Genomic DNA, 56,442 nt, shown 5'->3' with positions numbered 1-56,442 from the left:
CCGAAGCGGGCACCCCGCACCCGCAAGCAGAAGGTGTGGCGGGTCGGGCGTTGGCTCCTCGCGCTCGGGCTGGTGGGTGCGCTCCTGGTCGGCGCGGCGTTCGTCGTGCTCTACCAGACGATCGACATCCCCGACCCGAACAAGGACTTCGAGACCCAGACGACGTTCGTCTACTTCGACGACGGCAAGACCGAGCTCGGTCGCTTCGCCACCCAGAACCGGGTGTCGATCGACCTCGAGCAGATGCCGCAGTCGCTCAAGGACGCGGTGGTCGCGGCGGAGAACGAGACGTTCTGGACCGACAGCGGCATCGACCCCAAGGGCATCGTCCGCGCGGCGTTCAACAACGCCCAGGGCAACGCCCGCCAGGGCGCCTCGACGATCACCCAGCAGTACGTCAAGATCCTGTACCTCTCCCAGGAGCGCAGCTACCAGCGCAAGATCAAGGAAGCGATCCTGTCGCTGAAGGTCCAGCGCCAGCAGAGCAAGTCGCGCATCCTCGAGGGCTACCTCAACACCATCTACTTCGGTCGCGGTGCGTACGGCGTGGAGGCCGCCGCCCAGGCGTTCTTCCAGCGCCCGGCCAAGAACCTCGACCTGCGCCAGAGCGCCGTCCTCGCGAGCGTGCTCAACAACCCCAGCCGCTTCGACCCGGCCAACGGCAAGGACTCGCGCGAGGCGCTCACGGGCCGCTACGAGTACACGCTGAACCAGATGGCCGAGCTCGACATGATCACCGAGGACGAGGCGGCCAAGGCCAAGAAGCGGCTGCCGGACTTCCCGCAGGAGCGGGCGGAGAGCACCTACGGCGACCAGAAGGGCCACATGCTCACGATGGTCCGCAAGGAGCTCGACCGCCTCGGGTTCACCCCCCAGGAGATCGAGGGCGGCGGCCTGCGGGTGACGACGACGTTCACGCCCAAGGCGATGGCCGCGGCCAAGGAGGCGGTCCTCGAGGAGCGCCCCGAGGGCTTCAAGGACAAGGAGCTGCACGTCGGGGTCGCCAGCGTCGAGCCCGGCACCGGAGCGGTCCGCGGCTTCTACGGCGGCCAGGACTACCTCCAGTCCCAGATCAACTGGGCGGTCTCCGGCGGTCAGGCCGGCTCGACCCTGAAGGCGTTCGCGCTCGCGGCCGCGATCAAGGACGGCTTCTCCCTCAACGACACCTTCGACGGCAACTCGCCGTTCGTGCTGCCCGACGGCACCGAGGTCACCAACCAGGGCGACGACAGCTTCGGCTCGGCGATCAACATGATCTTCGCGACGCAGAAGTCGGCGAACTCCGCCTTCGTCGACATGACGACGAGCATGGACGGCGGCCCGGAGAAGGTCGTCAAGATGATGAACGCCATGGGCATCCCGCCGACCGAGGCGGGCCGCAACGACCCCGGCTTCCCGAACACCTCGCCGGGCCTTGAGCCGGTCGCCACCGTGGCGCTGGGCAGCGCGACCGTCAGCCCGATCAACATGGCCAACGGCTACGCCACGATCGCCAACGAGGGCGTGTACGCCGAGCCGTTCATCATCGAGAAGGTCGTCGACGACAGCGGCGAGACCCGCTACTCCCACGCGGAGCAGGGCCCCGAGCCCAAGCGCGTCCTCGACGCCGACATCGCCGCGGACGTCTCCTACGCCCTGCAGCAGAACGTCACCGGCGGGTCGGGCACCGCGGCGCTCGCGCTCGGGCGGCCCGCGGCCGGCAAGACCGGCACGGCCACCAACGGCCGCGACGAGGTGTCCTCGGCGTGGTTCGCCGGCTACACCCCGCAGATGGCCACCGCGGTGATGTACGTCCGCGGCAAGGGCAACGAGCAGCTGATGGGCTGGCTGCCGGAGTACTTCGGCGGCTCCTACCCCGCCCGCACCTGGACCCACGCGATGGAGGTCCTCATGGACGGGCTGCCGGTCGAGGACTTCCCCGACCCGGTGTACGTCGACGGCGACGCGCCGAGCGACGGCCACGCGCCGTACGTCCCGCCGTCCACCCCGACGGGCGAGCCTGAGCCGCAGCCCCAGCAGCCGCAGCCCAGCGCGGGCATCGAGTCGGAGACGCCGGAGCCCTCCCAGGAGCCGACCCCGTCGCAGGAGCCGACGCCCACCGCCGAGCCGTCGCCGAGCTGCGACATCCTCGGCTGCGGCGAGCCGTCCTCGCCGCCGCCCAGCTCGCCGCCGCCGAGCCAGGCGCCGAGCGGCAGCGCGTCGCCGGCCGCGGGGCCGTCGCGCGAGGCCGCACCGCGCGGACGGGGCTGACCCGCCCGCGCGGCAGGTACCCCGCCGATGGCCCGCTGAGGGAGCACTGATGGAGCCGCAGGTGCCCGACCACGTCCACCCCACCCGGGAGGACCCGGTCGCGCGCTCGCTGAGCGAGGGCATCGGCGGACCGATGGGCACCCGCGGCGCTGGGCACCGCTGGTGGACGCCGCTGCGGGTGGTCCTGGCGCTGACGGCGTTGTGCTTCGCGCTGGGGATGGTGCAGAAGCAGAGCTGCTTCGAGGACACCTGGAGCGACGGGCAGCAGCGCTACGCGCACATGTGCTACTCCGACCTGCCCTACCTCTACACCGGCCGCGGCATGGTCGAGCGGGCCTGGCCCTACACCGAGGACGCGGAGGTCCGGTCCCGCTACGAGGTCATGGAGTACCCCGTCGGGATCTCCTACTGGGCCTGGGGGACCGCCTGGTTGGCGCAGGTCGCCGACCACGTCGGCGTGCCCGACCTCGCCGACCGGGCGCGGCAGCCGGTGGACTCGCTCTTCGGCGACAGCGAGGTCCAGTCGGAGATCCGCTGGTACGTCGTGGTCAACGCGCTCGGCCTGGCCGCCGTCGCGCTGCTGACCGCGTGGTTCCTCTCGCGCACCCACCCACGACGGCCCTGGGACGCCCTGATGTACGCCGTGTCCCCGGCGCTGGCGCTGACCGCGCTGGTGAACTGGGACCTGCTCGCCGTCGGGTTCGTCGCCGCCGCGACCTGGGCGTGGTCGCGGGACAAGCCGTTGCTGACCGGGGTGCTGATCGGCCTCGGCACGGCCACGAAGCTCTACCCGCTGTTCCTGCTCGGCGGCATCCTCGTCATCTGCCTGCGCGACCGGCGGTTGCGCGACGTCGCGGTCGCCACGGGGGCCGCGGCCGCCGCCTGGGTGCTGGCCGACCTGCCGGCGTACCTCTCGGGTCCGGAGGAGTGGCGGGTCTTCTGGTCCTTCAACTCCGAGCGCGGCGCCGACCTCGGCTCGGTGTGGCTGGTGGCGCAGCAGGCGCTCGACACCACGATCAGCGCCCACACCATCAACGTCGGCTCGTGGCTGTTCTTCGGCGCCTGGTGCCTGGGCGTGCTGGTGCTCGGCCTACGCGCGCCCGAGACGCCGCGGCTGGCCCAGCTGGGGTTCCTGGTCGTCGCCGGGTTCCTGCTGGTCAACAAGGTCTACTCCCCGCAGTACGTCCTGTGGCTGCTGCCGCTGGCCGTGCTGGCGCGGCCGCGCTGGCGCGACCAGCTGGTCTGGCAGGCCGGCGAGGTCCTCTACTTCGCCTCGGTGTGGTGGTACCTCGGCGGGTACCTCGCGCCGGCCGGAGGTGGCGACGTCGGCTTCTACTGGGTCGCGATCCTCGCGCGGGTCGCCTGCGAGCTCTACCTGGTCGGGATCGTCGCCCGCGACGTGCTGCGTCCCCGGCACGACCCGGTCCGGGAGACCGGGTGGGTTGCCCCGCCACCGCGCTCGCGCGCGCTCGTCGGCTGAGCGGCCAGGCGTCCTACTCGACCAGGACGCGGTCGAACGCGGTCGCGGTGAACCGCACCCGCACGTCGACCTCGTCGCCCACCTCGGGCACCCGCGAGCCGTGCGGGAGGAAGAGCATCGAGGCCTGCATGTGCGGCGGCTCGGCGAAGAGCCGCTGCTTGCCGTCGATGGAGAACGGCGAGCGGACGAAGCCGACCGCGTCGAGCCCCCCGCGCGCCAGCGTGGCCGCGCGGGCCCGGATGCTGGAGTCCCCCGTGGGTGCCTCGAGGCCGATGCCGTGGGCCGTGCCCCCGCTGACGACGAGCAGGTGACCGGACTTCGGGGCGGTGCGCCCGCGGTAGCCGAAGGAGTCGCCGCGCTCGACCGGGTGGACGTCGAGCACGCTCGCGGTGACGCGGAGGGCGCCGCGGTCGCCGAGCCAGAGGGCGGTCCCGGTCCGCGGACGGATGTCGTAGTCGGCGTACGACGCGCGGAGCGTGGCGAGCTCGGCGTCGGTGAGGTGGCTGACCCAGATGGTGCGCGTGCCGAGCTCGGCGGCGACGACGTCGTTGAGCAGCCGGTCGACCTCGCCGAGGTGGGAGCCCTGGGCCAGCGGCAGGTGCAGCGCGACGCCCTCGAGGCGGGCGCGCGGGTGCCCGGCGAGGCTGCGGGCGGCGGCGCGCAGCTCGCGTGCGGAGTGGCCGTGGCGCTGCATGCTGGTCATCCGCTCCAGCACCAGGCGGGCGTCGGGCTGGCGGCCGAGCAGGTCGTCGACGTCCTGCGGGCGGCTCACGGTGTGGACGACGCGGTCCCCGAGCGCCGGGTCGACGTCGAGGGCGGCACCGAAGGGGCGCCACGGGGTGAGGACCAGCAGGCTGCCGTCGAAGCGGCTCGCGACGTGCGGCAGCTCGTCGTAGGTCCCCACGGCGATCGTGTCGACGCCGAGCCACTGGCTCTTGCGGGCCAGCCGCCCCAGGGTGAAGCCGTAGCCGTTGCCCTTGCACACCGGGACCAGGCCCGGGTGGGCGTCGGCCACCGAGCGCAGGTGGGTGCGCCAGCGGTCGCCGGCGACGTGGAGGACGAGGCTCATCGCGCTGCTCCCATGCTCAGCCCCGGCGCTTCATGTAGAGGTCGAAGGCCCGGTAGAGCGGCCGGTTCAGCGGGAGGTCCCACTCGCCGACGTACTCCACCGCCTCGCCGCCGGTCCCGACCTTGAACTGGATCAGGCCCACGTGCGGGTCGTCGGGGTCCAGGGTCTCGGTGATGCCGCGCAGGTCGTAGACGTCGGCGCCGGCGGCGATCGCACCGCGCATCATCGCCCACTGCACGGCGTTGGAGCCCCGCACCTCGCGCTTCTCGGTCGAGGAGGCGCCGTAGGAGTACCAGGAGTGCGCCCCGACCCGGATCGCGATCGTCGCCGCGACCAGGTCGCCCTCGTGGCGGGCCAGGTGGAGGGTGATCCGGTCGGGCTCCTCGGCGGCGAGCGCCTCGACCATGGTGCGGAAGTACGACAGCGGGCGCGGGGTGAACCGGTCCCGCTCGGCGGTGTGGACGTACAGGTCGTGGAACGCCTCGAGCTCGGCGCCGATGCCCTCGGCGGTGCTGGTGGAGGTGACGTCCACGCCGGCCTTGGTGGCCTTCTTGATGTTGCGGCGCCACAGCTGGTTCATCCCGGCCAGGACGTCCTCCTCGGACCGCCCGGCGAGGGGGACCTGGAAGACGTGCTGCGGCTGGCCCGCGGCGAAGCCGCCGGCGACGGCCTGGGAGCGCCAGCCGAGCTCGTGGAGCTGGGAGACGACCCGGGCGCCGGTCCCGTCGCGCTCGGTGGGTGCGAGCTCACCGAGGCGGTGCACCCCCTCGTCGGCGATGCCCTCCTTGATCGTCGCGGCGTCCCAGCGGCGGGTGACCACCGGCGGCCCGATCCGCACGCCGAAGGCGCCCTGCGCCTTGACGTGGGCGGCCATCGGGGCCAGCCAGGCGGCGAGGTCCTCGTCGGCCCAGTCGAGCACGGGGCCCTCGGGCAGGTAGGCCAGGTAGCGGCGCACCCTCGGCAGCTGGCGGTACAGCACCAGCGCCGCGCCGACCGGGGCGTCCTGGCCGTCGCGGAACCAGCCGATGGACTGGCGGCGCCACTCGGACTTCACCTTGCCCCAGGCGGGGGTCTGCAGGAACGACGCGGAGCGCTGCGCCCGCACGAAGGCGAGGTGCTCGGTCTCGGAGATCTCGCGGACGGTCAGCACGTGGCGAGGCTACTTGTCCTCAGACCCGCTCGCGCAGCCAGGCGAAGTCGGCCCGGTGCTGCTCGGCGTCGCCAGGGGTCTCGCACACCACCGGTGCGGCCGCGTCGCGCACGATGCCGGCGAGCAGCTCGGGGTCGATCCGGCCGGACCCGAAGTTGGTGTGCCGGTCGGCGCCGGAGTCGAAGTCGTCGCGGCTGTCGTTGCAGTGGACCAGGTCGATCCGCCCGGTGATGCGGCGTACGTCGTCGACGACCGTCTCCAGCGCGTTGCCGCCCGCGTGGGCGTGGCAGGTGTCCAGGCAGAACCCGACGTCCTCGAACCCCTCGGCGGTGGAGATCGCGTCCCAGACCCGGCCGATCCGGTCGAGGTGGCGGGCCATCGCGTTGTCGCCGCCGGCGGTGTTCTCGATCAGCAGCGGGACCTTGATGTCGGTCGCCTCGATCGCCTTGCGCCAGTTGTCGAACCCCTTCTCGGGGTCGTCGGCCTTGTTGACGTGGCCGCCGTGGATGATGAGCCCCCGGGCGCCGACCTCGGCGGCGGCGTCCATGTGCTGCTGGAGCAGCTTGCGGCTCGGGATCCGGATCCGGTTGTTCGTCGTGGCCACGTTGATGACGTACGGCGCGTGGACGTAGAGGTCCACCCCGGCGGCCTCGGCAGCCTCCTTGAGCGCGGCCGCGCCGCCGGCGTAGCGCACCTGCGGACCCTTGTAGTCCTGCGGGTCGCCGAGGAAGAACTGCACGAGCGGCGCCTGGCGCGCCTGCGCCTCGGCGATCGGGTCGGTCTGGTCGACGTGGGCGCCGATCGACAGGGGGGTGGCCATGCGCGCCACCCTACGAGGAGCCGCCGACGGTGCCCGGGGCACGGGCGGAGACCGCGCCCGCGGCCGTGGGCGCGTGATTTCGGGGCGGTCCGCGCCCGCTGGTACCTTGTCCTGTCCGCACGCGACCACCCACCGACGGGACCGGGAGCGGCGGACACCCGTCGTGCGGCTCCTGCTGCCGGCGGGACGCAAGCCCTCCTGCCACGGAGAGACCGTGGCCGCCGAAGTCCACAGGAGGTGGAGACCGCTTTGCGTGCCTACGAAGTCATGGTCATCCTCGACCCCAGCCTCGACGAGCGCACCGTTCAGCCCTCGCTCGACCGCTACCTCAACGTCATCCGCAACGACGGCGGCTCGGTCGAGTCCGTCGACGTCTGGGGACGTCGTCGCCTCGCCTACGAGGTGAAGAAGAACGCCGAGGGCATCTACGCGGTGATCTCGATCAACGCCGAGCCGGCGACGGTCAAGGAGTTCGACCGTCAGCTCACGCTCAACGAGTCCATCCTGCGCACGAAGGTCATCCGGCCCGACGCTCGCTGAGGTGGCTCCGGCACAGCCGGGACCCTCACGGACGTCGTCCCTGTGGATGACCCCTTCCCGACGTCGGTGCCACCGGCAACGATGAGCGGGACGCACACACGACTCTGACCAGCACGAAGCCAAGGAGACCCTCATGGCAGGCGAGACCGTCATCACGGTGGTCGGCAACCTCGTCGACGACCCGGAGCTGCGCTTCACCCCCTCGGGTGCGGCCGTGGCGAACTTCCGGATCGCGTCGACGCCGCGCACCTTCGACCGGCAGTCCAACGAGTGGAAGGACGGCGACGCGCTGTTCCTCTCCTGCTCGGTCTGGCGTCAGGCGGCGGAGAACGTCGCCGAGTCCCTGCAGCGCGGCATGCGTGTCGTCGTGCAGGGCCGCCTGAAGTCCCGCCAGTACGAGACCCGTGAGGGCGAGAAGCGGACCGTCTTCGAGATCGAGGTCGAAGAGGTCGGTCCGTCGCTGAAGTACGCCACGGCCAAGGTCACCCGGGCCCAGCGCTCCGGTGGTGGCGGCGGCGGTGGCGGGTTCTCCGGCGGTGGCGGCGGTGCCGCTTCCGGCGGGGACGACCCGTGGGCCACCCCGGCGCCCCAGCAGGGCGGCGGCGGCCAGGGCGGCGGCCAGGGCGGCGGCCAGGGCGGGTACGGCGGCGGCGCTCCCGGCGGCGGCCAGGGCGGTTACGGAGGCGGCGCACCCCAGGGTGGCGGCGCTCCCGCGAACGACCCCTGGGGCGCACCGGGCGTGGGCTCCGACGAGCCCCCGTTCTGAGCCTCGGCTCCTCGGCCCACCAGCTGGTCCAGCACCACCATCCACGCACATCCCTCAACCATTCCGCCCCTGCCCGCCCTCGCGGCGGCGCCGGGTCGGGCTTCTAGGAAGGAAGCACCACAATGGCCAAGGCAGTGATGCGCAAGCCCAAGAAGAAGGTTTGCCAGTTCTGCAAGGAGAAGGCGACCGGTGTCGACTACAAGGACACCACGCTCCTCCGCAAGTTCATCTCGGACCGCGGCAAGATCCGCGCCCGTCGGGTGACCGGCAACTGCGTCCAGCACCAGCGCGACGTGGCCACGGCCGTCAAGAACGCCCGTGAGGTCGCCCTGCTGCCCTACACCTCGACCGGTCGCTGAGAGGAGCGGGAACGATGAAGCTCATCCTGACCCAGGAGGTCACCGGTCTCGGTGGCCCCGGTGACATCGTCGAGGTGAAGGACGGCTACGGCCGCAACTACCTCGTCCCTCGCGGCGTCGCGATCCGTTGGACGCGCGGTGCCGAGAAGACCGTCGAGTCGATCAAGGCCGCCCGCGCCACGCGTGCGGTCCGCGACCTCGGCCACGCCGAGGAGATCAAGGCCAAGCTCGAGGCGAACGCGGTGGCCGTCAAGGTCCGCGCCGGTGCCGGGGGCCGCCTGTTCGGCGCCGTCACCACCGCCGAGATCGCCGACGCCCTCCAGGCGACCTCCGGCGAGGCCGTCGACAAGCGCACGATCGCGGTCAAGAACCCGATCCGCGCGCTCGGCAACCACGAGGTCTCGGTCCGGCTGCACGACGAGGTGTCCGCCACGGTGGCCCTCAACGTCATCCCGGCCTGATCCTCCGCTGCCGCTCGCGGCAGCACGCACCACCTGCACCGACGACAGGGGCCGCCCCTCCGCGAGGAGGGGCGGCCCCTGCGTCGTACGCCGGGGCCGCCGGCCTGTCCCGGCGGCTGGCCGGTCAGTGGGCGAGGACGGCGTCGACGCGGACGGTCTCCCCGCGGCCGAGCTCGGCCGCCCGCACCTGCACCCGGCCGCTGACCAGCGGCTCGAACTGGTCGCGGACCTGGTAGACGTGGAAGCGCTCGTAGCTCGGGCCGCCCAGGTCGACGGTGTACCACCGGCCCTGGCCGACCCGCACCGAGACCTTGCCCAGGCCCGGGCCGCGCGGGGCGACCAGGCGCAGCTCCCGGACGTTCCTGCCGGGCGCGGAGACGGTCGCGCCGAGCCGGGTGGTCTGCAGGAAGTCGCCGTCGAAGTAGCCGCCCTGGCGCACCTGCTTCCACCCGGAGCGCTTCGGGGCGGCGAGGTCGCGGGGCACCGAGAACGTCAGCACCGAGGGGGTGGGGTCGACGTTGCCGGCGGCGTCGCGGGCGACGGCCTCGAAGCGCTGGTCGCCGGGCGGCAGGTCGCGCAGGTCGGTCGGGCCCAGGGCGCACGGGACGGCCCGCCCGGTCAGCGTGCAGGAGAAGCCGACCGGGCTGCGGTCCTGGCTGCCGCCCGCGCCGAGCACGACCTGGAGCGTGCGCGAGGTGACCATCGGCCACGTCGGGTTCTCCTCGTCCACCAGGCCGTTCACGCGGACCGAGCCCGCGGGCGCGACGGTGTCGACCCGCACCTGGACCGTGGCGGGTGCCGAGACGTCGTCGAGGTCGGTCCGCGCGGTGCTGCACCCGAGGCCGCAGGTGGACCGGGGGTCCCGGGCGGCGTCGCCGGTGTCCACGGCGCGCACCCGGAACGTGTACGGCAGCGCCTCGGACTCCTCGAGCCCGTTGTAGGACTGCCGCCAGACCTCGGCGGCTGCGTCGTAGGTCCCGCAGGCGGTCCACGGCTGGTCGGCGGTGGTCCGGGAGGAGAGCTGGCACTGGAAGCCGAGCGCGTCGGCGTCGGCGTCGGTGAAGCGACCGGTGAAGGAGAACGTCAGCTGCTTGCTGCCCACCCAGCCCTGGGCGCGCGGGGCCGGGGTGACCACGACCTCGCCGTCGACGACCGGCGGCACCTCGTCGTCGCAGGTCGCGCCGAGGATGCCGGGGAGGGCCTGGCCGGTGACGGCCTCGCTGAGGCAGCCGGGCTCGGCGGCCGCGGGCGCGGCGACCGGGCCGAGCACGGCGAGGCCGGCGAGGACCAGGGCGGTCGCGGGCAGCACGGCGAGCCGGCGCAGACGGGTGGTGGGCACGGTGCCTCCCTCTCTCTTCTGCGGGACACAACGGCCGGAGCCCGGTGAGGCTATGGTCCAGACCGGTCGGCCGCGGGGCTGTCGCCGCCGGGACGGCCCGGCGCCCGGGGGGCGTCGAGCGGGGCCGGTGCGCCGGCCCAGGGCCGGCCCGAGCAGGCGAAGAGCTGCCACACGACGAGGACCAGCGTCAGCACCGCCAGGGCGGCCGCCGGCGTCCCGAGCACCTCGACGCCCGCCCCCAGGACGAGCACCGGAAGCGCGGCGACCACCGCGGTCAGCGTGACCGCGAGACGGAGCCGCCGGGCGGCCGGCTCGTCGCCGGCCGCGGAGGCCCGGCGGGCCAGGACGTGGCACAGCACGGCGACGAAGCCGAGCTGGGGGAGCGCGAGCGCCCACGACACCGACGCGTCGAGGTCCGCGACCGCCTCGGCCACGGCGGGCAGCCAGAGCGGGACGGACACGGCACCGGCGAGTGCCGCGAGCGCGGTCAGGACGGTGCGGCGCTCGACGTCCGCCGGCAGCCGCAGGACCCCGAGGAGCACCAGCACCCACCCGAGTGGGTCGGCCAGCGCGTCGTACGAGCCGAACGCCGCGGTCAGGCCGACGACGACGAGCCCCATGGCGACGGACTGGAGGGGCTTCACGGGGTCAGGCTACGGACGCCGGTGACCAGCCAGGCGTCGCCGCGCGCCCGGCGGACGAGCACGGCGAGGCGCGCGCCCATGAAGACGGCGGCGAAGACCACCCAGACGACGACCAGGCCGCCGCCGAGCAGCGCGGCCGCCAGCACCGCCGGCGCGTGGAGGAGCAGGACCACCAGGCCCGCGCGGGCGAGGTAGGGCCCGTCCCCGGCGCCGATGAGCACCCCGTCGAGGACGAAGACGACGCCGGCGACCGGCTGGCCCAGCGCTGCCACGACCAGCACGGGCACGAGCAGCGCCCGCACGTCGGGGTCCGCGGTGAACAGGTGGCCGAGGGCCGGGCTCGCGAGGGCCAGCAGCAGGCCGGTGACCACGCCGCTCACCACGCCCCAGCGGACCATCCGGTCGGTCACGGCGCGGGTGCCCGCGACGTCGCCGGCGCCGAGGCAGCGCCCGGTGATCGCCTGGGCGGCGATGGCGATCGCGTCGAGCACGAAGGCCAGGAACGTCCACAGCGTCATGGCGAGCTGGTGGGTGGCCAGACCGACCTCCTGGTCCCGCCCGGTGGCGCCGAGGGTCACGGCGTACGTCGTCGCGAGCAGGGCGGCGCGCAGGGTCAGGGTGCGCACGACCAGCGCGACGCCGGCCCGGCCGGCCGCGCGGATGCCGCGCGGGTCGGGGCCGAGGGGCGCGCCGGCGCGGCGCGCTCCCCGGACCACGACCGCGAGGAGAGCCGTCGCGCTCGCCACCTGCGCCAGCACCGACCCGATCGCGGACCCCGCCAGGCCGAGCCCGTCCCAGCCACCGACGCCGTACACGAGGAGCAGGTTGAGCGCGATGTTGAGCGCGTTCCCGGCCACGGCGACGACGAGCGGCGTGCGGGTGTCCTGCAGGCCGCGGAGCACCCCGGTCGTCGCCAGCATGACGAGGAGCGGGGTGGTGCCGAGGAAGGCGATCCGCAGGTACGTCGTCGCGTGCTCGGCGACGGCGGTGCTCGGGTCGAAGACGGCGACGAGCGGCTCGGTCAGCAGCACGCCGAGCACCGTCACGACGGTCCCGATCAGCACGGCCAGCCAGACCCCGTCGACGCCCTGCGCGAGGGCGCCGCGCGGGTCGCCGGCACCGACGTGGCGCGCGACGGCGGCGGTCGTGCCGTAGGCGAGGAAGACGCACAGGCCGACGGCGGTCTGCAGGACGACGCCGGCGACGCCGAGGCCCGCCAGCTCCGGGGTGCCGAGGTGCCCGACGATGGCCGCGTCGGAGAGGAGGAAGAGCGGCTCGGCGACGAGCGCGAGGAAGGCGGGGAGGGCCAGGCGCCAGATCTCGCGGTCCAGGGCACCGTCCCGCTCGCTCCGCACCGGACCAGCCTAGTCAGCCGCTCGGCCGCGCCGCCTGGTCGGGCGGCCTAGTCCCGGTAAGAGGCTTTCGGCCCTCCTGTCCCCTACCCGAGTAGTACCGGGAGACCGGTGGATAACCTCGGGTGGTCTGTGGAAACCCTGCCTGTCACCCGCTTTGTCGACAAAGCAGCCGGGAGCGGGTCCCCGGCGGTCCGGGGATCGACATCCACGCGCAAATAGTTTCCGTCCACACCCATGCTTCTGCGTTTCCGCAGGTCAGCGGGGTGCGCGCTCCATCCGGGTGAGGTGTCTCCACAGCGAACTCCCCAAGCTGTGCACAGTCCACTGCGTGTCGTCCACGGGTTGTCCCCGGTTATCCCCAGGACCTGTGGACAAGGTGGTGTCGCCGGACGCCGGGGGCCACGTACGGTCCGGGGGTCACGGGCCGATGTCAGTGGTCCTCCCTACTGTCGGGAGCGGGCCGGCCCGGACGGGCGCCGGCACCGCAGGACCGGTCACGAGCGCACGGGAGGGGCACGAGTGAGCATCGCCGAGTCGGACACGCGGGGCGTGCCGGAGCCGCCGTTCGAGGAGTGGGGCGACGGCCCCGCGCCGTACGCGCCGGGCGAGCGACCGTCGGCGCCCGGTGACCGGACGCCGCCGCAGGACATGGCGGCGGAGCAGTCGGTGCTCGGCGCGATGCTCATCTCCAAGGACGCGATCGCCGACGTGACCGAGGTGCTGCGTGGGCCGGACTTCTACCGGCCCTCGCACGAGACCATCCACGACGCGGTGATCGACCTCTTCGGGCGTGGCGAGCCGGTCGACATGGTGACCGTCGCGGCCGAGCTGCAGCGGCGCGGCGAGCTCCAGCGGGTCGGCGGCGCGCCGTACCTCCACACGCTCTCGGCCAACGTGCCGATCGCGGCGAACGCCGCCTACTACGCCGAGATCGTCCGGGAGAAGGCGATCCTGCGCCGCCTGGTCGACGCGGGCACCAAGATCGTGCAGATCGGCTACGCCGGCGAGGGCCACGTCGACGACGTGGTCGACCGGGCGCAGGCCGAGATCTACCAGATCACCGACCGGCGCTCGAGCGAGGACTACGTCCCGCTCTCGGACATCATGGACGGCGTCCTCGACGAGATCGAGGCGATCAGCAACCGCGAGGCGGGCCTGTACGGCGTGCCGACCGGCTTCGCCGACCTCGACGACCTGACCAACGGCCTGCACTCGGGCCAGATGATCATCGTCGCCGCGCGTCCCGCCATGGGCAAGTCGACCCTTGCGCTGGACTTCTGCCGGGCAGCTTCGATCCACAACAACCTCACGAGCTGCTTCTTCAGCCTGGAGATGACGCGCTCGGAGATCACCATGCGCCTGCTCTCGGCCGAGGCGAAGGTGCCGCTGAACCACATCCGCAACGGCAACATGAACGACGACGACTGGGCCAAGCTGGCCCGGAAGATGGGCGAGGTCTCCTCGGCCCCGATCTTCATCGACGACAGCCCGAACATGACGATGATGGAGATCCGCGCGAAGGCCCGGCGGCTCAAGCAGCGCCACGACCTGAAGCTGATGGTCATCGACTACCTCCAGCTGATGACGTCGGGTCGCAAGGTCGAGTCCCGCCAGCTCGAGGTCTCGGAGTTCTCCCGGCAGATCAAGCTGCTCGCCAAGGAGCTGGAGATCCCGATCATCGCGCTCTCCCAGCTCAACCGTGGCCCCGAGCAGCGCGGCGACAAGCGCCCGATGATGAGCGACCTGCGTGAGTCCGGCTCGATCGAGCAGGACGCCGACATGGTGGTGCTCCTGCACCGTGACGACGTCTACGAGAAGGAGTCGACCCGCCCCGGCGAGGCGGACCTCATCGTCGCCAAGCACCGCAACGGCCCCACCCGCGACATCACCGTGGCCTTCCAGGGCCACTACTCGCGCTTCGTCGACATGGCGCACTGAGGACGGCCGCCTGCGGCGATGACGACCGGTTCGGCCTCGGACCGCCGATCCGTGTCGGGCAGGTCGGCGGGCCCGAGGCTCCGTCGGGTGCGCGTGCCGAGGGCGCGGCGGGGTCAAGCGGCGGTGACGCCGACGCTCCAGGTGACGCCGAAGCGGTCGGTGAGCATGCCGAAGCCGGCGCTCCACGCGGACGCGGCGAGGGGCTCGACGACGGTGGCGTCGGCGGCGAGCCCGTCCCAGTAGCCCTGCGCCTCCTCGAGGGTGTCGGCGTTGACCGAGACGAACAGCGCCTGGTCGGTGATCGTGGTGCCGTTCTCGCGGCTGGTGGACGTGCCGCCCACGATGGTGCCGCCGGTCTCGCCCGGGATGTCGTAGGCCATGACCCGGAAGCCGTTCTCGGAGGCGACGAGGCCGAACACGACGTTCTCCGCGCCCGGGAGCTCCTTCGGCATCCCGAGGTCGGCGTAGGTGTTGATGACCGTGTGCCCACCGAACACGGACTGGTAGTGCTCGAGCGCCGCGCGCGCGTCGCCGCGGAAGTTGAGGTGGGGAGTGGTCTGGATGGTCATGGCTGCTCCTTGCGAGGTGTTGCGCGGCCGGACCGGCCGCGCAAGGGATACCCTTCGGCACGACTAGGACGGTTCTCGTCCTAGACCGAGGCGAACCTGGACCATGACCACCACCGCATCGCGTCTCCTCGACCTGCTGTCGCTGTTGCAGACCCGTCGGGACTGGCCCGGCTCGTTGCTGGCCGAGCGGCTGGGGGTCAGCGACCGCACGGTGCGGCGCGACATCGACCGGCTCCGCGAGATGGGCTACACCATCCAGGCGACCATGGGGCCGGAGGGCGGCTACCGCCTCGGGGCGGGCACCGAGCTGCCGCCGCTGCTGTTCGACGACGACCAGACCGTCGCTGTGGCCGTCGCCCTGCGGACGGCCACAGCCGCCGGCGTGGGCATCGAGGAGGGCGCGATCCGCGCGCTCGCGACCATCCGGCAGGTCATGCCCTCACGGCTGCGGCACCGGCTCGACGCCCTCGAGGTCACCGCCATCACCGGCCGCCCTGGTAGCGGAGCCCCGGCGCGGGTCTCGACCGACGTGCTCGTCTCGCTCGCCACCACCGTCCGCGCCCGCGAGGTGCTGCGTCTGGACTACGCCGCCCGCGACGCCGACCCGGACGCAGGGCCGACCCTCCCGCCGCGTCGGGTCGAGCCGCACCACGTCGTCGCCTCGCAGGGGCGCTGGTACCTCCTCGCCTGGGACCTCGACCGGGAGGACTGGCGCCTGTTCAGCGTCGAACGGATCACCCCCCGCGTCCCGACCGGGCCGCGCTTCACGCCGCGCGAGGTCCCGGGCGGCGACGTGCACGAGTTCGTGTCCGCACGGTTCAAGGGGCGCGACGTCAACGAGTGGCCGTGCCGCGGCACCGTCGTCCTCGACCTCCCGGCCCGCGAGGTCCTGCCCTTCGCCGGTGACGGAGTCGTCCGAGCCATCGACGAGAACCGGTGCAGCCTCGAGGTCGGCTCGTGGTCCTGGGCGTCACTGGCCGCCTCCTTCGGCCGCTTCGAGGTCGCCATGGAGGTCGTCGGCCCCCCGGCGCTCGCGGACGCCTTCGGCGTCCTGGCGGCGCGGTACGCCACGACAGCCCGAAGCGGTGATGCCGGCACGGGGTTGACGGATGCCCGGGAGTCGACGTCTTGACACCGGCACGGCCGGCCACCGCTCGGGGTCGGAGCGGCGGGAGGTCCGCACCATCACCGCGGTCACGGGGTGCGGGGAGTCGACGAACGTCGTCCCGGCGTGCGCAGGAAGGCGTGCACGAGCAGCGCGGTGAGGAGGCAGAGGACCGCGTTGGCGCCGATGGCGACGGTGAGGCCGGTCAGGATGCCGGAGGAGTCGGTCGAGTCGGTCGCGGCGTCACGGGTGTGGACGGTGGCGGTGAGGATCGCCGACATCACCGGGATGCCCAGGGTGATGCCGACCTGCTGGCTCATCGTCGCGAGCCCCGTCGCGAGTCCTTGCTCGTCGTCCGGGACACCCGCGGTGACGGAGACCATGAAGCCGACGATGGCCACCAGGTTCGCGACGCCGCCGACGAAGGTCGCGACCAGCAGCAGGACGATGAAGGCCGGGGAGGTCCCGAGCAGCACCAGCGACCCGGTCGCCACCCCTTGGGCGACGAGGCCGCCCACGATGGCCCGGGGGCTGCTGACGGCAGCGATGACCTTCGGGGCGACCAGGCCGCCGAGGACGGTGCCCGCACCGAGGACGGCGAACGCGAGCCCGGCGGCGAGCGCGGAGTAGTCGAGCACGTCCTGCAGGTAGAGGGTCAGGAGGAACACCAGCGACGTCTCGGTGACGAACGCCATCAGGCCGGCCACGTTGCCCCACCCGACGGCACGCCGCGCCAGCAGGCTGAAGGGGACCAGCGGCTCCTCGACGCGGCTCTCCACGACGCGGAAGACGAGCAGCAGCACCGCACCGAGGAGCAGCGGGACCAGCGCGGCGGGGTCCTGCCAGGACTGCTCGCCCGCGACGGTGAGCCCGTAGACGATCGCGAGCAGGCCCAGGGTCACCGTGACGGCGCCGGGCACGTCGAGGCGAGGGCGACGTTCGGGTCTGCTCTCGGTCAGGACGACGGGGGCGACGGCCAGGACGACCACGGCGACGACGACGTTGACGTGGAACGCCCACCTCCAGGAGAGCAGGTCGGTGAGCACGCCGCCGAGCACGGCCCCCGTGGTGAACCCCGCGGCCATGAGCGCGCCGTTGAGTCCCAGCGCGCGGTCGCGACGAGGTCCCTCGGCGAACGACGTGGTGAGCAGGGACAGCGCCGCCGGGGTGACGATCGCGGTCGCGAGGCCCTGGGCGACCCGGGCCGCGACCAGGACCCCGGGAGTCGTGGCCAGACCTCCGACCAGCGAGGAGACGGCGAGCAGGACCATGCCGAGCAGGAACAGCCGGCGGCGTCCGAACAGGTCCGCGACCCGTCCGAACAACAGGGTGAAGCCGGCTGCGAACAGGGCGAACGACGTGGTCACCCACTGCAGGTCCTCCAGCGCGAACCCCACGTCCGTGCCGATGGCGGGCAGGGCGACGTTGAGGATGGAGAAGTCCACCGCGAGCGTAAAACCGGCGGTCAGCAGCACCGCCAGGACCAGGCGCTCGCGACCGCTCGTCGCGGCGCCGGTGGCGGGAGGGCCGGGTGCGGAGGGCGTCGGTGGGGCGTGCTCGTCGAGGTGCGACATGCGCGGGTCCGTTCCGGTCGAGGGCTGGGCGAGGGCTGGGGTCGTGCTGCGGACGAGCGTCCGACAGCCGCCGGAGGTCAGCCAGGCCCCCGGCCCGCCCACGCCCGGCGCGCCTACGCCGGCCGTGCCTACCCCTGCCAGGGACAGGCGCCTGTCGCGTCCTCGGGCGACACTGGGCGGGTGGATGGACGAGGAGCACCGCCCCCGGCTGCGCTCGGGGAGTTCCTGAGGTCGCGTCGGGCACGCATCACGCCCGAGGACGCCGGCATCGTGTCCCACGGGGCGCGCCGCGTGCCCGGCCTGCGGCGTGAGGAGCTGGCGCTGCTCGCGGGTGTGAGCGCCACCTACTACACGCGGCTGGAGCAGGGGCAGAGCACGAACGCCTCGGCGTCGGTCGTCGACGCCCTCGCGCGGGCACTCGCCCTCAGCGAGGACGAGAGGGCCCACCTCCACGACCTGGCGCGCCCGCGGGCCGCCACGCCTCTCCGCAGCCCCAGGCGGGACCACGTGCGCGCCGGCACCAGGCACCTGATCGAGGCCATGACCGCCGTCCCTGCCGTCGTCCTGGGCCGCTCGACCGAGGTGCTCGCCTGGAACCGGCTGGGCCACGCTCTCGTCGCCGGGCACGTCGACCGGGCAGCTCCCGAGGAGGCCGGCGTCCGGCCGAACCTCACCCGCATGCTCTTCCTCGACCCCCACACCCGCGAGCTCTACGCGGACTGGGACGAGGAGGCGTCGCGGGCCGTGGCCTCCCTGCGGCTCGTCGCCGGTCGTCACACCGATGACCGGAAGCTCACCGACCTCGTCGGCGAGCTCTGCATCAGCAGCCGCGACTTCGCGCGCCTGTGGGCCAAGCACCCCGTCCACAGCTGCACGAGCGGGAGCAAGCGGCTCGACCACCCCGAGATCGGGGCCGTCGAGCTCGGCTTCGAGGTCCTCCACCTGCCCGACAACCCCGGGCACCGCCTGCTGACCTACACCGCAGCGGAGGGCAGCGCGGCCCAGCACGCGCTGGCGCTCCTCGACGCCGTCGCCCGGGAGGAGCGCCCGGCGCCTGTCCGGTCCAGGTCACTGGGCTAGGGCGGATCGGTGCCCCTCAGGGGCCGCCCTGCGGTCCGTCGGGGCGAGCGGTCTCGCCGGCCGGCAGCGGTCCTACTGCCTCCGCCTCCGGGCCGAGGGTGGCGAGGAGCGCCGTGCCGACCAGCGCGGCTCCCACGAGGGTCGGTCCGTCGAGGGTCTCGTCGAGCAGGACGACGCCGGCGGCCACCCCGACCAGCGGGGTCACGAACGACAGCACGCTGAACCGCGCGGCACCCATCCGGCCGATGAGCCAGTTGGCCAGGAGCAGGGCGACGATCGAGCTGACCAGCGTCAGGTAGGTGTAGGCCGACCAGGCCTGCGTCCCGCCGGGCAGCCGCACCGACCCCTCGAACGCCACCGCGGCGAGCGCGACCAGGGCACCGCCGATGAGGTTCTGGCCCGCGACGACGCGGAGCAGGTTGAGCCCGCCGAGGCGGGCCTTGATGTAGACGAAGACCGCGCCGTAGATCGTGACCCCGGCCAGCACGGCGGCGGCGCCCGCGGCCGCGCTCGGGCCCGGCACCCCGGCGCCGCGGAAGACGACCACCATGCCGACCATCCCGAGGGTCAGGCCGGCGGCGAACCGTCGGGTCGGCACCCGGCGCTGGGCGAGGTGGACGACCAGCGCGGTCGTCACCGGCTGGGTGCCGGCGATGAGGCTGGCCAACGCCGCGCCGATGAACTGCTGGCCCCACACCGTGACGCCGAAGTTGACCGCCATGCCGAAGACCCCGACGGGCCAGATCACCCGCCAGCCGGCCGGACCCAGCGGCCGCCCGGCGTACGACGTCAGCAGCAGCGGCGCCAGCACGACCGCGGCGCCGAGCAGCCGCAGCGCGCAGAACCACAGCGGCTGCCAGTCCGCCAGCAGGCCGGCCTTGATGGTCAGCGGGGTGGTGCCCCACACCAGGCCGAGCGCCACGAAGGCGACGGCCGTGCGGGCGCGCACGGGAGGCCCCGTCGGGTCGGAGGACATGCCGGCCTCTCTTGCAGGAGGGCGTGACGGACCGCGCGACCCGCCGGGTCGCGGGTCCTCGGGTGGTGACGGCTGGGGGTGGCGCGGGGCCCGGGTGGCTAGTCGGACCAGCTGACGGAGTGGCGCATGCCCAGCTCGATGTCGGCGGCGGCCTGCTGCACCCGCGGCGCGAGCGCCACCATGTCGGCGGCGGACCTGCGCCCGATGTGGGTGGAGAGGTTGACCGCCGCGCGGGTGCGCCCGTGCCGGTCGCGGACGGGAACCGCGATCGCGACCAGGCCGATCTCGAGCTCCTGGTCGACCAGGGCGTACCCCTGCTGCCTGACCTTCGAGAGCTCCTCGCGGAGGGCGGTCACGTCGGTGATCGTGTTCGGGAGGATCGGGTCCAGGTGGGTGTTCTCGAGGTAGGCGTCGAGCTGGGCCGGCGGCAGGTTCGCCAGCAGCACCCGCCCCATCGACGTCGCGTACGCCGGCCGGCGGGCGCCGATGCTGACCGAGATCGTCATCAGGGCCGGCCCGGGCACCCGCACGACGTACACGACGTCGCCGCGGTCCAGGACCGAGCCCTCGCTGGCCTCGCCGGTCTCGGCGACCAGCCGCTCGAGGTGCGGCAAGGCGGCGTCGGGGAAGGTCAGCGAGGAGAGGTAGGAGTAGCCGAGCTCCAGCACCTGCGGGGTCAGCTGGTAGCCGTCACGGTGGGTCTGGACGTAGCCGAGCTCGGTGAGGGTGAACAGGAAGCGGCGCACGGCGGCCCGGGTGAGGCCGGCGAGGTGGGCGATCTCGGAGACCGTCAGCCGGGGCCGGTCGGCGTCGAAGACCCGGATGATCGCCAGCCCGCGCTCGAGCGACTGCACGAAGTCGCGGTGCTTCCCGCTCGAGGCCTCCTCGGACTCCGCCATCGCCGGCTCCGTCATCGCGGCCTCCGCCTGCTCGTCGACATCGCTCGACCTCGTCGTCGCCACCCGAGTTCTCCCATCCACTTCACCGGACATAGGACGCACCGTTCAGGTCCAGCGTGGCCCCGGAGAGACTAGGACACGCGTCGGACGCCAGGTAGGTGATCAGGGAGGCGACCTCGTCCGGTGAGACGAGGCGCCCCATGGCCAGTCCCTCGGCGACGGCCTGCCGGTGCTCAGAGTCCTGGTCGGCGATACCCATGCCGGCGTCGACGACGCCGGGCGCCACGACGTGGACCCGGACCCCCGCGCGGGCGTGGTGGCGGGCGAGCGTCTGCGCGAGGTTGCGGATCGCCGCCTTGGACGCGGCGTACCCGCTGACGTCGAGGATCCGCGAGCCCTGTTCGGCGGCCCAGCTCGAGACCACGACGGCGGTGCCGCCGCCCCGGCCGGCGAAGGCGCGGACGGCCTCGCGCAGCAGGGCGCCGGCGCCGAGGACGTTGACGGCCAGCGACTGCTCCCAGCCGGCGTCCCACTCCTCGTCGGTCCCGTCGAAGGGGGTGGGCGCCATCGTGGCGGCGTTGACGACGACGACGTCGATCGGACGCACCGCCTCCGCGTCGGCCCAGAGCCGGCGCGCGGCGTCCGGCCCGGACAGGTCGCCCTCCAGGAGATGCGCCCGGTCGCGGTGCGGTCCGGCGACGGCGGCCTCGGCCGCCGCCCGCCCGGTGCGGTACTGGCCGACGACGTCGGCGCCGGCCGCGAGCAGGGCCCGCGCCGTCGCGGAGCCGATGCCGCCGGAGGCGCCGGTCAGCAGGACGGTGCGACCGGCCAGCGCGCCGGTGGGTGCGGGTGTCGCGGAGGCGCTCACAGGAGGCCTCCGTCCACGGGCAGCAGCTGGCCGGTGATGCCCGCGGCGAGGTCGCTGAGGAGGAACGCGGTCGCATTGACCACGTCCGCCGTCGTCGCGGTGCGCCGCAGCGCGGTCTGGTCCGCGGCCGCGGCGAGCGCCTGCTCGGGACTCAGGCCGGTGCTGCCGACCCGCGAGCGCATCCGGTCCAGCAGGGCGTCGGTCGCGACCGGCCCCGGGGCGACGCAGTTGACCCGCACCCCGTCGGGGCCCAGCGCGGCCGCCGCGGAGCGGGCGAGGCCGAGGGCGGCGTGCTTGCTGGCGACGTAGGACCAGATCCGCGGGTCGCCGCGCCAGGAGTTCAGCGAGCCGACGACCACGACGGAGGACCCTGGCCGCAGGACCGCGCCCGCGTGCTTGAGCACGGCGGCGACGCCGCGCACGTTGACCGAGAGGACCCGGTCGAGGTCGTCGAGGTCGAGGTCGCCCGGCTCCTGCCAGGTGGGTACGACGCCGGCCGCGGCGACCACGCCGTCGATGCCGTCCGGGTGGCCGGCCGCGTGCGCGACCGCGCCGGCGACCTGCGCCTCGTCGGTGACGTCCGCGTCGACTCCGGTCCACCCGGCCGGGAGCGTCCAGGGGGTGCCCGGGAGGTCGACGGCGACGCCGCCGGCCCCCATCGCGGCGAAGGTCTCGACCATGGCAGCGCCGAGGCCGCGCCGGGCGCCGGTGACCAGGACGCGACGACCGGGCAGGAGGGGTGCCTCGGGGGCAGCGGTGGTCACCGGGTGGCCTCGCGCAGGACGTCGAGGACCGCTGCCGGGTCGCCGTCCAGAGCGGTGTCCACGACGACCTCGTGGAACCCGATGGCGTCGAGGTCGGCCAGTCGTGAGGCGACGACCGCCTCCTGCCCGGTCGACTCGACCAGGCGCAGGACGAAGCGGAGGGCGGCGGGGTCCTTGCCGGCCTTCTCGGCCTGGGCGCGCACCGCGTCGACCTCGGTGGCCAGGTGGTCGACGTCGAGGGCCGGCACGGCCTGCTGGGCCAGCCAGCCGTCGCCGAGCGAACCGGCGCGGCGGAAGGCGGCCTTGGTGTGCCCACCGACGAGGAGCGGGACGGGGTGCGGGGGGGCGGGCAGCTGCACCAGGCCGTCGGCCAGCGGGTAGACCCCGTCGTTGGCCGCCGGGCGACCGGTCCACAGGTCGCGGAGGAGCCCGAGCCAGGCCTCCATCCGCTTGCCCCGCTCCTCGAACGGCGAGTCGAGCGCGGCGAACTCCTCCTGGAGCCAGCCCGCGCCGACCCCGAGCTCGATCCGGCCGCCGCTGAGGGCGTCGAGGCTCGCGACCTGCTTGGCGAGGAGCACCGGGTTGCGCTGGGGCAGGACCAGCACGGCCGTCCCCAGCCGCACCCGCTCGGTGGCAACGGCGGCGGCGGCGAGAGCGACGAGCGCCTCGACGTAGGGGATGTCGCCGGTCCAGGGCGCCCGGCCGTCGTCGGCGAAGGGGTAGTAGGACCCGATCGTCATCGGCATCACGACGTGGTCACTGACCCACAACGAGTCGAAACCGGCCTCCTCCAACGCACGCGCGCGGGCGGGGATCGAGGAAGGATCGACGGGTCCGGTGTGGGGCAGCTTGACCCCGAGGGCGATCGGCACGAGGTCAGTGTCGCGAGCCGTCAGGTGTGCGTCAAGCGCACAAAAAAACGCAAAGCGGTTAGTCCGTACGTATTGCGCACATCACACCGATCTGCGAACATCCTCCCCGATGCGTCCCCACTCCGAGAGGAATTCGTCGCGGATGGCAGTCTCCACGCCGACACACCGGCAGTTCGGCACCCTCGTCGGCCTCGACCACATCGGCATCGGTGTCACCGACATCGACGCGGCCCGGTCGTTCTACGGCGAGCTGGGCTTCACCGACGAGTCCTTCGACTACACCGGGACCCTGCCGGGGATCTCCGGTCTCACCGGGCACGCGGAGACCCGGGCCCGGGTGCTCTACCTGCGTGCCGGGACCCCGACGGTGCTCGGGCGGGCCGGCGTGAAGCTGGTCCAGGTCCTCGACCGGACGCCCCCACCCCGACCCGAGGGCCAGGCGTGGGGCGAGCCCGGCATCTGCGAGGTCTGCGTGCACGTCAACGGCCAGGCCGAGTTCCACGCGGAGCTGGTCGCGCGCGGTCACACCAACCTGATGGACCCCAACGAGGCCGACCTCGACCCGTACCAGACCCACTGCGGCCTGTCGTACGTCGAGGACCCCGACGGCGCCAAGATCGAGCTGATCGAGTGGTCCACGCTGGCGGCCGGCTGGCCGCTCGAGGACGGCCCGCACGGGGTCAACCACGTGGCGTTCGGCGTCACCGACATCGAGCGGACGCGCACCTTCTACCAGGCGCTCGGCTTCACCGGCCAGCTCTTCGAGTCCGACGGGTACTTCGAGCCGATGCACCCCTGGTTCGGCGACCGGACGCCGCCGCGCCAGCGGATGATGCTGCTGACCAGCCCCATCGGCGGTGCCCTGGAGCCGGTGCAGCACTACCCCGCCTCGCCCGACATGCGCGGCGAGTGGGGCCACCTCGGCACCTTCGAGTTCGCGATCGGCGCACGCTGCCTCGAGAGCGCGGTCGACCACCTCGGTGGTCTCGGCATCGAGCTGGTCGGCGAGCCCGCCGCGCTCGACGTCGGCGAGGGCGGCACCTGGCGCTACGCCTACTTCAAGGACCCCGACGACCTGTACGTCTGCGTGACGGAGGTACGCGCATGAGCACCCTCGAACCCACCGGCCCGAGTGCCGTCACGACCGACGCGGTGACCCCGCCGGTCACCCCGCCGGCGCTGCCGCCCGACGGGTCCGCCGCGACGCCCGCCGAGCCGGCCTCCCACGCGTCCGTCCCGGCGTCGCCGGCCACGGCCCGGGGCCCGCTCGCGTCCACCGCCGCCGCCGGCGAGCCGGTCGTGCGGATGCGCGGGCTGAAGAAGTCCTTCGGCAGCCTGGAGGTCCTGCACGGCATCGACCTCGACGTGCACGCCGGCGAGCACGTCGTCCTGTTCGGACCCTCCGGGTCGGGCAAGTCGACGGTCCTGCGCAGCATCAACCTGCTCGAGGAGCCCGACTGCGGCTCCGTCTGCGTCGACGGCGTCGAGTACGGCCCGGGCTTCGCCGGCGAGAAGTCGGTGCGCCGGGGCAAGCCGATGGAGCTGCGCCGCAAGGTCGGAATGGTCTTCCAGCAGTTCAACCTCTTCCCCCACCTCACGGCGCTCGACAACGTCGCGCTGCCGCTGCGGTCGGTCAAGGGGATGAGCAAGGAGGACGCGATGCGCCGCGCGGCGGAGTCGCTGCGCCAGGTCGGCCTGCTCCAGCGGGCCGCCCACTACCCCGGCCAGCTCTCCGGCGGTCAGCAGCAGCGGGTCGCGATCGCGCGGGCGCTGAGCCAGGACCCCAAGGTGATGCTGTTCGACGAGCCGACCTCCGCGCTCGACCCCGAGCTGGTCGGCGAGGTGCTCCGCGTCATGCACGAGCTCGCCGACGCCGGGATGACCATGGTCGTCGTCACCCACGAGCTCGGGTTCGCCCGCGAGATCGGCGACCTCAACGTGTTCATGGACCAGGGTGCGATCGTGGAGACGGGGGCCGCCGAGATCTTCGACGAGCCCTCCAACCCGCGCACCCGCGACTTCATCCGGGCGGTGCGCTGATGGGAATCACCGACTACGACTGGTCCCTCGTCTGGGACTACCGGGGCGACCTGCTCCGAGGACTGCTCACCGCCCTCGAGGTGTCGGTCGTCGCCCTGGTCATCGCGACGGTCGGCGGCCTGGGCCTGGCCATCCTGCGGATGGGCAAGGCACCGATGTCGTGGATCGCGGCGATCTACATCAACGTCTTCCGCGGCATGCCGGCGCTGGTCACGGTCATCTGGATCTACTTCGGCGTCTCGCTGCTGCTCGGGGTGAACTTCAGCGTCTTCCAGGCCGGTGTCATCGCGCTCTCGCTGCTCTACAGCGCGTTCATGGCCGAGATCTTCCGCGCCGCCCTCCAGGCGGTGCCCCACGGCCACCGCGAGGCCGGCCAGGCCCTCGGCATGCGCGACGCCCGGATCTTCTCCTCCGTGGTCGCCCCGCAGGCGTTCAAGATCGCGCTGCCCAACATCGGCAGCATGTTCATCGGGATGATCAAGGACACCTCGACCTTCACGGTCATCGGGCTGCTCGAGGTCGTCCGGGTCACCCAGAACGTCAACGCCCAGACCTTCCAGCCCTTCGTCCTCTACACGGCGGCCGCCGCCATCTACGTGCTCGCGGCTTTCGGTGTCGACCTCCTCTTCCGGCTGCTCGAGGCCTCGCTCTCCAGCCCGCCGAAGGGCGGCGTCTCCAAGCTGCTGCGCGGCCGCAAGCAGCGGCGCATCCAGGCCCTCATCACCGAGCTGGCGGCCTGACCCACACACGTCCGGGTGATCTCGGTGGCCCGGTCAATCCCGCACCAACCACCGATACACCCCTCCGGAAGGAACTGCTGTGCCCGCAAACACCCGTACGTCGCTGTGGCGACGCTCCGCCGTCGTCGGCACCTCGCTCGTCCTCGCCCTGTCCCTCGCCGCCTGCGGCGGTGACAGCGACGCCTCCTCCGAGGAGGGGTCCGGCGGTGGCTCGGGCCTGATGGAGGACGGCGTGCTCACCGTCGGCATGAACCTCCAGTTCGAGCCGGAGATGTACCTCGACGAGAACAACGAGCCCGCCGGCTACGACGTCGACCTGCTCGAGCAGCTCGCCGACGAGATGGGCGTCGAGCTCGACATCGTCAACCTCGACTTCGACGGCCTCATCCCCGGCCTGCAGTCGAAGAAGTTCGACATGGTCTCGGTCGGCCTGACGGCCACCGACGAGCGCAAGCAGGTCGTCGACTTCAGCCGCGAGTACGTCCCCTACGTCAGCGTCCTGGCCGTCCCGGAGGACGACGAGGGCCCGTTCACCATCGAGAACTACGACGTCGAGGGCAACACGATCACCGCGCTCCAGGGCTCCTCCGGCGAGCAGCTGGCCAAGGACACCTTCCCGAACGCGTCGGTGGAGGGCTTCGGCCAGCAGAACTCCGCGCTGCTCGAGGTCGCGACCGGTCGTGCCCAGGGCGCCGTGCTCGAGGACTACATCCTCGCGCAGTACATCGAGGCCAACGAGGGCGAGCTGAAGGTCGCCGACCTGCCCGAGCCGCTGGCCATCGGCTACGGCAGCTGGGCGGTCCAGAAGGGCAACACCGCCCTGGTCGAGCAGCTCGACGAGTTCCTGTGCGACGCGCAGGAGGGCGGCGACCTCGCCGCGGCGTACAGCAAGAACTTCGGCGTCGACGACTTCCCGACCATGCCGGGTGGGTGCTGACCTGTGCCTGACGACGCGCAGCACCTCGACCTCCTCGTCGTGGGGGGCGGACCCGCAGGGATGTCCGCCGCCCGGACGGCGGCGGGGACGGGCATGCAGGTGCTGCTCGTCGACGAGCGGCCGTCGCTGGGCGGCCAGATCTACAAGCAGCCGGGTCCGGGCTTCACCGTCACGGACCCGGCTGCGGCCGACCGCCAGACCCGCTCGGGCCGGTCGTTGATCGCCTCGGTCGAGCGCTCGGAGGCCGCGGTCGCGCTGCGCACCTCGGTCGTGGCGGCCGAGCAGGAGGAGGACGGCTTCGCGGTCGTGCTCGTCCGGGACGGCGAGCCGGCCACCACCCTGCGCGCCCGCCGCGTCCTCGTCGCACCCGGCGCGCACGACCGGCCGGTGGTCTTCCCTGGCTGGACCCTGCCGGGCGTCGTGACCGCCGGCGGCATGCAGTCGATGGCCAAGAGCCAGGCCGTGCTCCCGGGGCGGCGGATGGTCTTCGCCGGCTCCGGCCCGGTCGCGCTCGCCTTCCCCGCCCAGCTCGCGCACTACGGCGCGCACCTCGTGGCCGCCCTCGAGGCCGGCCCCGCGCCGCGCCCCGGTGACGCGCTGCGGGTCGCCGCGGCGCTGCGCGGGAACACCTCGCTGCTGCGCGACGCCGCCCGCTACCGCGGGGGCCTGCTCCGCCACCGCGTGCCGCTGCACTACGGCCGCATCGTCGTCCGTGCCGAGGGCGAGGGACGCGTGGAGCGCGTCGTCCACGCCGCCGTCGACCGCGACTGGCGGCCCGTGCCGGGCACCGAGGAGACCGTCGAGGCGGACGTCCTGTGCGTCGGCTACGGCTTCGTCCCCTCGCTGGAGCTGCTGCGCCTGCTGGACTGCTCGACCGAGCACGACGAGGACCTCGGTGGCCGGGTGGTCACCAAGGACGACTGGGGCCGCACCTCGACCACGGGCGTGTACGCCGCGGGCGACGGCACCGGCGTGGAGGGCTCCTACGTCGCGATCGACGAGGGGGAGCTCGCCGCCCTCGGCGTGGCGCTCGACGCCGGCGTGCTCGACCGGGCGACCGTCGAGGACCGCGCGGCCGGACCGCGCCGCCGGCTGCGCCGCCGACGGGCACTGGCCCGTGCGACCCGGCGGATGTACCGGGTCGGCGACGGCATCCACGAGCTCGCCGACGACACCACGACGGTGTGCCGCTGCGAGAACGTCCGCCAGCAGGAGCTCGTGCGGGCCGTCGCCTCGACCGACGACGTCAGCGTGGTCAAGGCGGTCACGCGCGCCGGCATGGGCCCCTGCCAGGGCCGCAACTGCCAGCGCCACGTCGCCGCGCTCGTCGCCCGCACCCACGGCCGTCCGGTGGGGGAGATCGACCTGGCGACCCCGCGGATGCCGCTGCGGCCCGTGCCCATCCGGGCGATCGCCGACGCCACCGTCGCCGATCCCGGCCTGTTCGTCGCCGAGCAGGAGGACCGCTCGTGACGGCCGCCGTGCCACCCCTCGCCTCCCTCCGCGCGCCGCTGCCGGAGGAGACCGACGTGGTCGTCGTCGGCGGCGGGATCGCCGGCGCCGCCGTGGCCTACTACCTCGCCCGGGAGGGCGTCGAGGTGGTGCTGCTCGACCGTGGCGAGCTGAACCGCGAGGCCTCCGGCACCAACGCCGGCAGCTTCCACCTCCAGCTGGCCATCCACCAGCTCTCGGGCAAGGGGACCGGCGCGGACCGGGACCGGCTGCTCGCCGACGCCCGGCTGAGCCTCGAGGCCTACGCGCTGTGGCAGGACCTCGACCGCGAGCTCGACGGGTCGGTGGACCTCCACCAGACCGGCGGCTGGATGGTCGCCGAGACCCCGGAGCAGGTGCGCGTGCTGCACGAGAAGCACGAGCTCGAGCTGCTCGCCGGCATCGAGACCGAGGTGGTCACGGGCGCGGAGCTGCGCGACCGCGCGCCGTACTTCTCCGACCGCGTCCTCGCGGCGACGTACTGCCCGGCCGAGGGGCACGCCAACCCGCTGGCGGTGACCCCGTTGTACGCCGCCCGCGCGGTCGAGCACGGCGCCGAGGTGCGCACCCACGTCGGCGTCCGCAGCGTCGAGCAGCACGCCGGCGGGGCGCACCGGTTCACCGTCGAGACCACGGCCGGGCCCGTGCGGGCGCACCGCGTCGTGGACTGCGCGGGCGCCTGGTCCGGCGAGCTGGCCGCGATGGTCGGCCTGCGCTTCCCCGTGCGCCACGAGGGCCTCCACGTGAACGTCACCGAGCGCCGCCCGGCGCTGCTGCCCTCGATGGTCCAGCACATCGGGCGCCGGCTCACCCTCAAGCAGAGCGAGCAGGGCACCTTCATCATCGGTGGCGGCTGGCCCTCGCCGGCCGTGCCGCTCCCGCGCCGCTACCCGACCCGGTGGCAGAGCGCCGCGGGCAACGTCAACGTCGCCCTCGACGTGGTGCCCCGGCTCGGCGACGCCCGCGTGGTGCGCACCTGGTCCGGCGTCATCGTCTTCACCGACGACATGTCCCCGGTGGTCGGGGAGTCGCGGCGGGTGCCGGGCTTCCACGCCTGCGTCGCCAGCACCGGCTTCACCTTCAGCCCGATGTTCGCTCGCCAGCTCGCCGAGCAGATGGTGCGACCCGGCGAGCACGACCCTTTTCCCGAGCGCTACGCGCTCGACCGCCTGCACACCTGAGGGACGCCCCCCCGGCGAGCCCCACCACCCGAGGAGAGACGCACACATGAACCGCGACGACGTCGACTGGCAGGGCTACTTCCCGGCCTTCGTGACCCCGTTCACCGCCGACGGCGACCTGGACCTCGACACGCTCGCCGCGCTGGTCGACCACTACGTGGCCGAGGGCATGCACGGCATCGTCGTCAACGGCACCTGCGGCGAGTGGTTCTCCCAGACCGACGACGAGCGGCGACAGGTCGCCGAGGCCGCCGCGGCCCAGGCCGCCGGCCGCCTGCGCGTCATCGTGGGCTGCACGGCGTACACCGCCGAGCAGAGCGCCGAGCTCGGCCGCCACGCCCTGGCGTCCGGGGTGGACGGCGTGCTCGTCTCGCCGCCGCCCTACGCCAAGCTCTTCGCGCCGGAGGTCGTGGCGTTCTACGAGGAGATCAGCGCGCTGGTCGACGGCCCGCTGACGGTCTACAACTGGCCCTGGGGCAGCGGCGTGGACATCGACACCGAGCTCGCCGACCGGCTCGCCGACGTCCCGAACATCGTGGCGATCAAGGACAGCACGCCCGACGCGGACCAGTTCTTCGCGACCTCGCGCCGGGTCCGCGACCGGGTGCGGGTCTTCGGGCCCTACCTCGGCGAGCGGGGCCTCGAGGAGCTCACCACGCACGGCGGTGACGGCACCGTCGGCGGCGGCTCGCTGTTCGGGCGCCCCGACCCGCAGTACTGGGAGGACGTCTGGGCCGGCGACATCGACGCCGCCCGCGCGCACGCCGTGCGCTCCGACCGCCTCTTCCCGCAGCTGTGGCTGCCGGGCGGCTGGGCCGGCAAGTACGGCGCCTACCAGAGCCAACTCAAGGCCCTGATGCACATGCTGGGCCAGCCGGCCGGGCACGTGCGCCGTCCCCGCCTGCCCGTCACCGACCCCGCCGCTCTCGCCGAGATGCGCGCCGTCCTCGTCCGCGAGGGCCTGCTGGCCGCGGACGAGCGGCAGGACCAGCCGGCGTGAGCCGCGACCGCAGGAGCGCCCGGATCGACCCCCAGCCGGGGGTCGACCGCGGCCCGCGCGCGCGCATCACCGTCGACGGCCGCTCGGTCGACTGCTACGTCGGCGAGAGCGTCGCGGCCGCGATGATCGCCGACAGCGGCGACCTCGCCCTGCGCCGCACCGCGGACGGCGAGCCGCGGGGGCTCTTCTGCGGCATGGGCGTCTGCTTCGAGTGCCTCGTCGTCGTCGACGACGTCCCCAACACCCGGGCGTGCATGACCTGGGTCCGCGACGGCATGGCCGTCGGGACCCAGGTCGGCCCCGAAGGGCGTGGCGACGCCTGACGGCGCCGGCTGCTCAGCCGACGCCGTCGATGCAGAGGTACTTGATCTCGGTGAACTCGTCGATGCCGTGCCGCGAGCCCTCGCGGCCCAGCCCGGACTCCTTGACCCCGCCGAACGGTGCGCCCTCGTAGGAGATCAGGCCGGTGTTGATGCCGACCACCCCGAACTCCAGCGCCTCGCCCACGCGCCAGGTGCGCCCCGAGTCGCGGGTGAAGAAGTAGGCCGCGAGCCCGAACTCGGTGTCGTTGGCCAGCCGCACGGCCTCCTCCTCGGTCTCGAAGGAGATGATCGGGGCCAGGGGGCCGAAGGTCTCCTCCCGGGCCACGAGCATGTCGCCGCGCACACCGGTGAGCAGGGTGGGCTGGAAGAAGGTGCCGCCCAGCTCGTGCACGTCCCCGCCGACCTCGACCCGGGCACCGGCGCCGACCGCGTCGGCGATGTGGCGCCGGACCTTCTCCACGGCCTCCGCCGAGATCAACGGGCCCTGCTGGGAGCCCTCGCTGAACCCGTTGCCGACCTGCAGCGCGGTAACGGCCTCCCGCATCCGCGCGACGAAGGCGTCGTGGATCCCGGACTGGACGAGGATCCGGTTCGCGCAGACGCAGGTCTGCCCGGCGTTGCGGAACTTCGAGGCCATCGCCCCGGCGACGGCCTGGTCGAGGTCGGCGTCGTCGAAGACGATGAGGGGAGCGTTGCCGCCGAGCTCGAGGGCGAGCTTCTTCACCGTGCCGGCGCTCTGCGCCATCAGGAGCTTCCCGACCTCGGTGGAGCCGGTGAAGCTGAGCGCGCGGACAACCGGGCTGCCGGTGATCACCTCGCCCACCACGCGTGCCGGGCCGGTGACGACGCTCAGCACGCCGGCGGGCACGCCGGCACGGGCGGCGAGCTCGGCCAGTGCCGTCGCCGAGAGCGGCGTCTCGGCGGCGGGCTTGATGATCATCGAGCAGCCGGCGGCCAGCGCGGGCGCCGCCTTGCGCAGGATCATCGCGGAGGGGAAGTTCCACGGGGTGATCGCCGCGGTGACGCCGATCGCCTGGCGGACGGTCACGAGGCGGCGACCCGGGACGTTGCTCGGGATCACCTCGCCGTAGGTGCGCTTGCACTCCTCGGCGTACCACTCGACGAAGCCGGCGCCGTAGAGGATCTCCCCGCGCGCCTCGTGCAGGGGCTTGCCCTGCTCGGCGGTGAGGATCGCGGCGAGGTCGTCGGCGTGCTCGACGATCAGGTCGTACCAGCGGCGCATCACCTTCGCGCGCTCCGGCGCGGGCCGGGCCGCCCAGGCGCGGCCGGCGACCTCAGCCGTGGCGATCGCTCGCTCGACATCGGCGGCGTCCGCGGCCGCCATGGTCGCGACCAGGTCGCCGGTCGCGGGGTCGAGGACGTCGAACGGCTCCCCGGCGCCGTCGCGCCACTCGCCGTTGATGAACAGCTGGGTGCGCAGCAGTGCCCGATCGGTCAACCGGTCGGCCTCGAAAGTCGTGTTCACAGGTGCCTCTCTGGTCGCGGCCGACAAGGTTGTGGCCGGTCTGCGCCCAATCGTACGCTTTGCGCACGAAAAGTGCTACGGTTCCCAGGACTCACCGGACTCCCGAGATGCAGGCAGACATGACGATCGCGAGCAACGTCGACGACCTCGACCGCCAGTACTTCTTCCACCCCTTCACGCACGCGAAGGACCACGAGCGCACCGGGCCGCTGATGATCGCCAGCGGGCGCGGGTCGACGCTCGTCGACGTGTCGGGCCGGGAGTACCTCGACGCGATGGCCGGCCTGTGGTGCGTCAACATCGGCTACGGCAACGAGGAGATGGCCGAGGCGTTGGCCGCCCAGACCCGGACGCTGGCCTACTACCACACCTTCGCCTCGATGGGGAACGAGCCGGTCGCGCGGCTCGCGCACCGTCTGGTGACCGAGGCCCCGGGCCGGATGGCGAAGGTCTTCTTCGGCAACAGCGGCTCGGACGCGAACGACACGCAGGTCAAGCTGGTCTGGTACTACAACAACGTCCTGGGCCGCCCGGAGAAGAAGAAGATCATCTCCCGCGAGCGGGGCTACCACGGCGTCACCGTCATGTCCGGCAGCCTGTGCGGCCTCCCCGGCATGCACACCGGCTTCGACCTGCCGCTGCCGATGGTCCGCTTCGCCCGCGCGCCCCACCACCGCTTCGAGGGCCAGGAGGGGGAGAGCGAGGAGCAGTTCGTCGCCCGCCTCGCCCGCGAGCTCGACGAGCAGATCATCGCCGAGGGGCCCGAGACGGTCGCCGCCTTCATCGCCGAGCCGCTGCAGGCGGCCGGCGGCGTGATCGTGCCCCCGGCGTCGTACTTCCCGGCGATCCAGGAGGTGCTGCGCAAGCACGACGTGCTGCTCATCGCCGACGAGGTCGTCTGCGGCTTCGGCCGCACCGGCGAGTGGTTCGGCTCCCAGGCGTTCGGCATGGAGCCGGACCTGATGACCGTGGCCAAGGGCATCACCTCGGCCTACGTCCCGCTGTCGGCCTGCCTGGTCTCCGACGCCGTCTGGGACGTCATCGCGTCGGGCTCGGACACCTACGGGCTCTTCAGCCACGGCTACACCTACTCCGCGCACCCGCTGGCCGCGACCGCCGCGCTCACGAACCTCGACATCATCGAGCGCGACGGGCTGATGGGTCAGGCCAAGGCGCGCGGCGACCACCTGCACGCCCGCCTCCGGGAGGCCTTCGAGGGCCACCCCCTGGTCGGGGAGGTCCGCGGGCACGGCCTGGTCGGCGCCGTCGAGCTGGTGGAGTCCCAGGAGGGCCTGCGCCGCTTCGAGCCGCGCGGCAAGGTCGCCGGCGCGCTGGTCAAGCGGGCCCGCGAGCTCGGGGTCATCACCCGGGCGCTGCCGAATGCCGACACGATCTCCTTCTCGCCGCCGTTCGTGGTCACCGAGGCCGAGCTGGACCAGATGGTGGCGGGGACCCGCCAGGCCCTCGACGACGTGTGCCGAGAGCTCGGCCTCGCGTGAGCGGTCCGGTCCTCGGCCTCGTCGTCAACCCGGTCGCCGGGATGGGCGGCCGGGTCGGCCTGCACGGGACCGACGGCCGGCTGGACCGCGCCCTCGAGCGGGGCGCCGTCCCGGTCGCCCCCGCCCGGGCCGACCGGGCGCTCGCCCGCCTCCAGCAGCTGGCGCCGCACCTGCGGGTCGTGGCCGGCGGCGGGGTCCTCGGGGTGGACCACCTGCGCGACCGGGGGTGGGACGTCACGGAGCTGCCGACGCGCCCCGGGCGCGCGCGCTCCGGCACCGACGCCGAGGACACCCGCGAGGCCGTCCGGGCGATGGTCCGGTCGGGCGTGGGGCTGGTGCTCTTCGTCGGCGGTGACGGCACCGCGCGCGACGTCGCCGCCGTTGTCGGTGACGTGCCCGTGCTCGGCGTCCCGGCCGGGGTGAAGATGCACTCCGGCGTCTTCGGCACCACGCCGGAGGCGGCGGCCGCCGCCGCCGCCCGCTTCCTGGCCGGTGACGAGACCGCCACCCGGCCCGCCGAGGTCGTCGACCGCGACGAGGCCGGCGACGTGCGCCTGCACGGCACCGTGCAGGTGCCCGCGGTGCGCTCGGCGGTGCAGGCGCGCAAGGGCACGGCGGGCACCGCCACCGACGACGCCGCCGCGCTGGCCCGCCGGGTCGCCGCGGAGATGGAGCCCGGCCGGCTCTACCTCCTGGGGCCGGGCACCACGGTGGCCGAGGTCGGAGCCGCGCTGGGCGTGCCCACGACGGCGCTGGGCGTCGACGCCGTCCTCGACGGGCGCTCGGTGGCCGTGGACGCCAGCGAGGCCGACCTGCTCGCCCTGCTCGCCGAGCACCCCCGGGCCGGCCTGGTCCTCGGCGTGGTGGGAGGTCAGGGCTTCCTGCTCGGCCGCGGCAACCAGCAGCTGTCGCCGGCCGTCCTGGCCGCGGTCGGCACCGACCGGATCGAGGTCCTGGCGACCCCTGCGAAGGTGGACGCGCTGGCCCAGCCGGTGCTCCACGTCGACATCGACGACCCCGGCCTGGCATCCCGCCTGGTCGGCTACCGCCGGGTGCGCACGGGGCCGTCCCGCAGCACCGTCCTGAGGGTCGTGGCGTGAGCCGCGTGACGAGAGGAGCCCGAGTGGCACATCCCTACATGCCCAACTCCACGGCCGAGGCCAAGGCCAGGATGCTGGCGTACGTCGGCGTGGACGACGTCGAGGAGCTGTTCGAGCAGATCCCGGCCGACCACGTCTCCCGTTCCGGCAACGGCCTCGCCCCCGGGATCAGGTCGGAGGCGACCCTGCGCCGCCGCGTGCGCACGCTGGTCGACCGCAACGACGACTGCGTCGGGAACCTCAGCTTCCTCGGCGCCGGGACCTGGCAGCACCACGTGCCGGCCGTCGTCGACGAGATCGTGGGCCGCAGCGAGTTCCTCACCCCGGTCTGGGGCACGCCGTCCTCCGACCTCGGCCGCAACCAGGCCTGGTTCGAGTACGCCTCCATGCTCGGCGAGCTGCTCGGCATGGACTTCGTCGGCCTGCCGGTCTACAGCTGGGGCGCCGCCGCGGGCAACGCGCTGCGGATGGCGGCCCGGCTCACCGGTCGTGGCGAGGTCGTCGTACCGGCCTCGATCTCCCCCGAGCGCCTCGCGGTGATCCGCACCTACTGCGGCCTGGCGGAGGGCAACCAGCCGATCGCGGTGCGGCTCGTCGACGTCGACCCGGCCACGGGCTGCGTCGACGTCTCCGCGCTGGCCCTCGACGCGGACACCGCGGCGGTCTACCTCGAGACGCCCAACCACCTCGGCGTGGTCGAGACCGCGACGGCGGAGATCGCCGCGGCCTGCCGTGCCAACGGCACCGAGACCGTCCTCGGCGTGGACCCGGTCTCGCTGGGGCTGCTCGCGGCGCCCGGCGACCTCGGCGCCGACATCGTCGTCGGCTCGACCCAGCCCCTCGGTGTGCACCTCCACGCCGGCGGCGGCGTGGGCGGGTTCATCGCCACCCGTGACGAGGAGCGCTACGCGCGGGAGTACCCCACGCTCCAGGTCAGCCTGGCCGAGACCGTCCGCGGGGAGCGGACCTTCGGCATGGCGCTGTTCCACCAGACGTCCTACGGCTCCCGCGAGGACGGCAACGACTGGACCGGCAACTCGGTCTACCTGTGGACCGTCGCCAACGCCGTCTACATGGCCCTGCTCGGCCCCGAGGGCTTCGCCGAGCTCGGCCGGACGATCCTGTCCAACGCGCGGTACGCCGCGGGGCGGGTCGCCGAGGTCGACGGCGTCGAGGTGCGCTGGCCCGACAGCTTCTTCAAGGAGTTCGTCGTCGACCTCACCGCCACCGGCCGCACCGTCGCGGAGGTCAACGCCGGCCTGCGCGAGCACGGGATCTTCGGCGGCAAGGACCTCTCCGCGGACTTCCCCTGGCTGGGTCAGTCCGCCCTGTTCTGCGTGACCGAGATCCACACCGCCGACGACATCGACCACCTGGTGCAGGCCCTGAAAGAGGTGCTGTCATGACCGAGACCACTCCCTCCGCGGCGGCACGACTGCGCCGGTACCAGGCCCCGGTCTGGGACGAGCCGCTCATCATGGAGATGAGCGGCGCCGGGCGCCGCGGCAACGTTCCCCCCGAGCCGATCGAGGCGCTCGACCCGGCAGCGGCGCTCCCGGCCGGCCTGCTGCGCGCGGTCGCCCCGGCGCTGCCCGAGGTGGCCGAGCCCGACGTCCTGCGCCACTACCTCCACCTCTCCCAGGAGACGATGGGGATGGTGGGGATCAGCCTGTTCGGCACCTGCACCATGAAGTACAACCCCCGCCTCAACGAGCAGCTCGCCGCCCGCGACGGCCTGGCCGAGATCCATCCCGACCAGGACGACAGCACGATCCAGGGCCTGCTCGAGGCGGTGCACCGCTTCGACCTGATGCTGCGCGGGCTCTCGGGCATGGACCGCTTCGTCTTCCAGCCCGGCGGCGGCGCGGCCGCGGCGTTCACCCACGCCGCGGTCACCCGTGCCTACTTCGCCGACCGCGGGGAGCTCGGGACCCGGCGCGAGATCATCACGACCGCCCAGGCCCACCCCTGCAACCCCGCCACGGCGTCCGCGGCCGGGTTCGACATCATCACGCTCCCGGTCGAGGCCGACGGCTACCCCTCGCTCGACGCCCTGAAGGCGGTCGTCTCCGAGCGCACGGCGGCGCTGATGATGAACAACCCCGACGACATGGGCATCTACAACCCCCACGTCAAGGAGTGGGTGCGCACCGTCCACGAGGTCGGCGGGCTCTGCTTCTACGACCACGCCAACTTCAACGGCGTGATGGGCCGGCTGCGAGCCGCCGAGCTCGGCTTCGACGCCTGCATGTTCATGCTGCACAAGACCTTCGGCGTGCCGAAGGGCGGCGGCGGGCCGGCGGTCGGCGCCTACGGCTGCACGGCCGAGCTCGCGCCGTACCTCCCCGGTCCGCTGGTCGAGGAGACGCCCGACGGGTTCGTGCGCCGCGAGAACGAGCGCGGTGTCGGACGGGTGCGCGAGTACCTCGGCAACGTCAACCAGGTCGTCAAGGCCTACTCCTGGCTGCTGGCCATGGGCGGCGACGGCATCAAGGAGGCGGCCGACCTCTCGGTGCTCGCCAACAACTACATGGAGAAGCGGCTGCTCGGGCTGCGCGGCGTCACCAAGTCGGTGCCGGAGGCCACCCAGCACCGGCTGGAGATGACCCGCTTCAGCCTCGAGGAGTACACCGCCGAGACGGGGCTCACCGCCGCCGACGTCCAGAACCGGATGACCGACCACGGCATCGACGCGTTCTGGATGAGCCACGAGCCGTGGATCGTTCCGGAGCCGTTCACCCCCGAGGCCGGCGAGACGTGGTCGCTGGAGGACATCGACTACTGGATCGACGTGATGGCGCACGTGCTCGAGGAGGGCCGGGCCGACCCCGAGCTGGTCCGCACCTCGCCGCACCACCAGGTCGTCGGCCAGATCGACGGCTCCTCGCTCGACGACCCCGACCGCTGGGCCACGACCTGGCGGGCGCACCTGCGCAAGCAGGGCCGCGCGTGAGCGGCTCCGCGGTCGCCGTCGTCGGCGCCGGCAGCATCGGCGTCGCGTGGGCCGTGGTCTTCGCCCGCGCCGGGCACCAGGTACGGGTCCACGACGTGGACGCCGCCCGCCGGGACCTCGTGCCCCGCGAGGTGCGGGAGCGGGCCGACGAGCTGGCCGCCCACGGACTCCTCGCGGATCCGGAGGCCCTCGCCTCGCGGGTCGAGGTCGGTGACGACCTCGCCGAGGTCGTCGGCCCGGCCGTCCACGTCCAGGAGTGCGTCGTGGAGTCCGAGGAGGTCAAGCGCGAGCTCTTCGCCGTGCTCGACCGGGTCGCGTCGCCGACCGCGGTGCTCGCGTCCTCCTCGTCGATGATGCCGGTCTCCCGGTTCGCCGCCGACCTCCCCGGCCGCGACCGGTGCCTCGTCGTCCACCCGGGCAACCCGCCCTACCTGCTCCCGGTCGCCGAGCTGGTTCCCGCGGAGTTCACCTCCGCCGACACCGTCGAGCGGACCCACGCCCTGCTGCTCGCCGCCGGCATGGCGCCGGTCCGGGTCGAGCGGGAGGTCGAGGGCTTCCTCTTCAACCGCCTCCAGGGCGCCCTCCTGCGCGAGGCCTACCGGCTCGTGCGCGACGGGGTCGCCTCGGCCACGGACGTCGACCGGGTCGTGAGCCAGGGGCTCGGCCGCCGGTGGGCCGTCCTCGGGCCGTTCGCCACCGCCGACCTCAACACGCGCGGCGGACTCACCCGGCACGCCGAGCTGATGGGCCCGGCGTACCTCCGCATGGGCGCCGAGCACGGCGAGGTCGAGGAGTGGCCGGCGGAGCTGGTCGCCCGCGTCGCGGACGACCTCCACGCCGAGCAGCACCCGGACGAGTGGGCGGCCAACGTCCTGAGCCGGGACCGCGCGCTCATGCGGGTCGCCGGCGCAGTCACCGGCTGACCCACGCAGCACCCGCTCCACCCCCCCGGCGGCCACCGCCGGGGGCGCCTCTCGGGGCTCATCTCGGGGCTCATCTCCCGGGGCTCATCTCCCGGGGCCCGTCTCGGGGCCACCACCCACAGCCACCTCACCCAGATCCAGGAGCCAGACATGCGCATCGGCGTGCCAAAGGAAGTCAAGAACCACGAGTACCGCGTCGCGATCACGCCGATCGGGGTGCACGAGCTGGTCGCGCACGGCCATGAGGTGGTGGTCGAGGCGGGTGCGGGTGTGGGGTCGTCGATCCCGGACGAGGAGTACGTCGCGGCGGGCGCGAGGATCGTCGGGGACGCCGACGAGACGTGGGGTGCGGCGGAGATGGTGTTGAAGGTCAAGGAGCCGGTGGCTGAGGAGTACCACCGGTTGCGTGAGGACCTGACGTTGTTCACCTATCTGCACCTGGCGGCCGACAAGCCGTTGACCGAGCAGCTGTTGGCCACCAAGGTCACCGGCATCGCCTACGAGACGGTGCAGCTGCCCTCGGGCGGGCTGCCGTTGCTGTACCCGATGTCGGAGGTCGCGGGTTGCCTGGCCCCGCAGGTCGGTGCGCACAGCCTGCTCAAGGCCGAGGGTGGCCGTGGGGTGCTGATGGGTGGTGTCGGTGGTGTGGCGAACGCGAAGGTCGTCATCATCGGTGCCGGTGTCAGCGGGCAGAACGCCGCGAACATCGCGTTGGGCATGGGTGCGGACGTGACGCTGCTCGACACCGACCTGGACAAGCTGCGGATGTCGTTCTGGCGCTACAACAACCGGGTGCACGGGTTGGCGTCCTCGAAGCTGGCGATCGAGCAGCAGGTGACCGAGGCCGACCTGGTGATCGGTGCGGTGCTGATCCCGGGTGCGGCGGCGCCGAAGCTGGTGACCAACGAGCTGGTCTCGCGGATGAAGCCGGGTTCGGTGCTGGTCGACATCGCGGTGGACCAGGGTGGGTGCTTCGAGGACACCCGGCCCACGACGCACGCGGACCCGACGTACCAGGTGCACGGGTCGACGTTCTACTGCGTGGCGAACATGCCGGGGGCGGTGCCGAACACCTCGACGTATGCGTTGACCAACGCGACGTTGCCCTACGTCGTGGCGCTGGCCGACAAGGGCTGGGCGCGGGCGTGCCGGGAGGACGCCTCGCTCGCGCTGGGCCTGAACACCCGTGCGGGGCAGCTGACCAACGCCCCGGTCGGGGAGGCCGTCGGGATCGACGCGGTCGCGCTCGACGAGGTGCTGGCCGGCTGAGCGCCCGCGGGGGCGGGGTCGCGGTCGACCGGCGAGCCGAAGGTCACATACCGACGGTCTGTCGCCGTCGAGAGTGTTGAACTACGTTCAACAGCATGCGTCAGCGTGCCGTCTCCGTCCTCGTGGGTCTCGTCGGGCTCGCTCTCGGCGGCGCCGCCCTCGCCGTCCCGTCGTACGCCGAGCCGGCCGTCCGCCCGGCGCCGGCCCGGGTGACCGAGGTGGCGGGGCCGGGCGCCCCGGCCGTCAGGCCCGCGCGGGTGGTGAGCCGGCCGGTGGAGTTCGACGTCAGCAACGCGAACGAGACGTCGGCACTGTGCCTCTCCGACAACCGGGCGCACGTGCTGCGCGGCCGCCTGGTGGGTCCGCGACGAGCGGTGGCCGGGGCCGGCGCGAAGGTCAGGGTGAACGTGCTCGTGCACGACGCCGGCACCGGCGCGTGGTTCTGGAACCTCCGGCGGGTGCCGGGCGTGGACTACGCGACGAGGCTCGCGCGCCGCGGGGAGACCTCGCTGGTGCTGGACCGGCTGGGCTACGACCGCAGCCCGCTGGCCGACGGCAACGCGACCTGCCTGGGAGCGCAGGCGACGATGCTGCACCAGGTCGTCCAGCACCTCTACTCGGGTGTCTACCGCTTCGCCGACCGGTCCCACGAGGACGACCAGCCCCCGCACGCCACCCACGTCGTGCTGCACGGGCACGGGACCGGCGCGACCCTCGCCCAGCTCGAGGCCGCGGAGTTCGACGACGTCGCCGGGCTGGTGTTGATGTCGGCCCCGACCGCGACCCCGACCGCGCTCGCCGTCCGCGAGGCGGCCGACCAGCTGGCGCGGTGCCTCGGCGGTGGCGGCTACTCCGAGCACGGCGCGAGCGCGGCGGACTTCCGGCGGCTGCTGTTCGCCTCGGCGACGGCGCGGGTGCGCTCGCTGGCGACCGCGAAGCGCAACCCGACCCCGTGCGGCGACGTCTCCAGCCTGCTGGCCGCGCTCGGCTCCGCGACGGTGACCGCCGGCCGCGTCGAGGTGCCCGTCCTGCTCCTCACCGGCGACCGCGACACCCGGGTCCGACCCCTGTCGCAGCGGGCCGCGGAGCGGCTGTTCGCGACGAGCGAGCGGGTCACCGCGCGCACGGTCGCGGGTGCGGGCAGCGCGCTGCCCCTCGAACGACGGGCCGGCCGGGTCCGCTCGACGGTGCTGCGCTGGCTGGCGGACGTGCGCCCGACGCTCTGAGCCGGGCCCGGCCGGCTGGAGGTCAGCGGCGCGCGGCGTGCCACTCCTCGGCGAGGACGGCGTACCCGTAGCTGTCGAGCCACCGCCCGGAGCGGTGCAGGGCGTCGGCGACGGCATGGGTCTCCCGGCGCATGCCGAGGCGCTCCATGATCCGCCAGGACGCGGTGTTGTCCGCGAAGCACTCGGCGGTCACCCGCCGCAGCCCCAGGTCCTCGAAGCAGATCCGCAGCAGCTCGGCCGCCGCCTCGGTCGCGAGGCCGCGGCCGGCGTGGTCGGGGTGCAGCACCCAGCCCAGCTCCGCCTGGACGGCGAGCGCCTGCTCGCCGACCTCGGCCTGCGCCCAGGCGTCGGTGATCCGCAGCATCAGGTCGCCGACCACGACGCCGTCGAGCTCGAGGACCAGCAGGTGCTCGAGCCGTTCGTGACGCGCGAGCTCCGCGGCGTACGACGCCCGGTCGGGCACCCCGGCGGTGAGCCACTCGTGCGCCGACGGGTGACGCCGTACCTCCCAGAGCGCCGCGGCGTCCCCGGGCACGGCGCGGCGCAGCAGCAGGCGCTCGGTGCGACGCGGCCAGGCGACGGCCGCGAGGTCGACCGGCCGGCGGGCCGCGGCGGGCCGGTCAGCCACGGGAGCGGCGGCCCAGCAGCCCGCCGCCGAACAGCGCCCACAGCACCAGGAGGGGCTGGAAGAAGAGGCGCACGAGCCGCTTGGTGTCGGTGTCGAGCCCGAAGGCGTCGGTGCCCTCGACGTACTGGGCGACGTTGCCGGGGAAGATCACGACGTAGAACGCCGCGAGCAGGGCGCCGACCAGCCGGCGGTGCCGCGGCAGCGCCACGAACGCCGCGCCGAGACCGATCTCGACCACGCCGGAGCCGAGGACGGTGAGGTCCTCGTCGACCGGGAACCACCCGGGCACCTGCGCCTGGAACTCCTCGCGCTGGCTGGTCAGGTGCAGCACCCCCGCGCCCACCATGATCGAGCCGAGCGCGACACGGGCGACGGTGGAGGCGAGCGGCATGGGCCGAGACTAGCCAGGCCCTGGAACACTGAGCGGCGTGAGCGACACGGGACAGACGACGTTGCACGAGGTCGGCCGGATGGCGGAGCGCGCGGTGGAGGCCGCGACCAGCGTCGGGCGCGAGGTCCAGGCGCGGATCTACCGCGAGGGCGTCTTCGGCCGCCGGCCGGTCGTCCCGGTCGAGCCGGCGGCGCTCGAGGCGGCGGCGCAGCGGCGGATGAGCGCCGAGGCGTGGTCGTACGTCGCCGGCGGCGCCGGCCAGCAGCGGACCGTGCGGGCGAACACCGACGCGTTCGACCGCCACCGGATCGTGCCCCGGATGCTGGTCGACGTCGAGGAGCGCGACCAGTCCGTCGAGCTGTTCGGCCGCCGGCTGCCCTCGCCGTACCTCCTTGCCCCCATCGGCGTCCTCGAGATGGCCCACCGCGAGGCCGAGCACGCCGTCGCGCGGGCCGCGCGGTCCCTCGGCGTCCCGATGGTCCTCTCCACCCAGGCGTCGGTGCCGATGGAGGAGGTCGCCGCCGACCTCGGGGCGTCGCCGCGCTGGTACCAGCTCTACTGGTCCAAGGACGACGGCGTCGTCGACTCCTTCGTCCGGCGGGCCGAGGAGATCGGCAGCGACGCGCTCGTCGTCACCCTCGACACCCACGTGCTGGGCTGGCGCACGCGCGACCTGGACCTGGCCTACCTGCCGTTCGCGCGGGCCGAGGGCATCGCGCAGTACACCAGCGACCCGCACTTCCGCTCCCTCGCCGAGGCCCGCGCGGCGAACCCGCCCGCCGTCGAGGGCACGCAGCCGCGCCCCACGCCGGCGGCGGTGCGTGCGCTGCTGTCGATGACGCGGCACTACCCGGGCCGGTTCCTCGACAACCTGCGCTCGCCGGTGCCCCGGGCCGCGGTCGAGACCTTCCTCGACGTCTTCTCCCGCTCCTCGCTGACCTGGGAGGACATCTCCTACCTGCGCGAGCGGACCTCGCTGCCGATCGTCCTCAAGGGCATCCAGGACCCCCGCGACGCCCAGCTCGCCCTCGAGCACGGCGTCGACGGCATCGTGGTGTCCAACCACGGGGGCCGGCAGGTCGACGGCGCGATCGCCTCGCTCGACGCCCTCCCGCAGGTCGTCGACACCGTCGGCGGCCGGGTGCCGGTGCTCTTCGACAGCGGCGTGCGCAGCGGGGCCGACGCGTTCAAGGCGCTGGCGCTCGGCGCGCAGGCGGTGCTCGTGGGCCGGCCGTGGGTCTACGGGCTCGCGCTGGGCGGCGAGGCCGGGGTCCGGGCGGTGATGGAGCACCTGATGGCCGAGCTCGACCTCACGATGGCGCTCAGCGGCGTCACCGACGTCGCGGGCATCACCCGCGACCTGCTCGCCTGAGGGCGGGCCGGGGATGGGTGGTCGGCACACGGCCGGGCCGGCGCAGGGGCACGGGCACGGGCACGGGCACGGGCCGCACGCGGAGGTCGACGTACGTCGCGGGGCTCGGGCCGTCCTGCTCGGTGCGCTGGCGGTGGCCGGCGTCCTCGCGCTGATCGGGCTCGCGATGCTGTGGCCGGACCGCGCGGAGGCCGACCGGCTGCGTGAGGAGGTGTCGTTCCAGGGGCCGGGGGTGTCCTTCGTCGGCGCCACGCTCCGCTCGGTCGAGGACACGACCGCGTCGGTCACCCTCGAGAGCGGACCCGAGGAGGGCAGCCGGCGCAGCGTCGGCCTGCCGCCGGAGGTCGCCGGGCTCGACCTCGAGCCGGGCGACAGCCTGCGGCTGCAGGCGGCCGAGACGGCCGACGGCGGCTACGAGTACACCTACTTCGGCACCGACCGTGAGACGCCGCTGTGGCTGCTCGCCGGGCTGTTCGTGCTCGTCGTGCTGCTCGTCGCACGCTGGCGCGGCCTGCTGGCGCTGCTCGGCCTGGGGTTCGCCGGCCTGGTGCTGCTGGGCTTCGTGCTGCCGGCGCTGCTCACCGGGGAGCCCGGGCTCGCCGTCGGCCTGGTCGCCTCCACGCTGATCATGGTGGTGGTGCTGTACACGACCCACGGCTTCTCGCTGCGCACCAGCGCCGCGCTGGCCGGCACGCTGGTCGGGCTCGCGCTGACCGCCGGCCTGGGCCTGGTCGCCACCCGTGCCACCCGGCTGACCGGCTTCGGCAGCGAGGAGGCCGGGTTCCTCACGACGTACATCGGTGGCCTGGACCTGCAGGACGTCTTCACCTGCGCGCTGGTCGTCGCGGGCCTCGGCGTGCTCAACGACGTCACGATCACCCAGTCCTCCGCGGTCTGGGAGCTGCGCGGCGCGGCACCCGAGCTGGGCCGGCGGCGGCTGTTCCTCAGCGGCATGCGCATCGGGCGCGACCACATCGCCTCGACGATCTACACGATCGTCTTCGCCTACGCCGGCACCGCGCTCGTGCTGATGATGGTGCTCTCGCTCTACGGGCTGTCGATCGGCGAGCTGCTCGCCACCGAGGAGATCGCCCAGGAGGTGGTCCGGACGCTGGTCAGCAGCACCGGCCTGGTGCTCGCGGTCCCGGTCACCACCGCGATCGCCGTCTGGACCGTGCCGGGTCCGGTCCGGATGTCGTCGCGGTAGGGCAGGCTGACCGCGTGCACCACATCGGGATCGACCTCGCCTGGGGCGAGCGGCAGCCGACCGGTCTCGCCGTCCTCGACGAGGACGGTGCGCTGGTGCACGTCTCGGCGGTGCGCACCGACGACGAGATCGCCGAGCGGCTCGCGCCGTACGTCGACGGGCCGTGCCTGGTCGCGATCGACGCCCCGCTGGTGGTGCGCAACGAGACCGGCTCCCGCCCGGCCGAGAAGGCGCTGACCCGCGACTTCCGGCGCTTCGAGGCCGGCTGCCACCCCTCGAACCTCTCCAAGCCCGAGTTCCGCGACGGCCCCCGCGGCGCGCGGATCTGCAAGCGGCTGGGCCTGGACATGGACCCGCGCTCGGGTCGCGCGCGGCGCGCGATCGAGGTCTACCCGCACCCGGCGACCATCGTGCTCTTCGGGCTCGGCCGCACGCTGAAGTACAAGGACAAGCGCGGCCGCGACGTCGAGCTGCTCCGCGGCGAGCTGCTCACGCTGATGAAGCACGTCGAGTCGGTCGTGCGCACCGAGGAGACGTGGGCCGCGCTGCGCCACGCGGTCGAGACCGCGACCCGCAAGAGCGAGCTGCGCGTGGTGGAGGACCAGGTCGACGCGGTCGTGTGCGCCTACGTCGGGCTGTTCGCCGACCGCTTCCCCGACCGGACGACCGTCTACGGCGACCTCGCCGAGGGCTACATCGTCACCCCCGCCCTCCCCGACGGCAGCGCGTCGATCCGCGCGGCGATCCAGACCTACGCCGCGGAGCACGCCGACCTCTCGCTCGCCGGGGAGCAGGCCGTCGCACTGGTGACCTCGATCCTCGACGAGGCCGGCATCAACTACCTCTCGGTCACCGGTCGCACCAAGTCGGTCGCGTCGTTCGCCGAGAAGGCCGGCCGGGTCCGCGACGGGGAGCCGATGTACCCCGAGCCGCTCACCGACATCACCGACCAGCTCGGCGTCCGGGTGATCACCTACGTCCAGGACGACGTCGAGACGGTGGCCGGCCTGCTGGCCGACCAGGTCGTCGTCCACGACGACCGCGACATGGGCCAGCAGACGGCCGACGAGGGCCGGTGGGGGTACGCCTCGCGCCACCTGCTGGTCGCCCTCGACGCCGCGCGCGAGTCGCAGGCGGCGTACGCCGGGCTCCGCGGGCGGGTCGCGCAGGTCCAGGTGCGGACGGTGGTGCAGCACGCGTGGGCGGAGTTCGAGCACGACATCCGCTACAAGGGGTCGGTGCCGGCCGAGCACGCCTCGGAGTTCGACCGCCGCTTCACCCTCGCCGCGGGCCTGCTCGAGCTGGCCGACCGGGAGTTCTCCTCCATCCGCGAGCGGCTCCGCGCCGAGCCCGCCGCACCCACCCCCACCGTCGACGACGACCCGCGGCTGGACCCCCGCGAGCTCGCCGCGTTCCTCGCCGGTCAGTACGCCGACGCCGGCTGGTCGCGCACCGACCACTACGCCTGGATCTCCGGCCTCCTCCTCGAGCTCGGCATCACCTCGCTCGACGAGCTCGCCGACGTCCTCCGCCCGACCACGGCGCTCGGGCTCAACGAGCGGATGGACTACCGCTACCCGCCCGGCGCCGTCCGCCGGCTCGACGACGCGCTGCTCGCCGTCTTCGGCGAGCGGTACGTCGACCTGCACGGCAACGCCCACCGGGCGCCGCTGCTGCGGCAGCGGCTGGAGAAGCTGCGCGGCTGAGGGTCGCCGCCGGTCGCGGCCGGTCGGAGGCCGTGCGCCGGCCTCGGGGGTGACCTTCCCGGGGCAGTCCGGCGCTTACCGGGGCAGATCTGCCCCGGTGAGCGAGGGAGTCACCGGTTCACCGGGGACCCCTGCAGGGCCCCGGCACCCCGGCCTACGACGACGGCGCCGCAGCCCGCAGCTTCTCGAGCAGCGGCAGCGCGGCGTCGGTGAGGAACTGCTCCTGCAGGGCGTCGCCGACCTGGACGAGGGCGATGTCGGTGAAGCCGGCCTCCCAGAAGGCCGAGACCGACTCGACGATCTTGTCGAGGTCGGGGCCGCAGGGGATGGACTCCGCGACGTCCTCGGGGCGGACGAACTGCGTGGCGCCGGCGAAGCCGGCGGGGGTGGGGAGGTCGGAGTTGACCTTCCAGCCACCGGCGAACCAGCGGAACTGCTCGTGGGCCAGCGCCACCGCGGCGTCCTCGTCGGGGCCCCAGCAGATCGGGATCTGCCCGACCGCGCGGGCGCCGCCGGACCCGATCTTCGGCGCACCGTCGACGCTGTTCCAGCCCTCGATGAGGTCCTTGCGCGGCTCGGTGGCGACGAGGTGGTCGGCCAGCGGCGCCATCTGCTCGAGGCCGCGCTCGCCGGCGACGGCCACGCCGATCTGGACGGGCTCCTCGGGCAGGTCCCAGACCCGGGCGGACTCGACGTCGAAGTGCTGCCCGCGGTAGTCGACGAGCTCGCCGGTGTGCAGCGCGCGGATGATCTCGATGGCCTCGCGCAGCATCTCCTGCCGGGGCCCGATCGCCGGCCAGCCGGCGCCGACGACGTGCTCGTTGAGGTTCTCGCCGCTGCCCAGGCCGAGGGTGAAGCGGCCCTCGGCGAGGATCTGCAGCGTCGCGGCCTTCTGCGCGACGACGGCCGGGTGGTAGCGCAGCGTCGGGCAGGTCACGTACGTCATCAGGCCGACCCGCTCGGTGGCCTGGGCGACCGCACCGAGCGTGGTCCAGGCGTACGGCGCGTGGCCCTGCTCGGTCAGCCACGGGGAGTAGTGGTCGCTGGAGACCTCGAAGTCGAAGCCGGCGGTCTCGGCCGCCACGGCGTACTTCACCAGCTCCCGCGGTCCGCTCTGCTCGGTCATCAGGGTGTAGCCGAAGCGCGTCATGCCCCAGCGGTACCCAGCCGCGCCGACGAGCGACGCGGCGCGAGGGGATCAGTCGGGGGCGTCGTCGTCCTGCTGCTCCTCGACCTTCCTCTTGATCCGGCCCATCCCGGGCAGGTTGAGCACGAGCTCGCTGAGCTCCTGGGTCACCTCGAGCATCGAGTGCATGTCGGGTGCGACGCTGTCGAGGCGGTGCAGCAGCGGCATGACGTCCTCGTGCAGCGCCTTCTCCAGCGCCGGCAGCTTGTTGACCATGCCGACGACGGCGTCGACCTCCGCCGGCGTGGTCGTCTCGGCCAGGCGGGTCAGCACCGGCTCCAGCGCCTCGAGCGAGGGCTCGAGGCGCTCGGCGAGGTCGAGCATCCGCCCGACCGCGCCCTCCTCGACGCGGCGGAGCAGCACGTCGGCCCGCTCCCGCACGTCGTCGAGGCCGCCCATCGCGCGCTCGCCCTTGTCGGCGATCCGCTGCGCCTGGTCCACGACGTCCACCGCGCGCCCGCGCACCTCGTCGACGCCGCCGATCACCGTGTCGGCCCGGCCCCGGATCTCGTCGACCCCGTCGATGGACGCGCTCGCGCGGACCCGGATCTCGTCGACGCCCGCGACCAGCTCGTCGGCCCGCGCCCGGATGCCGTCGACGTCCTCGACGATCGACTCGACGCGCGCGACCAGCGCCTGCACGCGACCGAGCAGCCCCCCGGCCTGCGCGAGCAGGTCCTCGGCCCCGCCGAGCAGGTTCGCCGCCCGCGGGGCGACGGCCATCGCCTGCTCGACGAGCCAGCGGACGTCGCGGGGACCGGGGACCGACGGGAGCCTCATGTGACGGCCGGTACCCCCAGCGGCGACGTACCGTCGGTAGGCATGACTCCCGCAGACCTGTTGAAGGACGCCTTCGGGCGCATCGTCGAGAGCGGTACGGCGGTCGTGGACGGCCTGACCGACGACCAGCTGACCCGCCGGCCGGCGCCGGACGCCAACCCGATCGCGTGGCTGGTCTGGCACCTGGCCCGCGTCCAGGACGACCACGTGGCCGACGTGGCCGGACAGGAGCAGGTGTGGACCGCCCAGGGGTTCGCGGAGCGGTTCAACCTGCCCTTCGACGACGGCGCCACCGGCTACGGGCAGGACGCCGAGGCCGTGGGTCGGGTCCGCGCGCCGGCGGACCTGCTGGCGGCGTACCTCCGTGCGGTGCACGAGCAGACGGTGGCGTTCCTCGACACGGTCGGCCCCGACGACCTCGACCGGGTCGTCGACGACAGCTGGGACCCGCCGGTCACCCTCGGCGCGCGCCTGGTCAGCGTGGTCGACGACGACACCAAGCACCTCGGCCAGGCGGCGTACGTCAGGGGGTTGCTGGGCGCGTGATCCGGTAGCGGACGAACGACGGCACCGCCAGGGCCGCGACGACGGTGCCGACGACGACCAGCACGCCACCGCCGGCGGCGGCCGCCGCCGTCCCGACGGCGGTCGCAGCGGCACCGTGCGCCACGTCGGCGACGCGCGGCCCGCCGGCCACCACGACGATGAAGACGCCCTGCAGCCGGCCGCGCACCGAGTCGTTCGCGGCGGCCTGCAGCATCGAGGTGCGGAACGCCGCGGAGGCCATGTCGGCGGCACCGCCCAGGACGAGCATCAGCAGCGCCACCACGAGCATCGGCTCCCGCCAGCGGTCGGCGAGCCCCACGGCCAGGCCGAACCCGGTCATCGCGCCGCCCCACACGACGATGCACCAGACGACCGCCCGGCCCTGCCGCTCGACCCGCGACACCCAGCCGCTCAGCACGCCGCCGACCACCGCGCCGGCGGGGATCGCGGCGAACAGCGCCGCGAAGACGAGCCCGCCCTCGTCGGGGCCGCCGAAGTCGAGGTGCGCGATCTCGGGGAACAGCGCCCGCGGCATGCCGAAGACCATCGCGATGATGTCGACGACGAAGGACATCAGCAGCACGGGGTGCCCGCGCAGGTAGGACAGGCCCTCGACGACCGACCGCAGCCCGGGCGCGCCGGCGACGGCGTCGAGCACCGGCAGCGCCGGGAGCCGCACCACCGCGCCCAGCGTCGCCAGGAGCGTGAAGGTGTCGATCAGGTAGAGCCACTCGAAGCCGAGGACCGGGATGAGCGCGCCGGCGACCAGGGGCCCGGCGATCGCGCCGGCCTGGAAGACGGTCATGTTCAGCGAGTTCGCCGCCGGCAGCAGCTCGGCGGGCAGCAGCCGGGGCAGCAGCGCGCTGCGGGTGGGCTGGTTGACCGCGAAGAACGCCTGCTGGACCGAGAACAGCGACAGCAGCACCCACACGCCGACCCCGCCGGCCGCGGCCTGCAGCCAGAACAGGCCGCTGGTCACGATCAGTCCCACCGTGGTGACCACCAGGATCGTGCGCCGGTCGAAGACGTCGGCCAGCGCGCCGCCGTACAGGCCGAAGACGACGAGCGGCACCAGCCCGAAGAGCCCGGTCAGCCCGACGTACGCCGAGGAGCCGGTCTCCTGGTAGATCTGCGCCGGCACCGCCACGACGGTGAGCTGCGCGCCGATCACCGTGATGATGTTGGCGACCCACAGCCGACGGAAGTGCTCGTCGCGCAGGGGGCGGGTGTCGGCGAGGAGCCCCCGCAACCGTGCTGCCGTCGCCACGGGGCGGAAACCTACGCCCGGCCGCGGCGGCGCCCGGCGACGGGTGGGCCGCCGGGCTACCGTCGAGCACGTGCGACGACCCGTGCCGGAGAAGCCAGGGCCGGGCCAGGAGTCGGTGTGGGACTACCCGCGTCCGCCCCGGCTCGAGGCCACCACCGCCCGCCTCGAGGTGGTGCTCGGCGGGGTGACCGTCGCCTCGACCACCCGGGGGTGGCGGGTGCTGGAGACCAGCCACCCGCCGACGTACTACCTGCCGCGCGCGGACTTCGTGGCCGGGTCGCTGCGGGCGGCGGAGGGGTCGAGCACCTGCGAGTGGAAGGGCCGGGCGGCCTACCTCGACCTGCTCGGCGGTGGCCGCACCGCCCCCGGGGCGGCGTGGACCTACCCCGACCCGACCCCGGCGTTCCGCGACCTCGCCGACGCGCTGGCGGTGATGCCGTCCGCGGTCGACTCCTGCTGGGTCGACGGCGAGCGGGTGCTCCCCCAGCCGGGCGGGTTCTACGGCGGCTGGATCACCTCGGCCGTGGTCGGGCCGTTCAAGGGGGACCCGGGCACCTGGGGCTGGTGAGCCGCTGCCCCGGCGGGGCCGGGCGCGGGCTCAGCAGGTGGGGGACTCGCCGAGGCCGAGCAGCCGGTCGGCGAGCAGGTCGCACCACTGGCCCGACCCGGGGCCACCGTTGACCGGACCGTCGGACTCGCCGGGGTGCTTGACCCACAGCCGCCCGTCGAGGGCGCCGTCGAAGACCAGCTTCGGGGCCCGGCCCACCCGCGCCCAGGTCGGGTTGATGACGTCGCCGGCCACGGGGTCCGCGGCACCGTTGCGCGAGGTGTCGACGACCTGCTTGACCCCGGTGACGCCCAGCCCGGCCAGGTCGGCGCGGAGCTGGGCGCCGTACGCGAGCTCGTCGCGGAGGCTGCGGAAGTTCGACACGTTCGTGGCGATGCCGCGCGCCAGGGCCACCCCCGCCTGCTTGAGCAGCAGCGCGCGGCCGTCGTAGGGCCGCCAGTCGCTGTGCCCGGCGTCGAGGTAGACCCAGGCGCCGGCCGTGCTCAGCTTCTTGACCGCGAAGCGCAGCAGCGAGACGCGGTCCGCGACGTCCTCGCAGCCGGGGTCGCCGATGAACGGGATCGCGTCGGGCTCGAGCACCAGCAGCGGCTTGCTGCCCTCGACGCCGGCGGCGACCTGCTTGACCCAGTCGCGGTACGCCGGCCCGTCGGCCGCGCCGCCGGCGGAGTGCTGGTCGCAGTCGCGGTCGGGGATGGAGTAGACGACGAGCACGGGGGTCTTGCGGGCCTCGGCGGCCATGCCGACGTACTCCTCGACGACCGCGCGGACGCGGTCGGTGGGGTAGTACTCGATGCCGAGCCACAGCGCCTGGGACTTCCCCGCGATCTTCGCGTAGCGCGAGCCCTGCCCGAAGACCGGCATCCGCCGGTCGACGAAGAGACCGCGCGTCTTGCGGGGGTCCTTCCTCGCCGCCGCCGCGGATGCTGCCGGCGCCTTCACCGGTGCCTGGTGGACCGCGTCGCGGTCGGCGGGCTGCGAGCTCGCCGGGCTCGCCAGCCCGGTGAGGCCGACGAGCGGGGTCGCGCCGAGCGCGAGAGCGGCGAGGAGGGCAGCCGTTCGGGCGCGCAGGGACGGGCGGAGCATTGCCCCAGGGTAGGTGCGCAGGCCACCTCGCCGGGGCGGAACGGCCCAGCCGGTGGCGTCGGCGGCCGGGCCTACCATCGGCGCGTGACCTCACCGCTGCCCTCCTCGCCGACGCCGCTCGAGCTGCCCGACGCCGACTCCGCCGAGGCCTGGCTGGCCGCCCGCACCGAGGACGGGCTGGCCCGGGCACGCGCCCTGGTCGAGGAGCTGCGCGCCGACCCGCCCACCGACCCGGTGGCCGCGCTCGAGCAGTGGGACGCGGTGACCCGCCTCCTCTCGGGAGTCGCGGCCGCAGGCTCGCTGTTCGGCAACGTCCACCCGCTCGAGGCGGTCCGCGACACCGGCGACCGGGCCGAGCAGGAGGTCGCGAAGCTCGCCACGGAGCTCTCCCAGGACCGCGCGCTCCACGACGCCTTCGCCGCGCTGGACCCCTCCGGTCTCGACGAGCAGGCCGCCCGGCTGCTCACCAGGACGCTCGAGGACTTCCGTCGCGCCGGGGTCGACCGGGACGACGCGACCCGGGCCCGGATCGCCGAGCTCGACGACCGGCTGACCGAGCTCGACCAGGCCTTCTCGCGCGGCATCCGCGACGACGTCCGGTCGATCCGTGTCGCTCCGGAGCGCCTCGCCGGCCTGCCGCAGGACTGGCTGGACTCCCACGCCCCCGACGAGGACGGGCTGGTCACCGTCACCACCGACTACCCCGACGTGGTCCCGGTCCGGACGTTCTGCCACGACGCCGACGTGCGCCGCGACATCGCCGTCGAGTTCCTCCAGCGCGGCTGGCCGCAGAACGACGAGGTGCTGCGCGAGCTGTTCGCCCTGCGCCACGAGCGCGCGACGCTGGTGGGCTACGACTCCTGGCCGTCCTACGACGCGGCCGTGAAGATGATCGGCTCCGGCGCCGCGATCCCGGAGTTCATCGACCGGATCGCCGAGGCCGCGCGCGAGCCGGGGGAGCGCGACCTGGCCCTGGTGCTCGACCGGCTGCGCCGGGACCGGCCCGAGGCCGACGCGCTCACCGCCGTCGACTCCGCCTACTACGAGGAGCTGGTCCGCAAGGAGCAGCTCGAGGTCGACGCCCAGCTGGTGCGGACCTACTTCGAGTTCGCCAAGGTCCGCCAGGGCCTGCTCGACGTGACCGGCCGGCTCTTCGGCCTGCACTACGAGCCGGTCCCCGACGCGCCCGTCTGGGCGCCCGACGTCACGGCGTACGACGTCACCTCGGCCGTGGACGGCTCCGCCGTCGGGAGGATCTACCTCGACCTCCACCCGCGCGAGGGCAAGTACGGCCACGCCGCGCAGTTCACCCTCGTCGACGGCGTCGCCGGTGAGCAGCTGCCCGAGGGCGTCCTGGTCTGCAACTTCTCCCGCGGCCTGATGGAGCACGACCACGTCGTGACGCTGTTCCACGAGTTCGGCCACCTGGTGCACCACGTGCTCGGCGGCCACGGCCGGTGGGCGCGGTTCGCGGGCGTCGCCACCGAGTGGGACTTCGTCGAGGCGCCGAGCCAGATGCTCGAGGAGTGGGCGTGGGACGCCGAGGTCCTGCGCTCCTTCGCCACCGACGCGGCCGGCGAGCCGATCCCCGCCGACCTCGTCGAGCGGATGCGGAGGGCCGACGACTTCGGCAAGGGCACCTTCGCGCGGGTGCAGATGTTCTACGCCGCGATGTCCTACTGGTTCCACGCCGAGCGGCCCGACGACCTCACCGCCCGGATGGTGGAGCTGCAGGAGCAGTACTCGCCGCTGCGGTGGATCGAGGGGACCCACATGTTCGCCAGCTTCGGCCACCTCGGCGGCTACTCCTCGGCGTACTACACCTACATGTGGTCGCTCGTGATCGCCAAGGACCTCTTCAGCGCCTTCGACCCCGCGGACCTGTTCGACCCCGAGGTGGCCGGGCGCTACCGGGACCGCGTGCTGGCGCCGGGCGGCGCCAAGGACGCCGCGGACCTGGTCGAGGACTTCCTGGGGCGGCCCTACACCTTCGACGCGTACGCCGCCTGGCTGGCCCGGTAGCCGCCCGGTCTCAGATCCACCCCATCCGGCGGGCGATGGCGCAGGCGTCGTGCCGGTTGGCGGCGCCGAGCTTGATGACGGCGCTGGACAGGTAGTTGCGCACGGTCCCGGGGGAGAGCGAGGCGCGGGCGGCGATCTCGTCGACGGGCGCCCCGTCCGCGGCCAGCTCCAGCACGTCGGCCTCCCGCGGGGTCAGTGGGCTGTCCCCGGCGGCGATCGCCTCGGTGGCCAGGTCGGGGTCGACGTACCGGCCGCCCGCGTGGACGGTCCGCACCACCCGCGCCAGGGTCGCGGCGGAGGTGGTCTTGGGCAGGAACCCCCGCACGCCCGCCGCCAGCGCCCGCTTGAGGTGGCCGGGCCGGCCGTGGCTGGTGACGATCACGGTGGCGCAGCCGGGGAGGTCTGCGGCGAGCCGCTCGGCCACGGCGATGCCGTCGAGGCCGGGCATCTGCAGGTCGAGCACCGCCACGTCGACGCCGGCCCGGACCGCGGCGGCGACGGCCTCGGGGCCCGAGGCGGCCTGCGCGACCACGTCGAGGTCGTCCTCGAGGTCGAGCATCTGGGCGAGCGCCTCGCGGATGAGGTTCTCGTCGTCGGCCAGCAGCACGCGGACCACCGGGCCCCCGCTCACGGCAGCACCATCCGCACCGTGAAGGAGTCGGCGTCCCGGACCGTCTCGAGCCCGGCGCCGAGGGTGGCCAGGCGCGACCGCACGCCGGCCAGGCCCGTGCCGGCGGCGCCGTCCCCGCCGCTCTCGGGCAGGGCGCCGTCGTTGCGCACGGTCAGGGCGCCCGCGGCGTACTGCACCTCGACGCAGGTGGCCCGGGAGTGCCGCAGCACGTTGGTGACGGCCTCGCGCACCACCCACGCCGCCGGCTCGTGCCACTCCTCGGGCAGCCCGTCGACGTCGGCGGTGGCGTCGATGCCGGCCGAGCGCAGCAGCGCGACGGCGCCGTCCAGCTCCTGGGCCAGGTCGACCGCCCGGTAGCCGCGCGCCAGCTCGCGGGCCTCCTTCAGACCCTCGTGGGCCAGCGAGCGGACCTCGAGCATCCGGTCGGCCGCGCGCTCGTCGCCGCGGCCCGCGAGCGTGGCGGCGAGCTCGGCCTGGACCGCGATCGTCGCCAGCCGTCGGCCCAGCACGTCGTGGACGTCGCGGGAGAACCGGAGCCGCTCCTCGGCGACCGCCAGCGCCGCCTCGGCGTCGCGCCCGCGGTCGAGCTCCAGGACGATGTCGAGCAGCCACAGCGAGAGCCGGGCGGTGGTCATGAAGAACGCCCCGACCAGCACGCCGTACGTCGCCGTCGCGGGGTCGCTCGACGGCAGCCAGGCGGCCACACCGATGCCGACGAGACCGGCGACCGCGACCCGGCGGTCGCGGTAGCCGCCCAGGCCCCAGGCCAGGGAGAACGCCGCGAGCAGCCCGAGGGCGTCCGGCAGGTCGGTCGGCAGCGCCCGCGCCCCGGCGGTCGCGAGGACGGCGAGGCCGACCAGGACGCCGGTGCTCCGGACGGGCAGCGGGCCGGTGTGCGGGTAGATCCGGATGGCGTCGCGCAGCGACCAGGCGGAGGCCACGGAGAGCGCGGCGCCGGCCGCGACGGTCGTGGCGTACGCCGCGGGGTGCTGGCGCGCCGCAGGCACGGCGCCGAGGAGGATCAGGAGGTTCATCCCGCCGGCGATGACGTAGAGCGACTGGCGGGTGTACAGGTCGACGCGCTGGACCTGGTCGCGGTCGGACCAGGCGCGACGCCACCACCGCTGCAGCACGGCCCCGACCCTAGTCGCGCCGTCAGGCGCGGGGCTCCCACCGCATCGAGCGGCGGGCGAGGTACCCGGCCAGCGCCGCCCACGCGACCAGCACCAGCAGCGGCTGCCCGGCGGCCGCCCAGCTGCCGGCGAAGTCGAGGGTCCGCTCGGTGCTGCCGGTCTCCATGCCGAACCAGCTCACCCGCACCAGGTCGGTCATCGCGGCGCCCGGCGTCAGGTCGGTGAACCGACGGACCTCGTCGGGGAAGCCGATCGCGACCTGGCCCAGCACGGCGAGCAGGATCACCGGCATGCTCGTGATCTGGGCGGCCTCGGCGTTGCGGGTCCAGGCGGCCGTCCACAGCGCGAACGCCGCGAACATCAGCAGCGTGACGACCACGGTCACGGCGTACAGCAGCGGGTTGAGCGGCGCGTCCTGGCCGAAGGCGATCGCGAGCGGCACCGCGACCACGGCGGTCGCCAGCGCCACCGCGAAGCCGGGCAGCGCCAGCGAGGTGATGATCTCCGCGTCGGTGCTCTCGCCGGTGCGCAGCCGCTTGAGCACCAGCTCGTCGCGGCGGGTGACCAGCTGGGAGAGCAGGTTGTAGAAGACCGGGAAGAGCGCCGCCATCATCAGCGCGGTCACGATCGCGGCCGCGCCGGCGCCGCCGGAGTCCTCCGACCCGCTGTCGCCGACCAGCAGCAGGCCGAGCGGGAGCAGCGGGAGGACGACGCCGTAGATGAGCGTGAGCCGGTTGCGCAGGACCAGGGTGGCGTTCGCGCGGGCCAGGCCCGCGGTGCGGGACAGCGAGAGCGTGGTCATCGGGCGGCTCCTCCGGTCGGGCGGGCGGGTTCGGGTGCGGGTGCGGGGGCCGGCTCCTCGCCGGAGGCGATGGC

At 73.7% G+C, this 56,442-nt stretch carries 53 protein-coding genes and 1 pseudogene (2 of these 54 running past the window's edge); 30 read left to right on the top strand and 24 right to left on the bottom strand.

The genetic code is table 11. The features are described from left to right. Positions 1 to 2,250, top strand: partial view of a transglycosylase domain-containing protein gene (locus OSR43_RS21185; protein WP_302268817.1) — the 3' portion only. The gene continues 12 nt to the left of window position 1, outside the view; 2,250 of the gene's 2,262 nt are visible here — the last part of the coding sequence; its start codon lies off the left edge, out of view; the stop codon is at positions 2,248 to 2,250. Between the two features lie 49 nt (positions 2,251 to 2,299). Next, complete coding sequence (locus OSR43_RS21180; protein ID WP_302268816.1) at positions 2,300 to 3,730, top strand: glycosyltransferase family 87 protein; 1,431 nt, start codon at positions 2,300 to 2,302, stop codon at positions 3,728 to 3,730. A 13-nt stretch (positions 3,731 to 3,743) separates the two neighbouring features. Here OSR43_RS21180 and OSR43_RS21175 read toward each other — a convergent pair whose 3' ends face one another. Genes OSR43_RS21175 through OSR43_RS21165 form a run of 3 tightly spaced genes read right to left on the bottom strand, consistent with a single transcriptional unit; the run spans position 3,744 to position 6,769 of the window. Next, a complete protein-coding gene (locus tag OSR43_RS21175) occupies positions 3,744 to 4,799 on the bottom strand; it encodes an alanine racemase (RefSeq protein ID WP_302268815.1) in 1,056 nt (351 codons plus the stop codon). 16 nt (positions 4,800 to 4,815) lie between these two features. Then, the gene (locus OSR43_RS21170; RefSeq protein WP_302268814.1) at positions 4,816 to 5,949 is read right to left on the bottom strand and encodes a peptidoglycan bridge formation glycyltransferase FemA/FemB family protein; all 1,134 of its coding nucleotides are present in this window, start codon (positions 5,947 to 5,949) and stop codon (positions 4,816 to 4,818) included. Between the two features lie 19 nt (positions 5,950 to 5,968). Next, the gene (locus OSR43_RS21165) at positions 5,969 to 6,769 is read right to left on the bottom strand and encodes a deoxyribonuclease IV (protein WP_302268813.1); all 801 of its coding nucleotides are present in this window, start codon (positions 6,767 to 6,769) and stop codon (positions 5,969 to 5,971) included. A gap of 249 nt (positions 6,770 to 7,018) precedes the next feature. On the opposite strand from OSR43_RS21165, the gene rpsF reads away from it, so the two are divergent. From rpsF to rplI, 4 genes are all read left to right on the top strand, one after another. Then, entirely contained in the window at positions 7,019 to 7,309 is a 291-nt protein-coding gene (gene rpsF / locus OSR43_RS21160) for a 30S ribosomal protein S6 (protein WP_166189603.1), read from the top strand. Positions 7,310 to 7,442: 133 nt separating this feature from the next. After that, complete coding sequence (locus OSR43_RS21155) at positions 7,443 to 8,075, top strand: single-stranded DNA-binding protein (RefSeq protein ID WP_302268810.1); 633 nt, start codon at positions 7,443 to 7,445, stop codon at positions 8,073 to 8,075. 122 nt (positions 8,076 to 8,197) lie between these two features. Then, the gene (rpsR, locus tag OSR43_RS21150; RefSeq protein ID WP_154612378.1) at positions 8,198 to 8,434 is read left to right on the top strand and encodes a 30S ribosomal protein S18; all 237 of its coding nucleotides are present in this window, start codon (positions 8,198 to 8,200) and stop codon (positions 8,432 to 8,434) included. 14 nt (positions 8,435 to 8,448) lie between these two features. Then, entirely contained in the window at positions 8,449 to 8,895 is a 447-nt protein-coding gene (rplI, locus tag OSR43_RS21145; RefSeq protein ID WP_302268809.1) for a 50S ribosomal protein L9, read from the top strand. A gap of 124 nt (positions 8,896 to 9,019) precedes the next feature. Here the strand turns inward: rplI and OSR43_RS21140 are convergent, their stop codons facing one another. The 3 genes from OSR43_RS21140 to OSR43_RS21130 are packed head-to-tail and all read right to left on the bottom strand — an operon-like array spanning position 9,020 to position 12,233. Then, the gene (locus OSR43_RS21140) at positions 9,020 to 10,234 is read right to left on the bottom strand and encodes a hypothetical protein (RefSeq protein WP_302268808.1); all 1,215 of its coding nucleotides are present in this window, start codon (positions 10,232 to 10,234) and stop codon (positions 9,020 to 9,022) included. Between the two features lie 50 nt (positions 10,235 to 10,284). Then, positions 10,285 to 10,878 carry a hypothetical protein gene (locus tag OSR43_RS21135; protein WP_302268807.1) on the bottom strand — a complete coding sequence of 198 codons (594 nt, stop codon included), beginning with the start codon at positions 10,876 to 10,878 and terminating at the stop codon, positions 10,285 to 10,287. Further along, complete coding sequence (locus OSR43_RS21130) at positions 10,875 to 12,233, bottom strand: MATE family efflux transporter (RefSeq protein ID WP_302268806.1); 1,359 nt, start codon at positions 12,231 to 12,233, stop codon at positions 10,875 to 10,877. The genes OSR43_RS21135 and OSR43_RS21130 overlap by 4 nt, the downstream gene beginning before the upstream one ends. Before the next feature lie 519 nt (positions 12,234 to 12,752). On the opposite strand from OSR43_RS21130, the gene dnaB reads away from it, so the two are divergent. Continuing rightward, positions 12,753 to 14,171, top strand: a complete 1,419-nt coding sequence (gene dnaB, locus OSR43_RS21125) for a replicative DNA helicase (protein ID WP_302268805.1) — start codon at positions 12,753 to 12,755, stop codon at positions 14,169 to 14,171. A 113-nt stretch (positions 14,172 to 14,284) separates the two neighbouring features. Here dnaB and OSR43_RS21120 read toward each other — a convergent pair whose 3' ends face one another. After that, positions 14,285 to 14,740, bottom strand: a complete 456-nt coding sequence (locus tag OSR43_RS21120) for a VOC family protein (RefSeq protein WP_302268803.1) — start codon at positions 14,738 to 14,740, stop codon at positions 14,285 to 14,287. Positions 14,741 to 14,843: 103 nt separating this feature from the next. On the opposite strand from OSR43_RS21120, the gene OSR43_RS21115 reads away from it, so the two are divergent. Beyond that, positions 14,844 to 15,872 carry a YafY family protein gene (locus OSR43_RS21115; RefSeq protein WP_302268802.1) on the top strand — a complete coding sequence of 343 codons (1,029 nt, stop codon included), beginning with the start codon at positions 14,844 to 14,846 and terminating at the stop codon, positions 15,870 to 15,872. A gap of 62 nt (positions 15,873 to 15,934) precedes the next feature. Here OSR43_RS21115 and OSR43_RS21110 read toward each other — a convergent pair whose 3' ends face one another. Next, entirely contained in the window at positions 15,935 to 17,419 is a 1,485-nt protein-coding gene (locus OSR43_RS21110) for an MFS transporter (protein ID WP_302268801.1), read from the bottom strand. Positions 17,420 to 17,599: 180 nt separating this feature from the next. Here OSR43_RS21110 and OSR43_RS21105 point away from each other — a divergent pair, with 180 nt between their 5' ends. Next, positions 17,600 to 18,499 (top strand): helix-turn-helix transcriptional regulator, encoded by a 900-nt coding sequence (locus OSR43_RS21105; protein ID WP_302268800.1) that lies wholly within the window; start codon positions 17,600 to 17,602, stop codon positions 18,497 to 18,499. Between the two features lie 16 nt (positions 18,500 to 18,515). Here OSR43_RS21105 and OSR43_RS21100 read toward each other — a convergent pair whose 3' ends face one another. The 5 genes from OSR43_RS21100 to OSR43_RS21080 all read right to left on the bottom strand — a co-directional run bounded on the left by OSR43_RS21100 (position 18,516) and on the right by OSR43_RS21080 (position 22,878). Beyond that, on the bottom strand, positions 18,516 to 19,448 hold the full coding sequence (locus OSR43_RS21100; RefSeq protein ID WP_302268798.1) for a DMT family transporter: 933 nt from the start codon (positions 19,446 to 19,448) through the stop codon (positions 18,516 to 18,518). Positions 19,449 to 19,573: 125 nt separating this feature from the next. Then, positions 19,574 to 20,437: an IclR family transcriptional regulator C-terminal domain-containing protein gene (locus OSR43_RS21095; RefSeq protein WP_302268797.1), complete on the bottom strand. Its 864-nt coding sequence runs from the start codon at positions 20,435 to 20,437 to the stop codon at positions 19,574 to 19,576. 19 nt (positions 20,438 to 20,456) lie between these two features. Next, positions 20,457 to 21,242: an SDR family NAD(P)-dependent oxidoreductase gene (locus OSR43_RS21090; RefSeq protein WP_302268795.1), complete on the bottom strand. Its 786-nt coding sequence runs from the start codon at positions 21,240 to 21,242 to the stop codon at positions 20,457 to 20,459. Continuing rightward, a complete protein-coding gene (locus OSR43_RS21085; protein WP_302268793.1) occupies positions 21,239 to 22,006 on the bottom strand; it encodes an SDR family oxidoreductase in 768 nt (255 codons plus the stop codon). The genes OSR43_RS21090 and OSR43_RS21085 overlap by 4 nt, the downstream gene beginning before the upstream one ends. Beyond that, positions 22,003 to 22,878, bottom strand: coding sequence for a TIGR03619 family F420-dependent LLM class oxidoreductase (locus tag OSR43_RS21080; protein WP_302268792.1), 876 nt, complete (start codon positions 22,876 to 22,878; stop codon positions 22,003 to 22,005). Before OSR43_RS21080 ends, OSR43_RS21085 begins: the two co-directional genes overlap by 4 nt. A gap of 142 nt (positions 22,879 to 23,020) precedes the next feature. Between OSR43_RS21080 and OSR43_RS21075 the strand changes: the two genes are divergently transcribed. The 8 genes and pseudogenes from OSR43_RS21075 (at position 23,021) to OSR43_RS21040 (ending at position 30,590) form a co-directional block, all read left to right on the top strand. Continuing rightward, positions 23,021 to 23,986, top strand: a complete 966-nt coding sequence (locus OSR43_RS21075) for a VOC family protein (RefSeq protein ID WP_302268791.1) — start codon at positions 23,021 to 23,023, stop codon at positions 23,984 to 23,986. 197 nt (positions 23,987 to 24,183) lie between these two features. Beyond that, a complete protein-coding gene (locus OSR43_RS21070; RefSeq protein ID WP_302271747.1) occupies positions 24,184 to 24,918 on the top strand; it encodes an amino acid ABC transporter ATP-binding protein in 735 nt (244 codons plus the stop codon). After that, positions 24,918 to 25,658: an amino acid ABC transporter permease gene (locus OSR43_RS21065; protein ID WP_302268790.1), complete on the top strand. Its 741-nt coding sequence runs from the start codon at positions 24,918 to 24,920 to the stop codon at positions 25,656 to 25,658. The genes OSR43_RS21070 and OSR43_RS21065 overlap by 1 nt, the downstream gene beginning before the upstream one ends. 79 nt (positions 25,659 to 25,737) lie before the next feature. After that, a complete protein-coding gene (locus OSR43_RS21060; RefSeq protein ID WP_302268789.1) occupies positions 25,738 to 26,595 on the top strand; it encodes an ABC transporter substrate-binding protein in 858 nt (285 codons plus the stop codon). A gap of 3 nt (positions 26,596 to 26,598) precedes the next feature. After that, positions 26,599 to 28,068 carry an FAD-dependent oxidoreductase gene (locus tag OSR43_RS21055; RefSeq protein WP_302268788.1) on the top strand — a complete coding sequence of 490 codons (1,470 nt, stop codon included), beginning with the start codon at positions 26,599 to 26,601 and terminating at the stop codon, positions 28,066 to 28,068. Then, positions 28,065 to 29,186, top strand: a pseudogene (locus OSR43_RS21050) (NAD(P)/FAD-dependent oxidoreductase); the annotation flags it as partial. The gene OSR43_RS21055 and the pseudogene OSR43_RS21050, both read left to right, overlap by 4 nt. A 127-nt stretch (positions 29,187 to 29,313) precedes the next feature. Next, on the top strand, positions 29,314 to 30,267 hold the full coding sequence (locus OSR43_RS21045; RefSeq protein ID WP_302268787.1) for a dihydrodipicolinate synthase family protein: 954 nt from the start codon (positions 29,314 to 29,316) through the stop codon (positions 30,265 to 30,267). Further along, positions 30,264 to 30,590 (top strand): (2Fe-2S)-binding protein, encoded by a 327-nt coding sequence (locus tag OSR43_RS21040; RefSeq protein ID WP_302268786.1) that lies wholly within the window; start codon positions 30,264 to 30,266, stop codon positions 30,588 to 30,590. The genes OSR43_RS21045 and OSR43_RS21040 overlap by 4 nt, the downstream gene beginning before the upstream one ends. Before the next feature lie 13 nt (positions 30,591 to 30,603). Here OSR43_RS21040 and OSR43_RS21035 read toward each other — a convergent pair whose 3' ends face one another. Continuing rightward, positions 30,604 to 32,013 (bottom strand): NAD-dependent succinate-semialdehyde dehydrogenase, encoded by a 1,410-nt coding sequence (locus tag OSR43_RS21035; RefSeq protein WP_367891533.1) that lies wholly within the window; start codon positions 32,011 to 32,013, stop codon positions 30,604 to 30,606. Between the two features lie 182 nt (positions 32,014 to 32,195). Here OSR43_RS21035 and OSR43_RS21030 point away from each other — a divergent pair, with 182 nt between their 5' ends. From OSR43_RS21030 to OSR43_RS21000, 7 genes are all read left to right on the top strand, one after another. Beyond that, on the top strand, positions 32,196 to 33,575 hold the full coding sequence (locus OSR43_RS21030; protein WP_302268784.1) for an aminotransferase: 1,380 nt from the start codon (positions 32,196 to 32,198) through the stop codon (positions 33,573 to 33,575). Further along, a complete protein-coding gene (locus OSR43_RS21025; RefSeq protein ID WP_302268783.1) occupies positions 33,572 to 34,675 on the top strand; it encodes an ATP-NAD kinase family protein in 1,104 nt (367 codons plus the stop codon). Before OSR43_RS21030 ends, OSR43_RS21025 begins: the two co-directional genes overlap by 4 nt. 23 nt (positions 34,676 to 34,698) lie before the next feature. Further along, complete coding sequence (gene gcvPA / locus OSR43_RS21020; protein ID WP_302268781.1) at positions 34,699 to 36,081, top strand: aminomethyl-transferring glycine dehydrogenase subunit GcvPA; 1,383 nt, start codon at positions 34,699 to 34,701, stop codon at positions 36,079 to 36,081. Further along, positions 36,078 to 37,628: an aminomethyl-transferring glycine dehydrogenase subunit GcvPB gene (gcvPB, locus tag OSR43_RS21015; RefSeq protein ID WP_302268780.1), complete on the top strand. Its 1,551-nt coding sequence runs from the start codon at positions 36,078 to 36,080 to the stop codon at positions 37,626 to 37,628. The genes gcvPA and gcvPB overlap by 4 nt, the downstream gene beginning before the upstream one ends. Further along, a complete protein-coding gene (locus tag OSR43_RS21010) occupies positions 37,625 to 38,551 on the top strand; it encodes a 3-hydroxyacyl-CoA dehydrogenase (protein WP_302268779.1) in 927 nt (308 codons plus the stop codon). Before gcvPB ends, OSR43_RS21010 begins: the two co-directional genes overlap by 4 nt. Before the next feature lie 150 nt (positions 38,552 to 38,701). Continuing rightward, positions 38,702 to 39,820, top strand: coding sequence for an alanine dehydrogenase (gene ald, locus OSR43_RS21005; protein WP_302268777.1), 1,119 nt, complete (start codon positions 38,702 to 38,704; stop codon positions 39,818 to 39,820). 95 nt (positions 39,821 to 39,915) lie between these two features. After that, the gene (locus OSR43_RS21000) at positions 39,916 to 41,046 is read left to right on the top strand and encodes an alpha/beta hydrolase (protein ID WP_302268776.1); all 1,131 of its coding nucleotides are present in this window, start codon (positions 39,916 to 39,918) and stop codon (positions 41,044 to 41,046) included. A gap of 22 nt (positions 41,047 to 41,068) precedes the next feature. On the opposite strand, the gene OSR43_RS20995 is transcribed toward OSR43_RS21000, so the two are convergent. Then, a complete protein-coding gene (locus OSR43_RS20995; RefSeq protein WP_302268775.1) occupies positions 41,069 to 41,674 on the bottom strand; it encodes a GNAT family N-acetyltransferase in 606 nt (201 codons plus the stop codon). Then, positions 41,667 to 42,065 carry a hypothetical protein gene (locus OSR43_RS20990; protein WP_302268774.1) on the bottom strand — a complete coding sequence of 133 codons (399 nt, stop codon included), beginning with the start codon at positions 42,063 to 42,065 and terminating at the stop codon, positions 41,667 to 41,669. The genes OSR43_RS20995 and OSR43_RS20990 overlap by 8 nt, the downstream gene beginning before the upstream one ends. Positions 42,066 to 42,102: 37 nt before the next feature. Here OSR43_RS20990 and OSR43_RS20985 point away from each other — a divergent pair, with 37 nt between their 5' ends. The 3 genes from OSR43_RS20985 to OSR43_RS20975 are packed head-to-tail and all read left to right on the top strand — an operon-like array spanning position 42,103 to position 46,350. Then, positions 42,103 to 43,437 carry a lactate 2-monooxygenase gene (locus tag OSR43_RS20985; protein ID WP_302268772.1) on the top strand — a complete coding sequence of 445 codons (1,335 nt, stop codon included), beginning with the start codon at positions 42,103 to 42,105 and terminating at the stop codon, positions 43,435 to 43,437. Between the two features lie 13 nt (positions 43,438 to 43,450). Then, positions 43,451 to 44,644 carry a YibE/F family protein gene (locus tag OSR43_RS20980; protein ID WP_302268771.1) on the top strand — a complete coding sequence of 398 codons (1,194 nt, stop codon included), beginning with the start codon at positions 43,451 to 43,453 and terminating at the stop codon, positions 44,642 to 44,644. A gap of 14 nt (positions 44,645 to 44,658) precedes the next feature. Then, positions 44,659 to 46,350 (top strand): DUF429 domain-containing protein, encoded by a 1,692-nt coding sequence (locus OSR43_RS20975; RefSeq protein ID WP_302268770.1) that lies wholly within the window; start codon positions 44,659 to 44,661, stop codon positions 46,348 to 46,350. Positions 46,351 to 46,504: 154 nt separating this feature from the next. On the opposite strand, the gene OSR43_RS20970 is transcribed toward OSR43_RS20975, so the two are convergent. After that, positions 46,505 to 47,500, bottom strand: coding sequence for an LLM class F420-dependent oxidoreductase (locus OSR43_RS20970; protein ID WP_302268769.1), 996 nt, complete (start codon positions 47,498 to 47,500; stop codon positions 46,505 to 46,507). A 48-nt stretch (positions 47,501 to 47,548) separates the two neighbouring features. Then, complete coding sequence (locus OSR43_RS20965; RefSeq protein WP_302268768.1) at positions 47,549 to 48,316, bottom strand: hypothetical protein; 768 nt, start codon at positions 48,314 to 48,316, stop codon at positions 47,549 to 47,551. A gap of 42 nt (positions 48,317 to 48,358) precedes the next feature. Here OSR43_RS20965 and OSR43_RS20960 point away from each other — a divergent pair, with 42 nt between their 5' ends. Continuing rightward, positions 48,359 to 48,862, top strand: coding sequence for a DUF664 domain-containing protein (locus OSR43_RS20960; RefSeq protein ID WP_302268767.1), 504 nt, complete (start codon positions 48,359 to 48,361; stop codon positions 48,860 to 48,862). Here OSR43_RS20960 and OSR43_RS20955 read toward each other — a convergent pair. Continuing rightward, positions 48,840 to 50,129: an MFS transporter gene (locus tag OSR43_RS20955; RefSeq protein ID WP_302268766.1), complete on the bottom strand. Its 1,290-nt coding sequence runs from the start codon at positions 50,127 to 50,129 to the stop codon at positions 48,840 to 48,842. The two genes, OSR43_RS20960 and OSR43_RS20955, sit on opposite strands and share 23 nt — an antisense overlap. 70 nt (positions 50,130 to 50,199) lie before the next feature. Here OSR43_RS20955 and OSR43_RS20950 point away from each other — a divergent pair, with 70 nt between their 5' ends. Continuing rightward, on the top strand, positions 50,200 to 50,697 hold the full coding sequence (locus OSR43_RS20950) for a DUF427 domain-containing protein (protein ID WP_302268765.1): 498 nt from the start codon (positions 50,200 to 50,202) through the stop codon (positions 50,695 to 50,697). A gap of 30 nt (positions 50,698 to 50,727) precedes the next feature. Here OSR43_RS20950 and OSR43_RS20945 read toward each other — a convergent pair whose 3' ends face one another. Further along, positions 50,728 to 51,780, bottom strand: a complete 1,053-nt coding sequence (locus tag OSR43_RS20945; RefSeq protein ID WP_302268764.1) for a glycoside hydrolase family 6 protein — start codon at positions 51,778 to 51,780, stop codon at positions 50,728 to 50,730. A gap of 84 nt (positions 51,781 to 51,864) precedes the next feature. On the opposite strand from OSR43_RS20945, the gene OSR43_RS20940 reads away from it, so the two are divergent. After that, positions 51,865 to 53,802: a M3 family metallopeptidase gene (locus OSR43_RS20940; RefSeq protein WP_302268763.1), complete on the top strand. Its 1,938-nt coding sequence runs from the start codon at positions 51,865 to 51,867 to the stop codon at positions 53,800 to 53,802. 10 nt (positions 53,803 to 53,812) lie between these two features. On the opposite strand, the gene OSR43_RS20935 is transcribed toward OSR43_RS20940, so the two are convergent. The 4 genes in view from OSR43_RS20935 to OSR43_RS20920 are tightly spaced (at most 22 nt apart) and all read right to left on the bottom strand, a layout consistent with a single transcriptional unit that may run on beyond the window. Next, the gene (locus OSR43_RS20935) at positions 53,813 to 54,418 is read right to left on the bottom strand and encodes a response regulator transcription factor (protein WP_302271744.1); all 606 of its coding nucleotides are present in this window, start codon (positions 54,416 to 54,418) and stop codon (positions 53,813 to 53,815) included. Between the two features lie 11 nt (positions 54,419 to 54,429). Continuing rightward, positions 54,430 to 55,566, bottom strand: a complete 1,137-nt coding sequence (locus OSR43_RS20930; RefSeq protein ID WP_302268761.1) for a sensor histidine kinase — start codon at positions 55,564 to 55,566, stop codon at positions 54,430 to 54,432. Between the two features lie 22 nt (positions 55,567 to 55,588). Next, complete coding sequence (locus tag OSR43_RS20925; protein ID WP_302268760.1) at positions 55,589 to 56,368, bottom strand: ABC transporter permease; 780 nt, start codon at positions 56,366 to 56,368, stop codon at positions 55,589 to 55,591. Continuing rightward, positions 56,365 to 56,442, bottom strand: the 3' end of a protein-coding gene (locus OSR43_RS20920) for an ABC transporter ATP-binding protein (RefSeq protein ID WP_302268759.1). 921 nt of this gene lie beyond the right edge of the window; only the last 78 of its 999 coding nucleotides appear in the window; the start codon falls outside the window, past its right edge; it ends in the stop codon at positions 56,365 to 56,367. The genes OSR43_RS20925 and OSR43_RS20920 overlap by 4 nt, the downstream gene beginning before the upstream one ends.

Source organism: Nocardioides sp. Arc9.136, from assembly GCF_030506255.1.
Lineage (GTDB): Bacteria > Actinomycetota > Actinomycetes > Propionibacteriales > Nocardioidaceae > Nocardioides.
This window is presented reverse-complemented; position numbering and strand designations above follow the sequence as displayed.

Bases quoted from the DNA above. Each gene is read 5' to 3' on its own strand.
- OSR43_RS21180 (WP_302268816.1), top strand. From the start codon at position 2,300: ATGGAGCCGCAGGTGCCCGACCACGTCCACCCCACCCGGGAGGACCCG.
- OSR43_RS21175 (WP_302268815.1), bottom strand. From the start codon at position 4,799: ATGAGCCTCGTCCTCCACGTCGCCGGCGACCGCTGGCGCACCCACCTG.
- OSR43_RS21165 (WP_302268813.1), bottom strand. From the start codon at position 6,769: ATGGCCACCCCCCTGTCGATCGGCGCCCACGTCGACCAGACCGACCCG.
- OSR43_RS21155 (WP_302268810.1), top strand. From the start codon at position 7,443: ATGGCAGGCGAGACCGTCATCACGGTGGTCGGCAACCTCGTCGACGAC.
- rpsR (WP_154612378.1), top strand. From the start codon at position 8,198: ATGGCCAAGGCAGTGATGCGCAAGCCCAAGAAGAAGGTTTGCCAGTTC.
- rplI (WP_302268809.1), top strand. From the start codon at position 8,449: ATGAAGCTCATCCTGACCCAGGAGGTCACCGGTCTCGGTGGCCCCGGT.
- OSR43_RS21120 (WP_302268803.1), bottom strand. From the start codon at position 14,740: ATGACCATCCAGACCACTCCCCACCTCAACTTCCGCGGCGACGCGCGC.
- OSR43_RS21115 (WP_302268802.1), top strand. From the start codon at position 14,844: ATGACCACCACCGCATCGCGTCTCCTCGACCTGCTGTCGCTGTTGCAG.
- OSR43_RS21110 (WP_302268801.1), bottom strand. From the start codon at position 17,419: ATGTCGCACCTCGACGAGCACGCCCCACCGACGCCCTCCGCACCCGGC.
- OSR43_RS21075 (WP_302268791.1), top strand. From the start codon at position 23,021: ATGGCAGTCTCCACGCCGACACACCGGCAGTTCGGCACCCTCGTCGGC.
- OSR43_RS21070 (WP_302271747.1), top strand. From the start codon at position 24,184: ATGCGCGGGCTGAAGAAGTCCTTCGGCAGCCTGGAGGTCCTGCACGGC.
- OSR43_RS21065 (WP_302268790.1), top strand. From the start codon at position 24,918: ATGGGAATCACCGACTACGACTGGTCCCTCGTCTGGGACTACCGGGGC.
- OSR43_RS21045 (WP_302268787.1), top strand. From the start codon at position 29,314: ATGAACCGCGACGACGTCGACTGGCAGGGCTACTTCCCGGCCTTCGTG.
- OSR43_RS21030 (WP_302268784.1), top strand. From the start codon at position 32,196: ATGACGATCGCGAGCAACGTCGACGACCTCGACCGCCAGTACTTCTTC.
- gcvPB (WP_302268780.1), top strand. From the start codon at position 36,078: ATGACCGAGACCACTCCCTCCGCGGCGGCACGACTGCGCCGGTACCAG.
- ald (WP_302268777.1), top strand. From the start codon at position 38,702: ATGCGCATCGGCGTGCCAAAGGAAGTCAAGAACCACGAGTACCGCGTC.
- OSR43_RS21000 (WP_302268776.1), top strand. From the start codon at position 39,916: ATGCGTCAGCGTGCCGTCTCCGTCCTCGTGGGTCTCGTCGGGCTCGCT.
- OSR43_RS20990 (WP_302268774.1), bottom strand. From the start codon at position 42,065: ATGCCGCTCGCCTCCACCGTCGCCCGTGTCGCGCTCGGCTCGATCATG.
- OSR43_RS20980 (WP_302268771.1), top strand. From the start codon at position 43,451: ATGGGTGGTCGGCACACGGCCGGGCCGGCGCAGGGGCACGGGCACGGG.
- OSR43_RS20970 (WP_302268769.1), bottom strand. From the start codon at position 47,500: ATGACGCGCTTCGGCTACACCCTGATGACCGAGCAGAGCGGACCGCGG.
- OSR43_RS20965 (WP_302268768.1), bottom strand. From the start codon at position 48,316: ATGAGGCTCCCGTCGGTCCCCGGTCCCCGCGACGTCCGCTGGCTCGTC.
- OSR43_RS20960 (WP_302268767.1), top strand. From the start codon at position 48,359: ATGACTCCCGCAGACCTGTTGAAGGACGCCTTCGGGCGCATCGTCGAG.
- OSR43_RS20945 (WP_302268764.1), bottom strand. From the start codon at position 51,780: ATGCTCCGCCCGTCCCTGCGCGCCCGAACGGCTGCCCTCCTCGCCGCT.
- OSR43_RS20925 (WP_302268760.1), bottom strand. From the start codon at position 56,368: ATGACCACGCTCTCGCTGTCCCGCACCGCGGGCCTGGCCCGCGCGAAC.